This is a genomic window from Bailinhaonella thermotolerans, assembly GCF_003594875.1.
Taxonomy (GTDB): domain Bacteria; phylum Actinomycetota; class Actinomycetes; order Streptosporangiales; family Streptosporangiaceae; genus Bailinhaonella; species Bailinhaonella thermotolerans.
Genome location: NZ_QZEY01000012.1, coordinates 115343 through 171787, shown reverse-complemented (window position 1 = coordinate 171787; position 56445 = coordinate 115343). Strand labels below are relative to the sequence as shown.

At 72.9% G+C, this 56445-nt stretch carries 54 protein-coding genes (2 of these 54 only partly in view); 30 read left to right on the top strand and 24 right to left on the bottom strand.

Features of this window, described 5'->3' with window-relative positions; all coding sequences use genetic code 11:
• From D5H75_RS26785 to D5H75_RS26775, 3 genes are all read right to left on the bottom strand, one after another.
• On the bottom strand, nucleotides 1-1389 hold the 5' portion of the coding sequence (locus D5H75_RS26785) for an AMP-binding protein (protein ID WP_119929314.1). It extends 153 nt beyond the left edge of the window; the window shows 1389 of its 1542 coding nt (coding positions 1-1389); its start codon is at nucleotides 1387-1389; the stop codon falls past the left edge of the window.
• A 109-nt stretch (nucleotides 1390-1498) separates the two neighbouring features.
• Nucleotides 1499-2578 (bottom strand): hypothetical protein, encoded by a 1080-nt coding sequence (locus D5H75_RS26780; protein ID WP_119929313.1) that lies wholly within the window; start codon nucleotides 2576-2578, stop codon nucleotides 1499-1501.
• A complete protein-coding gene (locus D5H75_RS26775) occupies nucleotides 2575-3642 on the bottom strand; it encodes an LLM class flavin-dependent oxidoreductase (protein ID WP_119929312.1) in 1068 nt (355 codons plus the stop codon). Before D5H75_RS26775 ends, D5H75_RS26780 begins: the two co-directional genes overlap by 4 nt.
• Before the next feature lie 287 nt (nucleotides 3643-3929).
• Here D5H75_RS26775 and D5H75_RS26770 point away from each other — a divergent pair, with 287 nt between their 5' ends.
• Complete coding sequence (locus D5H75_RS26770; protein WP_242454537.1) at nucleotides 3930-4355, top strand: hypothetical protein; 426 nt, start codon at nucleotides 3930-3932, stop codon at nucleotides 4353-4355.
• 102 nt (nucleotides 4356-4457) lie between these two features.
• Here D5H75_RS26770 and D5H75_RS26765 read toward each other — a convergent pair whose 3' ends face one another.
• Both D5H75_RS26765 and D5H75_RS26760 read right to left on the bottom strand, forming a co-directional pair.
• Nucleotides 4458-5480, bottom strand: a complete 1023-nt coding sequence (locus D5H75_RS26765; protein ID WP_119929311.1) for an acyl-CoA dehydrogenase family protein — start codon at nucleotides 5478-5480, stop codon at nucleotides 4458-4460.
• Nucleotides 5481-5518: 38 nt separating this feature from the next.
• Nucleotides 5519-5815 carry a hypothetical protein gene (locus D5H75_RS26760; protein WP_119929310.1) on the bottom strand — a complete coding sequence of 99 codons (297 nt, stop codon included), beginning with the start codon at nucleotides 5813-5815 and terminating at the stop codon, nucleotides 5519-5521.
• Nucleotides 5816-5949: 134 nt separating this feature from the next.
• On the opposite strand from D5H75_RS26760, the gene D5H75_RS26755 reads away from it, so the two are divergent.
• Nucleotides 5950-7686, top strand: a complete 1737-nt coding sequence (locus D5H75_RS26755) for a proline--tRNA ligase (RefSeq protein WP_202638538.1) — start codon at nucleotides 5950-5952, stop codon at nucleotides 7684-7686.
• Nucleotides 7687-7866: 180 nt separating this feature from the next.
• Nucleotides 7867-8463 carry a hypothetical protein gene (locus D5H75_RS26750; RefSeq protein ID WP_119929309.1) on the top strand — a complete coding sequence of 199 codons (597 nt, stop codon included), beginning with the start codon at nucleotides 7867-7869 and terminating at the stop codon, nucleotides 8461-8463.
• A gap of 93 nt (nucleotides 8464-8556) precedes the next feature.
• On the opposite strand, the gene D5H75_RS26745 is transcribed toward D5H75_RS26750, so the two are convergent.
• The gene (locus D5H75_RS26745; protein WP_119929308.1) at nucleotides 8557-9078 is read right to left on the bottom strand and encodes a ferritin-like domain-containing protein; all 522 of its coding nucleotides are present in this window, start codon (nucleotides 9076-9078) and stop codon (nucleotides 8557-8559) included.
• A gap of 6 nt (nucleotides 9079-9084) precedes the next feature.
• A complete protein-coding gene (locus tag D5H75_RS40950) occupies nucleotides 9085-9588 on the bottom strand; it encodes a hypothetical protein (RefSeq protein WP_147425288.1) in 504 nt (167 codons plus the stop codon).
• A 146-nt stretch (nucleotides 9589-9734) separates the two neighbouring features.
• Between D5H75_RS40950 and rimP the strand changes: the two genes are divergently transcribed.
• The 8 genes from rimP (at nucleotide 9735) to truB (ending at nucleotide 17573) form a co-directional block, all read left to right on the top strand.
• The gene (rimP, locus tag D5H75_RS26730; RefSeq protein WP_119929305.1) at nucleotides 9735-10238 is read left to right on the top strand and encodes a ribosome maturation factor RimP; all 504 of its coding nucleotides are present in this window, start codon (nucleotides 9735-9737) and stop codon (nucleotides 10236-10238) included.
• A gap of 24 nt (nucleotides 10239-10262) precedes the next feature.
• The gene (gene nusA / locus D5H75_RS26725; protein WP_202638554.1) at nucleotides 10263-11312 is read left to right on the top strand and encodes a transcription termination factor NusA; all 1050 of its coding nucleotides are present in this window, start codon (nucleotides 10263-10265) and stop codon (nucleotides 11310-11312) included.
• Entirely contained in the window at nucleotides 11278-11592 is a 315-nt protein-coding gene (locus D5H75_RS26720) for a DUF448 domain-containing protein (protein WP_340137775.1), read from the top strand. Before nusA ends, D5H75_RS26720 begins: the two co-directional genes overlap by 35 nt.
• Before the next feature lie 157 nt (nucleotides 11593-11749).
• Nucleotides 11750-14761 carry a translation initiation factor IF-2 gene (gene infB / locus D5H75_RS26715; protein ID WP_119929303.1) on the top strand — a complete coding sequence of 1004 codons (3012 nt, stop codon included), beginning with the start codon at nucleotides 11750-11752 and terminating at the stop codon, nucleotides 14759-14761.
• 130 nt (nucleotides 14762-14891) lie between these two features.
• The gene (locus tag D5H75_RS26710; protein ID WP_119929302.1) at nucleotides 14892-15188 is read left to right on the top strand and encodes a DUF503 domain-containing protein; all 297 of its coding nucleotides are present in this window, start codon (nucleotides 14892-14894) and stop codon (nucleotides 15186-15188) included.
• Between the two features lie 29 nt (nucleotides 15189-15217).
• Complete coding sequence (rbfA, locus tag D5H75_RS26705; protein WP_119929301.1) at nucleotides 15218-15721, top strand: 30S ribosome-binding factor RbfA; 504 nt, start codon at nucleotides 15218-15220, stop codon at nucleotides 15719-15721.
• Nucleotides 15718-16707 (top strand): DHH family phosphoesterase, encoded by a 990-nt coding sequence (locus tag D5H75_RS26700; protein ID WP_242454536.1) that lies wholly within the window; start codon nucleotides 15718-15720, stop codon nucleotides 16705-16707. The genes rbfA and D5H75_RS26700 overlap by 4 nt, the downstream gene beginning before the upstream one ends.
• Nucleotides 16704-17573, top strand: a complete 870-nt coding sequence (truB, locus tag D5H75_RS26695; protein WP_119929299.1) for a tRNA pseudouridine(55) synthase TruB — start codon at nucleotides 16704-16706, stop codon at nucleotides 17571-17573. Before D5H75_RS26700 ends, truB begins: the two co-directional genes overlap by 4 nt.
• 687 nt (nucleotides 17574-18260) lie before the next feature.
• On the opposite strand, the gene D5H75_RS26690 is transcribed toward truB, so the two are convergent.
• The gene (locus tag D5H75_RS26690) at nucleotides 18261-18803 is read right to left on the bottom strand and encodes a CGNR zinc finger domain-containing protein (protein WP_119929298.1); all 543 of its coding nucleotides are present in this window, start codon (nucleotides 18801-18803) and stop codon (nucleotides 18261-18263) included.
• 158 nt (nucleotides 18804-18961) lie between these two features.
• On the opposite strand from D5H75_RS26690, the gene D5H75_RS44280 reads away from it, so the two are divergent.
• The 6 genes from D5H75_RS44280 to dapB all read left to right on the top strand — a co-directional run bounded on the left by D5H75_RS44280 (nucleotide 18962) and on the right by dapB (nucleotide 25651).
• On the top strand, nucleotides 18962-19090 hold the full coding sequence (locus D5H75_RS44280; protein ID WP_277949975.1) for a hypothetical protein: 129 nt from the start codon (nucleotides 18962-18964) through the stop codon (nucleotides 19088-19090).
• Nucleotides 19091-19321: 231 nt separating this feature from the next.
• Nucleotides 19322-20287, top strand: a complete 966-nt coding sequence (locus tag D5H75_RS26685; protein WP_119929297.1) for a bifunctional riboflavin kinase/FAD synthetase — start codon at nucleotides 19322-19324, stop codon at nucleotides 20285-20287.
• A gap of 216 nt (nucleotides 20288-20503) precedes the next feature.
• The gene (gene rpsO / locus D5H75_RS26680) at nucleotides 20504-20773 is read left to right on the top strand and encodes a 30S ribosomal protein S15 (RefSeq protein WP_119929296.1); all 270 of its coding nucleotides are present in this window, start codon (nucleotides 20504-20506) and stop codon (nucleotides 20771-20773) included.
• Between the two features lie 345 nt (nucleotides 20774-21118).
• A complete protein-coding gene (locus tag D5H75_RS26675; RefSeq protein ID WP_242454535.1) occupies nucleotides 21119-23464 on the top strand; it encodes a polyribonucleotide nucleotidyltransferase in 2346 nt (781 codons plus the stop codon).
• A gap of 3 nt (nucleotides 23465-23467) precedes the next feature.
• Nucleotides 23468-24778, top strand: a complete 1311-nt coding sequence (locus D5H75_RS26670) for a M16 family metallopeptidase (protein ID WP_119929295.1) — start codon at nucleotides 23468-23470, stop codon at nucleotides 24776-24778.
• A gap of 135 nt (nucleotides 24779-24913) precedes the next feature.
• On the top strand, nucleotides 24914-25651 hold the full coding sequence (dapB, locus tag D5H75_RS26665) for a 4-hydroxy-tetrahydrodipicolinate reductase (RefSeq protein ID WP_119929294.1): 738 nt from the start codon (nucleotides 24914-24916) through the stop codon (nucleotides 25649-25651).
• Between the two features lie 257 nt (nucleotides 25652-25908).
• On the opposite strand, the gene D5H75_RS26660 is transcribed toward dapB, so the two are convergent.
• From D5H75_RS26660 to D5H75_RS26640, 5 genes are all read right to left on the bottom strand, one after another.
• The gene (locus D5H75_RS26660; protein ID WP_119929293.1) at nucleotides 25909-26673 is read right to left on the bottom strand and encodes a hypothetical protein; all 765 of its coding nucleotides are present in this window, start codon (nucleotides 26671-26673) and stop codon (nucleotides 25909-25911) included.
• A gap of 155 nt (nucleotides 26674-26828) precedes the next feature.
• A complete protein-coding gene (locus D5H75_RS26655) occupies nucleotides 26829-27701 on the bottom strand; it encodes a 1,4-dihydroxy-2-naphthoate polyprenyltransferase (protein WP_119929292.1) in 873 nt (290 codons plus the stop codon).
• 48 nt (nucleotides 27702-27749) lie between these two features.
• Entirely contained in the window at nucleotides 27750-28238 is a 489-nt protein-coding gene (locus D5H75_RS26650) for a GNAT family N-acetyltransferase (protein WP_422674057.1), read from the bottom strand.
• A gap of 168 nt (nucleotides 28239-28406) precedes the next feature.
• Nucleotides 28407-28970, bottom strand: coding sequence for a CGNR zinc finger domain-containing protein (locus D5H75_RS26645; protein WP_119929290.1), 564 nt, complete (start codon nucleotides 28968-28970; stop codon nucleotides 28407-28409).
• A gap of 177 nt (nucleotides 28971-29147) precedes the next feature.
• Complete coding sequence (locus D5H75_RS26640) at nucleotides 29148-30545, bottom strand: aminotransferase-like domain-containing protein (RefSeq protein WP_119929289.1); 1398 nt, start codon at nucleotides 30543-30545, stop codon at nucleotides 29148-29150.
• 174 nt (nucleotides 30546-30719) lie between these two features.
• On the opposite strand from D5H75_RS26640, the gene D5H75_RS26635 reads away from it, so the two are divergent.
• The 11 genes from D5H75_RS26635 (at nucleotide 30720) to D5H75_RS26585 (ending at nucleotide 43785) form a co-directional block, all read left to right on the top strand.
• Nucleotides 30720-31742, top strand: coding sequence for a hypothetical protein (locus D5H75_RS26635; protein ID WP_119929288.1), 1023 nt, complete (start codon nucleotides 30720-30722; stop codon nucleotides 31740-31742).
• Between the two features lie 352 nt (nucleotides 31743-32094).
• Nucleotides 32095-33012 (top strand): 4-hydroxy-tetrahydrodipicolinate synthase, encoded by a 918-nt coding sequence (dapA, locus tag D5H75_RS26630; RefSeq protein WP_119929287.1) that lies wholly within the window; start codon nucleotides 32095-32097, stop codon nucleotides 33010-33012.
• Between the two features lie 31 nt (nucleotides 33013-33043).
• A complete protein-coding gene (locus D5H75_RS26625) occupies nucleotides 33044-34729 on the top strand; it encodes a ribonuclease J (protein WP_119929286.1) in 1686 nt (561 codons plus the stop codon).
• A 154-nt stretch (nucleotides 34730-34883) separates the two neighbouring features.
• Nucleotides 34884-37412: a DNA translocase FtsK gene (locus D5H75_RS26620; RefSeq protein WP_119929285.1), complete on the top strand. Its 2529-nt coding sequence runs from the start codon at nucleotides 34884-34886 to the stop codon at nucleotides 37410-37412.
• 158 nt (nucleotides 37413-37570) lie between these two features.
• The gene (locus D5H75_RS26615; protein WP_119929381.1) at nucleotides 37571-38350 is read left to right on the top strand and encodes a helix-turn-helix domain-containing protein; all 780 of its coding nucleotides are present in this window, start codon (nucleotides 37571-37573) and stop codon (nucleotides 38348-38350) included.
• 268 nt (nucleotides 38351-38618) lie between these two features.
• Entirely contained in the window at nucleotides 38619-40064 is a 1446-nt protein-coding gene (rimO, locus tag D5H75_RS26610; protein WP_119929284.1) for a 30S ribosomal protein S12 methylthiotransferase RimO, read from the top strand.
• Nucleotides 40061-40657, top strand: a complete 597-nt coding sequence (gene pgsA / locus D5H75_RS26605; protein ID WP_119929283.1) for a CDP-diacylglycerol--glycerol-3-phosphate 3-phosphatidyltransferase — start codon at nucleotides 40061-40063, stop codon at nucleotides 40655-40657. The genes rimO and pgsA overlap by 4 nt, the downstream gene beginning before the upstream one ends.
• A 57-nt stretch (nucleotides 40658-40714) precedes the next feature.
• Nucleotides 40715-41230 (top strand): CinA family protein, encoded by a 516-nt coding sequence (locus D5H75_RS26600; protein ID WP_422674056.1) that lies wholly within the window; start codon nucleotides 40715-40717, stop codon nucleotides 41228-41230.
• A 280-nt stretch (nucleotides 41231-41510) separates the two neighbouring features.
• Complete coding sequence (locus D5H75_RS26595) at nucleotides 41511-41870, top strand: helix-turn-helix domain-containing protein (RefSeq protein ID WP_119929282.1); 360 nt, start codon at nucleotides 41511-41513, stop codon at nucleotides 41868-41870.
• Nucleotides 41871-42328: 458 nt separating this feature from the next.
• Nucleotides 42329-42607: a hypothetical protein gene (locus D5H75_RS26590; RefSeq protein ID WP_119929281.1), complete on the top strand. Its 279-nt coding sequence runs from the start codon at nucleotides 42329-42331 to the stop codon at nucleotides 42605-42607.
• Nucleotides 42608-43317: 710 nt separating this feature from the next.
• Nucleotides 43318-43785, top strand: a complete 468-nt coding sequence (locus tag D5H75_RS26585; RefSeq protein ID WP_119929280.1) for a Dps family protein — start codon at nucleotides 43318-43320, stop codon at nucleotides 43783-43785.
• A 114-nt stretch (nucleotides 43786-43899) separates the two neighbouring features.
• Here D5H75_RS26585 and D5H75_RS26580 read toward each other — a convergent pair whose 3' ends face one another.
• The 7 genes from D5H75_RS26580 to D5H75_RS26550 all read right to left on the bottom strand — a co-directional run bounded on the left by D5H75_RS26580 (nucleotide 43900) and on the right by D5H75_RS26550 (nucleotide 51285).
• Complete coding sequence (locus D5H75_RS26580) at nucleotides 43900-44679, bottom strand: DNA-formamidopyrimidine glycosylase family protein (protein WP_119929279.1); 780 nt, start codon at nucleotides 44677-44679, stop codon at nucleotides 43900-43902.
• 195 nt (nucleotides 44680-44874) lie between these two features.
• Entirely contained in the window at nucleotides 44875-45759 is an 885-nt protein-coding gene (locus D5H75_RS26575) for a sulfite exporter TauE/SafE family protein (protein ID WP_119929278.1), read from the bottom strand.
• 187 nt (nucleotides 45760-45946) lie between these two features.
• Nucleotides 45947-46396, bottom strand: coding sequence for an RrF2 family transcriptional regulator (locus D5H75_RS26570; RefSeq protein ID WP_119929277.1), 450 nt, complete (start codon nucleotides 46394-46396; stop codon nucleotides 45947-45949).
• Between the two features lie 157 nt (nucleotides 46397-46553).
• Complete coding sequence (locus tag D5H75_RS26565; RefSeq protein ID WP_119929276.1) at nucleotides 46554-48011, bottom strand: glycoside hydrolase family 3 protein; 1458 nt, start codon at nucleotides 48009-48011, stop codon at nucleotides 46554-46556.
• A 117-nt stretch (nucleotides 48012-48128) separates the two neighbouring features.
• Nucleotides 48129-48980, bottom strand: coding sequence for a carbohydrate ABC transporter permease (locus D5H75_RS26560; RefSeq protein ID WP_119929275.1), 852 nt, complete (start codon nucleotides 48978-48980; stop codon nucleotides 48129-48131).
• Nucleotides 48981-49988 carry a carbohydrate ABC transporter permease gene (locus tag D5H75_RS26555; RefSeq protein ID WP_119929274.1) on the bottom strand — a complete coding sequence of 336 codons (1008 nt, stop codon included), beginning with the start codon at nucleotides 49986-49988 and terminating at the stop codon, nucleotides 48981-48983. It abuts the gene before it with no gap.
• Between the two features lies 1 nt (nucleotide 49989).
• On the bottom strand, nucleotides 49990-51285 hold the full coding sequence (locus D5H75_RS26550; RefSeq protein ID WP_202638537.1) for a sugar ABC transporter substrate-binding protein: 1296 nt from the start codon (nucleotides 51283-51285) through the stop codon (nucleotides 49990-49992).
• A gap of 232 nt (nucleotides 51286-51517) precedes the next feature.
• Here D5H75_RS26550 and D5H75_RS26545 point away from each other — a divergent pair, with 232 nt between their 5' ends.
• Together D5H75_RS26545 and D5H75_RS26540 are read left to right on the top strand one after the other, a co-directional pair.
• Complete coding sequence (locus D5H75_RS26545; protein ID WP_119929272.1) at nucleotides 51518-52672, top strand: ROK family transcriptional regulator; 1155 nt, start codon at nucleotides 51518-51520, stop codon at nucleotides 52670-52672.
• A gap of 382 nt (nucleotides 52673-53054) precedes the next feature.
• On the top strand, nucleotides 53055-53699 hold the full coding sequence (locus D5H75_RS26540) for a M15 family metallopeptidase (RefSeq protein WP_119929271.1): 645 nt from the start codon (nucleotides 53055-53057) through the stop codon (nucleotides 53697-53699).
• Here D5H75_RS26540 and D5H75_RS26535 read toward each other — a convergent pair.
• The 4 genes from D5H75_RS26535 to rny form a co-directional block, all read right to left on the bottom strand.
• Entirely contained in the window at nucleotides 53678-53908 is a 231-nt protein-coding gene (locus D5H75_RS26535) for a hypothetical protein (protein ID WP_147425286.1), read from the bottom strand. The genes D5H75_RS26540 and D5H75_RS26535 overlap by 22 nt on opposite strands.
• A 129-nt stretch (nucleotides 53909-54037) precedes the next feature.
• Entirely contained in the window at nucleotides 54038-54997 is a 960-nt protein-coding gene (locus D5H75_RS26530; protein ID WP_119929269.1) for an oxidoreductase, read from the bottom strand.
• 204 nt (nucleotides 54998-55201) lie between these two features.
• Complete coding sequence (locus D5H75_RS26525; protein ID WP_147425285.1) at nucleotides 55202-55987, bottom strand: L,D-transpeptidase family protein; 786 nt, start codon at nucleotides 55985-55987, stop codon at nucleotides 55202-55204.
• Nucleotides 55988-56399: 412 nt separating this feature from the next.
• Nucleotides 56400-56445 carry the 3' portion of a ribonuclease Y gene (rny, locus tag D5H75_RS26520; RefSeq protein WP_119929379.1) on the bottom strand. The gene runs 1538 nt beyond the window's last position, so the window shows 46 of its 1584 coding nt (coding positions 1539-1584); its start codon lies off the right edge, out of view; the stop codon is at nucleotides 56400-56402.

Below are 56445 nucleotides of genomic sequence, written 5' to 3'. Positions count from 1 at the left end.
CTCGGCGCCCGGCCGCGGGACCACGTAGGCCCAGCCGGACTCGCCCCGCCGCGCGTCCGGCATGCCGATGACGGCGGCGGCGGCCAGCGAGCCCTCGCGGAGCAGCAGGGACTCCACCTCGGCGGGGGAGACGTTGAACCCGTTCACGATGAACAGGTCCTTCTTGCGGTCCACGATCGCCAGGTTCCCGGCCGCGTCCAGCACGCCCACGTCGCCCGTGTGCAGCCACCCGTCCGCGTCCACGACCTCGGCGGTCTTCTCCGGCTCGCCCCAGTAGCCGCGCATCACGCCGTACCCGCGCTCCAGCACCTCGCCGCGCTCGCCGACCGGCACGTCCCGGCCCTCGTCGTCCACCACGCGCACCTCGATGCCCGGCACCGGCCGCCCGGTGGTCGAGGCGATCACCTCCACCGGGTCCCCGGCCCGCGTCATCGACACGACGGTGCCCTCCATCAGCCCGTACGCGTTGATCATGCGCTCCAGCCCGACCCGGTCCAGCAGCCGCCGCACCAGCTCGGGGGGCACGGCGGCGGCCCCGCAGATCGCCACCCGCAGCGCCACCTCCCGGCCCGGCTCCCTGTCCAGCTCGTCCAGCAGCCGTTGGAACATCGGGGGCGCCCCGGCGAGGATCGTGATCCCGTCCCCGGCGATCAGCTCCATCAGCGCGTCGGGGGAGAACACCGGCACGGGCATCATCGTCGCCCGCCGCATCACGCAGGCCAGCAGCCCGGCGTTGAGCCCGAACCCGTGCGCGAACGGCGCGATCACCGGATACCGGTCGCCCTCGCGCAGCGTGACGATCTCCGACCAGTCCCAGTACCCCCGCAGCACCTGCGCGTGGTCGAGCATGACCCCCTTGGGCGTGCCCGTCGTCCCCGAGGTGGACATGATCTCGCACAGGTCGGACGCCTTCACCTCGGCCGCCCGCTCCTCCAGCGCCCGCTCGCCGACCACCGCCCCCAGCTCCGCCAGCTCGTCCGGGGTCCGCGCCAGCCTCCGCAGCCCGGCGTCCAGCAGGTCGGCGTACGGCGGGGCGCCCGGCATCCTCTCCCCGGTGATCAGCACCGTCGCGCCGGTCCGGCGCAGCGTCTCCGCGGCCTCCAGGCCCTTGTACCGCGTGGACAGCGGCACCACCACGGCGCCCGCGTCCCACACCGCGAAGGCGCTCACGACCCAGCCGGGCGTGTTCAGCCCCCACAGCGCCACCCGGTCGCCGCGCTCCACCCCGAGCGCCAGCAGGCCCCGCGCCACCTCTCCGGCCCGCAGGAACAGCTCCGCCAGCGTCAGCCGCACCCCGTCGCGCCCGGCCACCACGAGGGCGCCGGGATGCCCCGCGACCAGCTCGCGGAGCATGCGGGGGATCGTGCCCCATCCGGGTACCGGTTCCATTTCGCGCCCCTTCCCGTCGCCGCCCGCGCCCGCCGCCGCCCGCCGCCGCCCGCGCCGCCGCCCCGCCGTACGGCTCGCGCGGGGCGAGAGGGCGGCGCGGCGGGACGGGTCAGAGCGCGGAGCGGTCCGTGCCCAGGTGATGGCCGCGCAGGTCGGTGACCGTGCCCGGCCCGGACTGCTCGACGACCTCCTCGGCCACGTCCACGGCGATGGAGATCGGCGTGATCCCGGCGATCGACTGCTGGATGCGCGACCGCCACATCGGGTTCCCGGTCAGGCTCGCCCGGTTGAAGGACACGCGGAGCGTCGCCGCGTCCAGCGTGCCCTCGCGGGAGATCGACAGATCCCACGTGGACACCCCGTCGATCCGGGCCATCGCCCGCTCCACCCGGGCCAGCGGCAGCCACCGCCCGCGGATCAGGACGTGCCCGCCGACCGTGTGCGCGGGGGCCGGGATCGCGTCCGCGCCGGCGTCCAGCCGTACGACCTGGCCGGTCCGGACCACCGCGTCGCCCAGGCCCTCGTGCCCCGGCGTCAGCACCAGCTCCGCCAGGCCCGCGGGGTACGGCGGGGCCTGCGCCGAGTCCTTGCCGAGCGCGGCCAGCCCGAGCCGGTCCGCCGCGAACGGGGTGAGCGGGGCGTCCTCGGCGTCCCGCCAGGCCAGCGGGACGCCGGTGAACGGGCAGGAGTACGCCTCGACGACCCGCGCCTCGAACTCCGAGGCCAGGTGCGCCAGCGTGCGCCGGGAGGCGATCTCCCCGGTCACGATGATGGTGCGCAGCCCCAGGTCGAGCGGGTCGAGCAGGAACTCCAGGTGCAGCCGGGCCAGGAAGTCCATGGCCCCGGTGGGCGTGATCACCAGGGTGTTCGCACGCATGGCCTCCAGCGCGTGGTGCAGCCGCAGCCGCCCGCGCGGCCCGACCGAGGCGCCGGCCGCGGCCACCTCGGCCGCCGCGCCCGCCCACAGCGGCCCCGCGAGGTCGCCGTCACCGGCCAGCGCCACGACGACCCGGTCGCCGGACCGCACGCCCATCTCGGTCAGCGCCGCGCCCGTCCCCACGGTCGCCGCCGTCCGCTCCCGGGACGTCATCGGGTAGACGGTGTCGGCGTCGGGGGAGGCCAGCAGCAGCCCCGACGCGGCCTTGCCGCTCAGGTCCTCCCTGGTCAGCCAGCGTGCCGGGGCGCTCATCGCATGACCTCCGACATGAACAGCCGCATCGAGTCGCAGACGTGCCCGTGGGCGAGCCCGCCGACCTGGGCCTGGAGGATGAGGTCGGTGGCCCCGGCCTCCTGGATCCGCTGGGCGGCCTTGCGCGAGCCCTCCACGTCGTCCACGACCACCATGTGGTGCTCGCGCAGCGTCTGCATCGCCTCCTCGGGCGGCAGCCCGGCGGCGAGCTGGCCGAGCACGCGGTGCGTGGCGTGCCGGGCGTCGTAGTAGTCGGGCGGCGTGACCAGGTTGACCTGCCGGCGGATGTACCAGAGCACCGGGTCGGCGGCGGTCGCGAACGCCTCCTCCTTCGTCGGCGCGACGTACCAGGGGATCATCAGCGCGATCCGCCGCGTGGCCGGGTCGAAGCCGTGGTCGGCCAGCGCCCGCTTGTACTTGGCGATGTCCTCGGCCACGTCGTCGATGCCCTTGAGCATGGTCATGCCGAGCAGGTTGTAACCCTTGGCCGCCGCCGCGAGGTACCCCTCCAGGGACGTGGACGCCACCCAGACCGGCGGGTGCGGCTCCTGCGCCGGCCGGGGATAGACGGCCACGTCGGGGATCGTGAAGAACTCGTTCTCCCGGGTGATCGGCTCGCCGTCGGCGTTCCAGATCGCCAGCACGGCCTCCAGCGAGTCCTCCCAGAGCTGCCGGGACTTCTCGAAGGGCCGCTGGAACGCCTGGTACTCCAGCGGGGACGCGCCCCGCCCGGTCCCGAACTCCACCCGCCCGCCGCTGATCACGTCCAGCGTCGCCACCCGCTCCGCGGTGCGGATCGGGGACTGGAACGGCAGCAGCACCACGCCCAGGCCCAGGTGGATCCGGCTGGTGCGCTGCGAGATCGCCGCCAGCACCAGATCGGGGGCCGAGGAGTGGGAGAAGCCCCGGGTGAAGTGGTGCTCGACGAACCAGGCCGTGTCGAACCCCAGCTCGTCGCCCAGGACCACCTGGTCCATCACGTTTTCGAACGCCCGCCGCTCCACCTCGCGTGTGCGGCCGCGTACCTCCAGCTCGTATCCCAGGCTGATCCGTAGGGACGACATCGCGCCTCCGCTGTCTCCATCTCCAACTTAACCAAGCGCTCGCTTGGCGAGATTATCAGGGCGTCGCCACGCCAACAAGCCGACGCCGGCGGCCGGCGGGCGCGACCCGGCCCATGCCGTACGCGAACCGTCTCCATGCCGGAAGGGCACCGTGGCCATGCCGTACGGCGGGGCGGGGGCCTTGTGGCGGGAGGAAAGCGGGTCCACAGTTGGGTTTCGTGGGATTACACGGCGACGCGGGGCCGAAAGCCGGGACGGACGGCGCGGCGGATGGCACGCTCACAGGCATGAGGCGATTGCGGCTGGAGCGCGCGGGGGAGCCGGCGGCGCGGCGCTATGAGGCACTGGGCAGGGTGATGGCCGCCCTGACCCGGGACGCGGAGACGTTCGAGTCCTGCCGGGACCTGTCCTGGTGGCGGGGCGGGGACCAGAGCTGGCACATCGAGTGGCGGGACGGGCCCTACGCCAGGGAACTGGCGGACCTGATCGCCGCGCGCATCCTGCCCGAGGCGCCCGTCACGGCGGCCGGGCCGCCCTCGGCCACCCAGGCGACGCTGGACGTCATGGGGGTGCTGTTCGTCCTGCGCGCGGTCGATCCGCTCGGGCGCGCCCGCCTCAGCCGGCCCAGCCTCTGGCGGCTTCGCGACGCGCTCGACACCACGCGCCGCACCCCGAGCCCCCAGCCCTGGGAGCGCCTCCTCGGCAACGGCTGAATCGAGAGGCCCGCCGGGTACCGGGCGCCGCCGGAGTGCCGGGCGCCGCGGGGGCGCCGGGCGTCGCCGGGACCTCGGGCGTCGCCGGGGCGCCGGGCGCCGTCAGCGCATGGAGGGGAAGACGGACGGGGCCAGGCGGGCGCGGTGGGCGCGCGGCGGGCCGAACAGCTCGGCGTCGGCGGCCGCGCGCTTGAGGTACAGGTGGGCGTCGTGCTCCCAGGTGACGCCGATGCCCCCGTGGACCTGGATGTTCTCGCCCGCGGCCCGGAGGAACGCCTCGCCGCAGTACGCCCCGGCGACCGCCGCGGCGATCCGCAGCGCGCCGTCGTCCTCCTCGTCGGCGGCGCGCGCGGCCTCGTACGCCGCGGACCGGGCCGACTCGGCCACAAGGAGCACGTCGGCGAGCTTGTGCTTGATCGCCTGGAACGAGCCGATCGGCCGTCCGAACTGGACGCGCTCCCGGGCGTACGCCACGGCCGTCTCCAGGCACCGCCGCGCGCCCCCGGCCTGCTCGGCGGCCAGCGCGGCGACCCCGAGGTCCCGCAGCCGCGCCCCGTCCGCCGGCCCGAGGACCCGCGCGGGCGCGTCCTCGAACCGCAGCCGCGCCAGCGGCCGGGTCGGGTCGAGCGCCCGGTACGGCTCGCGCCGGGGTTCCGCCTCGACCAGCACGCCGTCCACGCAGGCCAGCACCACGTCGCCGTCGAGCGCGACCTCCACCGTGCCGCGCAGCGCCGACCCGTCGAACGACAGCTCGCCGCCTCCCGCGCCGGGCTGGTCGCCCGCCCACACCACGGTCGCGGTCAGCTCGCCCGCGGCGATCGGCGGCAGCAGCCGGGACATCGCGTCCGCGTCCCCGGCGCCGGCGAGCGCGGGAACGGCGAGCGCGGCCGTCTGCAGGTAGGGGAACGGCGTGAGCGAGCGGCCCAGCTCCTCGCAGACGATCGCCACCTCGGCCAGGCCGCACCCGGCCCCGCCGTACTCCTCGGGGACGGCCAGCCCGGCCGTGCCCAGCTCGGCGGCGAAGCGGCGCCACAGGGCGGGCCCTGCGGGCTCGCGCGGCGGCGGGCAGGCCTGGGTGAGGAAGTGGCGGACGGCGTCGCGCAGCTCGCGCTGTTCGGGGGTCACGCAGGCATGGTAACCAAGCGATCGCTTGGTTGACAGCCTCAGGATCCGTCCGCGATCTCGGGGGCGTAGTACCGGGGCAGCGGCTCCGGGCCGTGGTAGCCGCGGCAGGCGCACCGCGTGTCCTCCCAGCGCTTGGCCGTGCCGTACTGGTCGAACTCCACCGCCCGCTTCACCCGGGCGTGGCAGGAGCCGTCCTTCCCGTCGTGGAAGGCGATGTCGTGGCCGCAGCCGCAGCGGGGTTTGGGCGCGCGGCGGGGGCGCAGCCGGGTCAGGCGGCCGGCGGCGAACCCGGCCGCGAGGATCACCGCGCCCGCGACGAGTGTGAGGGGGTCCATGGGTGCCTCCAGGACTCGATAATCTGTGACCCTCTCACCGCCGTCCATCGACCCGCCAGGGCGGCCGGCGGGGGACCACCGGGCGAGCGAGAGGCCCCGGGCAAGCGAAATCACCGGCGAACCGAGGAGTGGCCGTGCTGTTGCGGATGTCGTCCCTGTTCCTTCGCACGCTGCGCGAGGATCCGGCGGACGCCGAGGTGCCGAGCCACAAGCTGCTCGTCCGCGGCGGCTACGTCCGGCGCGTCGCGCCCGGGATCTACTCCTGGCTCCCGCTGGGCAAGATCGTCCTGGAGAACGTCGCCCGCGTCGTCCGCGAGGAGATGAACCGCGCCGGGGGCCAGGAGGTGCTGTTCCCCGCGCTGCTGCCGCGCGAGCACTACGAGGTCACCGGCCGCTGGACCGAGTACGGCGACACGCTCTTCCGGCTCAAGGACCGCAAGGGCGGCGACTACCTCCTCGGGCCCACGCACGAGGAGATGTTCACCCTGATGGTGAAGGGCGAGTACTCCTCGTACAAGGACTACCCGGTCATCCTCTACCAGATCCAGACGAAGTACCGCGACGAGGCGCGGCCCCGGGCGGGCATCCTGCGCGGGCGCGAGTTCGTCATGAAGGACTCCTACTCCTTCGACCTGGACGACGAGGGCCTCAAGCGCTCCTACGAGCTGCACCGCGAGGCGTACATCAAGATCTTCGACCGGCTCGGGCTCGACTACAAGATGGTCTTCGCCACCTCGGGCGCGATGGGCGGCTCGGCCTCGGAGGAGTTCCTGGCCCCCACGCCCACCGGCGAGGACACCTTCGTCCAGTGCGCCGGCTGCGACTACGCCGCCAACACCGAGGCCGTCGTGCTGGCCGCCCCCGAGGCCGCCGCGGGCGAGGCGCCCCCGGCCGAGGTCCTGGACACCCCGGACACCCCCACGATCGAGACGCTCGTCGAGCTGCTCCGCTCGCGCGGCATGGACATCGACGCCTCCGGCACGCTCAAGAACGTCGTCCTCAAGACGCGCAGGCCCGGCGAGGACTGGGAACTCCTCGTCGTCGGCGTCCCCGGCGACCGCGAGGTGGACCTCGACCGCCTGGCCGGCCAGTTCGAGCCCGTCGAGGTCGCCCAGGCCGAGCCCGAGGACCTCGCCAGGCAGCCCGCCCTCGTCAAGGGCTACATCGGCCCGCAGATCCTCGCCGGGCTGGGCGTCCGCTACCTCGTGGACCCGCTGGTCCGCCCCGGCTCCGCCTGGGTCACCGGCGCGAACGAGCAGGACAGGCACGCCGCCAACGTCGTGCGCGGCCGCGACTTCGAGCCCGACGGCGAGATCGGCGCGGTCGAGGTCCGCTCCGGCGACCGCTGCGCCCGCTGCGGTTCGGAGCTGACCATCGCCCGCGGCATCGAGATCGGCCACATCTTCCAGCTCGGCCGCAAGTACGCCGACGCCTTCGGCCTCGACGCCCTCGGCCCCGACGGCCGCCCCGTCCGCATCACCATGGGGTCGTACGGCGTCGGCGTCTCCCGCGCCGTCGCCGCCGTGATCGAGCAGTCCCACGACGACAAGGGCCTCATCTGGCCCCGCGAGATCGCCCCCGCCGACGTCCACGTCATCGGCACCGGCAAGGACAACCAGATCGAGGTCGCCCTGGAGATCGCCGGGGAGCTCGAGGCCGCGGGCCTGCGGGTCCTGGTGGACGACCGCGCCGGCGTCTCCCCGGGCGTCAAGTTCACCGACGCCGAGCTCCTGGGCATCCCCACCGCGCTGGTCATCGGCCGCGGCCTCGCCCAGGGCGTGCTCGAACTCCGCGACCGCGCCACGGGCGCCCGCGAGGAGATCCCGCACGCCGAGGCGGTGGCCCGGGTCCTGGCCGCCGTCCGCTCCTGACCCACCGTCCACCCCCGAACCCGCCCGGCCCGCCCGGGCGGGTTTCGCGTGCCCGTCCCACTCCGCGCCGATGGCTGGGCAGGTCACGGACTGTCGCGGGTTGATAACGGATCGATATGGGGCCGGGGATGCGCCCGGCCGGGACAGGACCCTGTAAGCCCGGCCATCGGAAGGGCGCCCATGGACGAACCCCGCGCGAGCGCGTCGCCGTACCACCGCGTGCCGTACCCGGACCCGGCTCCGGCGCACTACCGGAACTCCTCGCCGACGCCGCCGCACCCGTGGGCGACGCCGGGCGTGCGGCGCGCCGCCGCCGTCCTCGGGGCGATCCTCACGGCCGCGGGCGCCGGCGTCGTGTGCGCGGCCCTGCCCGGCGGGGACCCGCCGCCCCGCCCCGGGGCGACCGCGGCCGCCGCCCCGGCCGCCCCCGGCCGTACGGCGGTCGCGATGCCGGGCGGGTTCCGCGGAGCCGAGGCCGTCCTGCCGCGCCCCGCGCCGCCCGCGACGCTCCTCCCGCGCCCGGCCCCCACGGGCGAGCGCGTTCCCCGGTCCGTCCGCCGGGACCGTCCCCGGGAGCGGAGGGGAGAGCGGGAGGTCACCGCCAGGGCCCGCCCGCCGGCGAGCGAACCGGTCCGGCCCCGCCCGCCCCGCCGGAGTCCGGCCCTCCGGGCAGAGCCGCGCCCGCCGCTGCCGAAGGCCCCGATCTGCGAGCGCATGGAGGAGTGGCGCCGGCCGTACTGCTACGCCTACCTCCGCCGCCTCCAGGGCGGTTCCTGACCCCTTCGAGCCGACGCCTCCGCCCGCGTCCGGCCCGCTCGTGTCAGGCCCGCTCGTGTCAGGCCCGGCGCCGGCCGTACGGCGCGGGCGGGGTCAGTTCGCGGGCGGTGGGCCGGACGGGTCGGACGAGGCCGGATCGCCGGCGGGGCTGGGGTCCTGCTGTGGCCGGGCGGGCTGTGCGGACTGCGCGGACGGGGAGGGCCGCGCGGGCATGCCGGGGAGGGCGGTGGGCACGGCGGGCCGCCAGGAGTAGCCGCGGGTGACGCACTCCTGCATGGCCAGGGCGGCCAGGCGGCGCAGCGCGGGGTCCCGGGCGGAGACCAGTTCGAGGTAGGCGGCCGACAGGCGGTCCTCCACGTGGGCCGCCAGGCGAACGGCGTCCGCCGGGGCGGACACGGGGAAGGGCAGCCTGTACGACGGGGAGGACTCCACCGGGGTCCCGCCGCCCTCGGCGATCATCGCGTGGAGGCGGTCCCTGCGGGTGCGGTGGGCGGAGAAGGCGGCGCGGGCCTGCTGCCTGCGGGAGCCGGAGAGCCGGGCGCCGATCAGCCCGTAGGCGTACACGGCGGCGTGCTCGGCGGCCAGGACCCGCTGGAGCTTGTCGAGGTCGGTCAACGACGATCAGGGTTTCTTCGGGAGGGCGACGACATGGGCGGCCTCGCAGGCCCCGATGCTGGCCAGGAGCTGCGCCAGGGACGGCGAGGCGGACGCGAGCTGCGCGGGACGGGAGGCGGCGGCGCGCCGTTCCAGGTCGCGGAGCAGGGACAGGGCCTCACGCGCGTCGCCCGGCGGCTGTTCGGCCACCACGTCGGCGAGGCGGGGGGACTCCGGCAGCCTGCGGGTCAGCTCGGCGATGTGGGTCTGGTGCCGGGACCGGAAGGCGTCGAGGCGGCCGGCCAGCCGGGGGTGGGCCTTGATGATCTGGTCGTACTGCGAGACCGTGCGGCGCTTGGCCCCGATCAGCTCCTTGATCAGGGCGATCTCGGGGTCGGGCGAGGGTGGCGGGGCCTGCAGGGCGGCGGGTGCGCCGGAGCCGCAGGCCGAGGTCAGGCCCGTCGTCAGCACGGCCGCGCCGGCCATCGCGCCGGTCAGGACGGCGCGCCGAGGCAGGGCACGCTCTCGCACGCCGGTCCTCCTCCAAACGACTGCAAGCACCCATCGTAAGGCTCGCCGCCGCGAGATCACCCCGCAGGAGGCCTTTTCCGAAGGTCGGAATGGATAGGCTGTGGGCACTCGCATCTTGTTTTGTTTGTGAACACTAGGAGGTCAGCATGGGCGAAGACGCTCGACGTGACCGCCTCGTGCAGTTGTTGGAGCCGATCGTCGCCGCTGAGGGCCTTGATCTGGAGGACGTCAGCGTCTCTCCGGCGGGCAAACGGCGGATGCTGCGTGTGATCGTGGACGCCGACGGAGGCGTGAGCCTCGACGCTGTCGCCGAGGTTAGCCAGTCCGTGTCGGCCGCGCTCGACGAGAGCGACGTCATGGGCGGAGCGGCGTACGTCCTGGAGGTCACCTCCCCGGGGATCGACCGCCCGCTGACCGAGCCGCGGCACTGGCGACGGGCCCGAGGGCGCCTCGTGCAGGCGCAGTTGAAGGATGGCACCTCCGTGGAGGGCCGGGTCCTGTCCGCCGACGACGCGGGCGTGAGCCTGGACGTCGGCGGCACACCGCGCGACATCGCGCACGCGGACCTGGCCAGGGGCCGGGTCCAGATCGAGTTCCGCCGTCTGGCTGACGGCGACGAAGACGACGTCGCCGACGGCGACGAAGGCTAGGGGGGAGGCCTCGTGGACATCGACATGAGCGTCCTGCGCAGCCTGGAAAGCGAAAAGGACATCTCCTTCGACCTCGTGGTCAAGGCGATCGAGGACGCCCTCCTCATCGCCTACCACCGCACCGAGGGCGCGGCCCCGCGCGCGCGGGTCGAGCTCGACCGCGGCACCGGCCACGTCACCGTGTGGGCCGCCGAGCTCGACGAGGAGGGCGCCGTCGCGCGGGAGTACGACGACACCCCCAGCGACTTCGGGCGGATCGCCGCGACCACCGCCAAGCAGGTCATCCTGCAGCGGCTGCGCGACGCCGAGGACGAGGTGAACTTCGGCGAGTACGCCGGCCGCGAGGGCGAGCTGGTCGCGGGCGTGATCCAGCAGGGCAAGGACCCGCGCAGCGTGCTCGTGGACCTCGGCAAGATCGAGGCGATCCTGCCGCACAGCGAGCAGGTCCCCGGCGAGCAGTACAATCACGGCGAGCGCATCAAGACCTATGTCGTGCAGGTCAAGAAGGGCCACCGCGGCCCCTCGGTGACGCTGTCGCGGACCCACCCCAACCTCGTGAAGAAGCTGTTCGCGCTGGAGGTCCCCGAGATCGCCGACGGCACCGTGGAGATCGCGGCGATCGCGCGCGAGGCCGGGCACCGCACGAAGATCGCGGTGCGGTCGCGCAAGAGCGGCGTGAACGCCAAGGGCGCCTGCATCGGCCCGATGGGCAGCCGGGTGCGCAACGTCATGACGGAGCTGCACGGCGAGAAGATCGATATCATCGATTGGTCGGAGGACCCGGCGACGTTCGTGGGCAACGCCCTGTCGCCGGCCCGGGTCTCCCACGTCGAGGTCGTGGACCTCGACGGCCGGGTGGCCCGCGTGATCGTGCCGGACTACCAGCTCTCGCTGGCCATCGGCAAGGAAGGTCAGAACGCCCGCCTCGCGGCCCGGCTCACCGGGTGGCGCATCGACATCCGCGCGGACACCGAGGCGCGGGGGCAGTCGGAGCAGCCAGAACGCGGCGCGAGCCCGAGGTCGGAGGATATGCCGGAGAATGCGGTCGGTCCCGCTGATGCGTCCGCACGGTAAACTCGACTATGGTGGCCTGGCAGCCCCCGTGCGAACTTGCGTGGGCTGTCGGGTTCGTACGGTTAAGTCCGACCTGCTCCGCCTGGTGGTGGTCGATGACGTTCTGGTCGTCGATCGCAACGGACGGCTTGAGGGCAGGGGTGCGTCCCTGCACCCGTCCCTGAGCTGTCTGGAGCTCGCCGAGCGGCGACGGGCGTTCCCGCGGGCGTTCCGCCGCGCGGGGCCGCTCGACACGTCGCGGGTGCGGGCACATCTGGAAGAGCACGCGGCTTCGGATTAAAACCGACTACGGAGACGGTTCTACTCATGTCAGTTGTTGGACGCCGAGTTGATGGGCGGGTCAGATTGCGATGAGCGCCTGATGAGCATGCGGCGATGAGTACATCTAGTTAGCGACGGTCCGGTGGCACTGCCTCCCGGGCCGAGTAGGGAGTGCAGTGGCGAAGGTCCGTGTCTACGAGCTCGCCAAGGAGTTCGGCGTGGAGAGCAAGGCCGTGATGGCCAAGCTCCAGGAAATGGGCGAGTTCGTGCGCTCGGCGTCCTCGACGATCGAGGCGCCGGTGGTCCGCAGGCTCAAGGAGGCGTTCAACGCTCCCAAGGGCGACAACAAGCCGAAGCCGGGGCCGCGTCCGGCCCCGCGGGCGCCTGAGGCTCAGCAGCAGGCGCCGCAGAAGAACAACAACGTCGAGGCGCGCCCGGGTCCCCGGCCCGCCGCGCCCAAGCCGGCCGCCCCGCGGCCGAGCGTCCCGATGCCGCCCCAGCAGCAGCAGGCGCCGCAGGCTCAGCCGCGGCCCCAGCAGCCGCCGGCGCAGGCCCCCCGGCCCGAGGCCCCCGCGCCCGGTCCGGCGCCCGCCGGTCGCGACGGCGGCCGTCCGGCCCCCGGCCCGCGCCCGGGTCCCCGTCCGGGGCCCGCTCCGCGTCCGGCTCCGGGTCCGCAGACCCCGGCCGGTCAGGGCGCTCCCGGCGCCTCGCGTCCGGGTGCCCCCAAGCCGGGTCCCCGTCCGGGCCCGCGCGGCCCGCGTCCGGGCAACAACCCGTTCTCCTCGAACGCCAGCGGCATGGGGCAGACCCCGCGTCCGCCGCGCGCCGGCGGCCCTCAGGGCGGCCCGCGTGAGGGCGGTCCCCGCGAGGGCGCTCCGCGCGACCGTCGTGACGGCGGCGCTCCCGGTCCCGGCGGTCCGCGTCCCGCGGCCGGCCGCACCGGCGCCCCCGGTCCCGGCGGCCCGCGTCCCGCGGCTCCCGGCCCGCGTCCGGGTGGCCCGCGCCCGAACCCGATGATGATGCCCTCGCGGCCGGCCGGGCAGGGTCCCGCCGGTGGCGGCGGCCGTCCGGGTGGCGGTGGCGGTCGTCCCGGTGGCGGCGGCGGCCGTCCCGGCGGCGGTGGTCGTCCCGGTGGCGGCGGTGGCGGCTTCGGCGCCCGCACCGGCACCGGTGGTGGCGGCGGCGGTCGTCCCGGCGGTCCCGGCGGCGGTGGCGGCGGCTTCGGCGGCCGTCCCGGTGGCGGCGGTGGCCGCGGCCGCGGCACCACGGCCGGCGCGTTCGGCCGCCCGGGTGGCCGTCCCGGCCGCGCCCGCAAGTCCAAGCGGCAGCGCCGTCAAGAGTTCGACAACATGCAGGCGCCGTCCGTAGGCGGCGTGCAGGCTCCTCGCGGCAACGGGCAGACCATCCGCCTGCCGCGCGGCGCGTCCCTGTCGGACTTCGCCGACAAGATCGGTGCGAACCCCGCGTCGCTGGTGCAGATCATGCTGCACCTCGGCGAGATGGTGACCGCCACGCAGTCGGTGACCGACGAGACGCTCCAGCTTCTGGGCGCCGAGCTGAACTTCGACGTTCAGGTCGTCAGCCCCGAGGACGAGGACCGCGAGCTGCTCGAGTCGTTCTCCATCGAGTTCGGCGAGGACGAGGGCGACGAGGCGGACCTGGAGGTGCGGCCCCCGGTCGTCACCGTCATGGGTCACGTCGACCACGGTAAGACCAAGCTGCTCGACGCCATCCGCGACACGAACATCGTGGCGCGCGAGGCCGGCGGCATCACGCAGCACATCGGTGCGTACCAGGTCAAGACCGAGGTCGACGGCCAGGAGCGCAAGATCACCTTCATCGACACCCCGGGTCACGAGGCGTTCACCGCCATGCGCGCCCGCGGTGCCGACACGACCGACCTGGTCATCCTGGTGGTCGCGGCCGACGACGGCGTGAAGCCGCAGACGACCGAGGCCATCGACCACGCCACGGCGGCCGGCGTGCCGATCGTGGTCGCGGTCAACAAGGTCGACAAGGAGGGCGCGGACCCGCAGAAGGTGCGGGCCCAGCTCACCGAGTACGGCCTGGTGGCCGAGGAGTACGGCGGCGACACCCAGTTCGTGGACGTGTCCGCCAAGCAGGGCACCGGGCTCGACAGCCTGCTGGAGGCCATCGTGCTGACGGCGGACGCCGAGCTGGACCTGCGGGCGAACCCGAACATGAGCGCCCAGGGCATCGCGATCGAGGCCAACCTCGACCGCGGCCGCGGCCCGGTGGCGACCGTGCTGGTCCAGCGCGGCACGCTCCGGATCGGCGACTCGATCGTCTGTGGCGAGGCCTACGGCCGCGTCCGGGCGATGCTCGACGACACCGGCAACAACGTCGACGAGGCGACGCCGTCGCGTCCGGTCCAGGTGCTCGGTCTGACGGCCGTGCCCCGGGCGGGCGACAACTTCATCGCCGTCGACGACGACCGCGTCGCCCGGCAGATCGCGCAGCAGCGGGCCGCCAGGCTCCGCAACGCCGAGCTGCTCAAGACGCGCGGCCGGCGCACCCTCGAGGACATCTTCAAGGACCTCGAGAAGGGCGCGGTCGAAGAGCTCCGGCTCATCATCAAGGGTGACGTGTCGGGTTCGGTCGAGGCCCTGGAGGACGCGCTCGTCAAGATCGACGTCGGCGACGAGGTCGATCTGCGGGTCATCCGCCGCGGCGCCGGCGCCATCACGCAGGACGACGTCAACCTGGCGATCGCCTCCGACGCCATCATCATCGGCTTCAACGTGCGCCCGGAGACCAAGGCGCGCGAGCTGGCCGACCGCGAGGGCGTGGACATCCGGTTCTACTCGGTCATCTACCAGGCGATCGAGGAGGTCGAGGCGGCCCTCAAGGGCATGCTGAAGCCGGAGTTCGAGGAGGTCCAGCTCGGCACCGCGGAGATCCGCGAGGTCTTCAAGGTGCCGAAGATCGGGAACGTCGCCGGTTCGCTGGTGCGGTCGGGCAAGATCGTCCGCAACAGCAAGGCCCGGCTGCTCCGCGAGGGCGTCGTCGTCTCCGACAACCTCACCGTCTCGTCGCTGCGCCGCTTCAAGGATGACGCGACCGAGGTCCGCGAGGGCTTCGAGTGCGGTATCGGCATCGGCTACAGCGACATCCGGGTCGGCGACGTGATCGAGACCTTCGAGATGCAGGAGAAGCCGCGCGTCTGACCCCGAGCCGCCCCGGCGGCCCGGATTCACGACGAGTCATCCCGTACGGCTCGCGCCACCCGGCGCGAGCCGTACGGGCGGCTCTGAGCCGGGCGGGCGGGACCGAGGACCGGGGAGCACGCCGACCACCATGTACATCGGTGCTCTTACCCTTGACCTTCTGCTCGGGGACGTGCGGACCCTGAAGCAGAAACGATCCGTCGTGCGGCCGTTGATCGCCGACGTGAAGCGGCGGTTCCCCGCCGTGGCGGTGGCCGAGACCGGCCACCTCGACAAGTACCGCCGGGTCGAGATCGGCGTAGCGGTGGTGTCGGCGACGGCCGGCAACTGCCAGGAGGTGCTCGACGAGTGTGAGCGCCTCATCGCCGGTTATCCGGAGTTCGAGTTGTTGTCCGCACGGCAGCGACTCTTCAACGAGGAGGAGTAGGCCATGAGCGCCGCGGATAGGGGAGCCCGATGACTGACGCAGCCCGGGCGCGCAAGCTCGCCGACCGCATCCAGCAGATCGTCGCCGAGATGCTGGACCGCCGGATCAAGGACCCCCGCCTCGGATTCGTGACGATCACCGACACGCGTCTCACCAACGACCTGCGCGACGCGACCGTCTACTACACGGTCATGGGCACGGAGGCCGAGCGGGCCGACACCGCGGCGGCGCTGCGCAGCGCCACCGGCGTCATCCGCTCGGAGGTCGGGCGCCAGACCGGTGTGCGTCACACGCCCACGCTGACCTTCGAGCACGACCCGCTGCCCGACAACGCCCGGCACATGGACGAGCTGTTCGCCGCCGCGCGTGCCCGGGACGCCGAGATCGCCAAGGCGGCCGAGGGCGCCGAGCCCGCGGGCGAGGCCGACCCGTACCGCAAGCCGGGCGAGGACGACGACGCCGACGACGACGGCCCGGACTTCGACGAAAGGCGCGGCGGGGAGTCCGGCGGCGCGGGATACTCCGCAACGTGACCGGGCTCATCGCCGACGCCGACTGGGACCACGCGGTCAAGCTCATCGAGTCGGCCCCGCAGGTCCACCTCGCGTGCCACATCGTGCCCGACGGCGACGCCCTCGGCTCGATGCTGGCGCTCGGGCTGGCCCTGCGGGAGCTCGGCAAGCCCTGCGTGGCCTCGTTCGGCGACGAGCCGTTCACGGTGCCCAGGCTGCTGCGCTTCCTGCCCGGCCAGGACCTGCTCGTCCCCCCGGCCGAGGTGCCGGAGGCCCCGCGGGTCATGTTCACGTTCGACGCGGCGAGCGCCGAGCGGCTGGGCGCGCTCGCGGCCAAGGCCGCCAAGGCCGAGGAACTGGTGGTGGTGGACCACCACCGCTCCAACACCGGCTTCGGCAGCCTGCACCTGGTCAGCCCGTCCGCCGCCGCGACCGCGGTGATCGTGGCCGAGCTGATCGACCGGCTCGGCGTGCCGTTCACCCGTGACATCGCGACCTGCCTGTACGTCGGGCTGGTCACCGACACCGGCTCGTTCCGGTACTCCTCGACGAACCGGGCCGTGCACGAGCTCGCCGGGCGGCTCGTCGCCACCGGCATCCGCACCGACGAGATCGCCCGCGAGCTGTGGGACCGGTCGCCCTTCGCGTACCTGCCCGTGCTCGGGGCGGCGCTCGGCCGGGCCGTGCTCGACCGCGACGCCGCCGGCGGGCGCGGCATGGTCTGGACGTACGTCAGCCGGGCCGACCGCGCCGCCCACGACCTGTCGTACGACGAGATCGAGGGCGTCATCGACGTCGTCCGCCGGACCGACGAGGCCGAGGTGGCCGTCGTGGTCAAGGAGGACGACGAGGGGGCCTGGCAGGTGTCCACGCGCTCCAAGGGCGCGATCGACGTCGGGCGCGCCTGCGCGGCGCTCGGCGGCGGCGGTCACGCCAGCGCCGCCGGCTTCACCTCGCACCTGCCGGTCGAGGTCACCATCGCCAAGTTCCGGGAGTTGCTCGCGTGACCGTCAGCGGACTGATCGTCGTCGACAAGCCCGCCGGCTGGACCTCCCACGACGTGGTCGCCAAGCTGCGCCGCATCGCCGGGACCCGCCGCGTGGGCCACGCCGGCACGCTCGACCCGATGGCCACCGGCGTGCTCGTCGTCGGCGTCGAGAAGGCCACCCGGCTGCTCGGCCACCTCGCGCTCACGTCCAAGACGTACGACGCGGTGATCCGCCTCGGGCAGACCACGAACACCGACGACGCCGAGGGCGAGGTCCTCGTCACCACCCCGGCCGGGCACGTGGCCGACGAGGCGGTCCACGCCGGGGCCGCCGCCCTGACCGGCGAGATCATCCAGGTGCCGCCGCAGGTGAGCGCCATCAAGGTGGACGGCAAGCGCGCCTACAAGATGGCGCGCGCGGGCGAGGAGGTCGCGCTCGCCGGCCGGCCGGTCACCGTGCACGCCTTCGAGATCGGCCGCGTCCGCCGCGACGGGGACTTCGTGGACGTCGAGGCGACCGTGCGCTGCTCCAGCGGCACCTACATCCGGTCCCTGGCCCGCGACCTCGGCGCCGCGCTCGGTGTCGGCGGTCACCTGACGTACCTGCGGCGCACGGCCGTGGGGCCGTACACCATCACCATGGCCCGCACGATCGAGCGGCTGGCCGAGTCCTGCGAGATCCTGCCCATCGCCGACGCGGTCTCGGCCGCCTTCCCGCGCCGCGACGTGACCGACGCCGAGGCCAGGCTCGTCGCCCACGGCGGCCGCCTGCCCGCCGCCGGCCTCGGCCCCGGCCCCGTGGGCCTCTTCGCCCCCGACGGCACCCTCCTGGCCCTGGCCGAGGAGTCCAAGGGCCAGACCAAGCCCCTCGCCGTCTTCGTCTGACCGGACCCGCACCCGCGCCTGATCTCCCCCGAGGCCGTCTCGTCCGCCCACTCCCACAGGAGGACGCCTCCGCACGCGGTGATCCCCCCTCGGGGCCCGGTTCCCCGCGAGGCGTTCCCCGCGAGACGGTTTCCCGAGAGGCGGTCCCCGCGAGGCGGTTTCCCGTGAGGCGGTTTCCCGAGAGGCGGTCCCCGCGAGGCGGTTTCCCGCGAGGTGGTTTCCCGCGAGGCGGTTTCCCGAGAGGCGGTTTCCCGAGAGGTGGTTTCCCGAGAGGTGGTTTCCCGAGAGGTGGTTTCCCGCGAGGCGGTTTCCCGAGAGGTGGTTTCCCGAGAGGCGGTTCCCTGCGAGCCGGGTTCCCCACGAGGTGGTTTCCCGTGAGGCGGTCCCCACGAGGTGGTTTCCCGTGAGGCGGTCCCCGCGAGACGGTTTCTCGTGAGGCGGTCCCCGTGAGCGGTTTCCCGCGAGGTGGTCTCTTCCGCCTGATCCCATGGGGGCGGTTTCGCGCAGGGTGATCCCCTCGGGGCTGGTTCCCCGTGAGGCGGTTTGCCGGGAAGCGGTCCTCGGCCGGCCCCCTCCCTCGTCGTGATCATGCAGTCTTGAACACACCCTGTGCTTAAAACTGCATGATCACGACGAGGGGGGAGGGAGGGAGAGCGTCGCGGATGCCTCCGGATGCGCGGGCGGAGGTCAGGAGGTCGCGGATCTCTTGCGGGCGCGGAAGACGGCGACGTTGGTGCGGTTGGCGCAGGCGTCGGAGCAGAAGCGGCGGCGGCCCGACGGGGAGGTGTCGGCGTAGACGCGGTCGCACCCGGGGGCCGCGCAAACGCCGACGCGCTGGACGCCCGACTCGCTGACCGCGGTCGCCAGGCAGAAGAGCGTGGTGGCGCGGAGGCGGTGGGGGAACTTCGCGCCGGGGGGCGCGTAGTGCATGTGCAGCCCGCGGCCGTCGTGGTCGCTCAGGTGCGGGTGCATGGGGACCTCCAGCATGAGGTCGTTGAGCAGCGCCACCGCCTCGTCCAGGTCCGCGCACTCGAAGACGCGCCGCAGGGTCCACGCCCAGGCGCGGACCGCCTTCATGTCGTCGGCGGTCACGTTGGCGATGAAGAAGTTGTGCTCCGCCAGCAGCGCGCACAGTTCGTCGTCGGTGGCGTCCGCCTGGCGAGTCGTCACGGCGTTCACCAGGGCGGCCGACGCCGCCACCCCCTGGCTCCGATACCCGGTCACGCGCATGGCGAAAGTGTAAGCGACTGGTCATCTGTAAGCATTACGGCTATCGTAAGCATTACCGAGAAAGTGACCATTACAGACCATCATCGGTGCCGAGGGAACGGAACACCCCTGTGAGCGCGTGCGGAAACTGCGGCTGGCCAGACGACGAACCGAGCGAAGTGATCTCCCGGCATCGCACCTCCGAGGGGGTCCTGTCCTACGTGCGCTGCGTCTGCGGTCGCATCGAGCTGCGCATGACCCCCTACGGCTCCGCCTCCCCGATCGCCGCCGTCACCCCCGCCGACTGACTCCCCCACGCCCCGTCCCCGGCGCGCCCGGTCCGGTTCCGGCCCGGCCGGGCTCTCCCCGTACGGCTCCCGCCGACGGCGCCCGCCGTACGGCGTGAGCGGGGCGCGGCCCGCCGTACGGCGTGAGCGGGGCGACCGGGCGGGGTGACACGGCGTCCCGGTGTCCCGCGGCCGGCCGGGGCATGGCAGGCTTGTGACGCCGTGAGAGAGGTCTGGAGAAAAGGGGTCGACGTGCAGCGCTGGCACGGACTCGGCGACGTGCCCGGGGACCTGGGCAGGTCGGTCGTCACCATCGGCGTGTTCGACGGCGTCCACCGGGGTCACCGGAGGGTCGTGGAGCGTGTGGCCGGGCTGGCGCGCGAACTCGGGGCCGTGAGCGTGGCGGTGACCTTCGAGCCGCATCCGGAGGAGGTCGTGCGGCCGGGGAGTCATCCGGTGCTGCTGACCGCGCCCGTCCGCAGGGCCGGCCTCCTGGGCGACCTGGGCGTGGACGCCGTGTGCACGCTGCCGTTCACGCTGGAGTTCTCGCGGCTGGAGCCGGACGAGTTCGTGCGGACGGTGCTGGCGGAGGGGCTGCGCGCGACCCGGGTGGTCGTGGGTGAGGACTTCCGGTTCGGGCACGGGGCGGCCGGCGACGTGGAGACGCTGCGCGCGCTGGGGGAGAAGTACGACTTCGAGGTCGAGGCGCTGCCGCTCGTGCGCGAGGGCGAGGTGGTCTCCTCGACGTACGTCAGGGAACTGCTGGCCGAGGGCGACGTGGAGACGGCGGCCGCGGCCCTGGGCCGGCCCCACCGGGTCGAGGGCGTGGTCGTGCGCGGGCACCGGCGCGGGCGCGCGCTCGGGTTCCCGACCGCCAACGTCGAGTCGCCGCCGCACACCGCGATCCCCGCCGACGGGGTCTACGCCGGGTGGCTGCGGTGCACCCCGGTCGGCGAGATCGCGCCGATCTACGGGGACGAGTGCTGGCCCGCGGCGATCTCCATCGGCACCAACCCGACCTTCGACGGGGTGGAGCGCACCGTGGAGGCGTACGCCCTGGACCGCGACGACCTGGATCTGTACGGCGCGCACGTGGCGGTGGACTTCGTCGCCCGGCTGCGGCCCACGCTGCGGTTCGACTCCATCGAGGCGCTGATCGAGCAGATGCGCCACGACGTCGACGAGACCCGGCGGATCACGTCCTCCGGAGCGTCCTGAGCGACGGCCGGGCGCCCTGACCGCCCCTCCTGACCGGCTCCGACGGCGGCGGCGTCTCATTATGTGGCATGCGTGGTAACCTAGGGACAGGTCGGCTCGTGGTCGGCTTGTTTCATGGTGCCCAAAGGCGCCCGTCACGGCAACTGTAGGCACGCACGGTTGCTCGGACGCGCATCGCCAACATGTTCGCGTGCCCCTAGAAGACAGAGGAGAGCCGTGTCGCTCGACACCGCCACCAAGCAGAAGATCATGGCCGAGTACGCCACCGTCGAAGGTGACACCGGCTCGCCCGAGGTGCAGATCGCGCTCCTGAGCAAGCGCATCAGCGACCTGACCGAGCACCTCAAGGCGCACAAGCACGACCACCACAGCCGCCGCGGCCTGCTGCTGCTGGTCGGCCGCCGCCGCCGGCTGCTGAAGTACCTCCAGGCCAAGGACATCCAGCGCTACCGCACCCTGATCGAGCGGCTGGGCCTGCGCCGATAGCACGCGAAGAGGGAGTGGCCGGGCGGCCACTCCCTCTCGTTTATGCGCCCGCGCGGCTAGCCTGGACAAGGTCACGGCGCGTCGCGATGGCCACAGGGCCGGGCGTGCCGCAAACTGAATAGAACCAGTGCCCCGCGTCCGCACCAGCGCAGGAACTCTCCACGCACCGCCGCCTGCGGGCCGGTCCTCGGTAGTGGCTCCCGGTGACGCGCACCACGCGCGAGCCGTACGACGAAACACCGGGCGCTTCGATCGAAGACCGGCGCTGCACCTGACGGGTGGCCCGCCAGGCAAGTTCCTCCGGACACGACGCGGGGACCGTTGACCTTAGAAGGAGGTCCCCCTGTGGAAGGTGTCCACACCGCCGAAGCCGTCATCGACAACGGCTCGTTCGGCACCCGCACGATCCGGTTCGAGACCGGCCGGCTCGCCCGGCAGGCCGCCGGGTCCGCCGTCGCCTACCTCGACGACGAGACGATGGTGCTGTCCGCCACCACGGCGTCCAAGCAGCCGAAGGAGTCCCTCGACTTCTTCCCGCTGACCGTGGACGTCGAGGAGCGCATGTACGCCGCGGGCCGCATCCCCGGCTCGTTCTTCCGGCGCGAGGGCCGGCCGTCCGAGGACGCGATCCTCACGTGCCGCCTCATCGACCGGCCGCTGCGCCCGTCCTTCGTGAAGGGCCTGCGCAACGAGGTGCAGGTCGTCGCCACGATCATGGCGCTGCACCCCGAGCACCTGTACGACGTGGTCGCGATCAACGCCGCGTCCCTGTCCACCCAGCTCGCCGGGCTGCCCTTCTCCGGCCCGATCGGCGGCGTCCGCGTCGCGCTGATCGACGGCCAGTGGGTGGCGTTCCCGACGCACACCGAGCTGGAGCGCGCCACCTTCGACATGGTCGTCGCGGGCCGCGTGCTCGCCGACGGCGACGTCGCGATCATGATGGTCGAGGCCGAGTCCACCAAGGACACGCTCAAGCTGGTGGCCGAGGGCGCCGTCGCCCCGACCGAGGAGACCATCGCCGAGGGCCTTGAGGCGTCCAAGCCGTTCATCAAGGTGCTCTGTGAGGCGCAGAGCCGCATCGCGCGGGTCGCCGCCAAGGACACGGCCGAGTTCCCGGTCTTCGTCGACTACCAGCAGGACGTGTACGACGCCGTCGCCGCGACCGCGACCGAGGACCTGCAGCGGGCGCTCACCATCGCCGGCAAGCAGGAGCGCGAGGCCGAGCTCGATCGGGTCAAGCTCACCACCGCCGAGAAGCTGCTCGGCGACTTCGAGGGCCGCGAGAAGGAGATCGGCGCCGCCTTCCGGGCGCTGACCAAGAAGCTCATCCGCGCCCGCATCATCGACGAGGGCGTCCGCATGGACGGCCGCGGCGTCAAGGACATCCGCAGCCTGTCCGCCGAGGTCCACGTGGTGCCCCGGGTGCACGGCTCGGCGCTGTTCGAGCGCGGCGAGACCCAGATCCTGGGCGTGACGACGCTGAACATGCTGCGCATGGAGCAGATGATCGACACGCTCAACCCCGAGCGCACCAAGCGCTACATGCACAACTACAACTTCCCGCCCTACTCCACCGGTGAGACGGGCCGCGTGGGCTCGCCGAAGCGCCGCGAGATCGGCCACGGCGCGCTGGCCGAGCGGGCGCTGATCCCGGTGCTGCCCTCGCGCGAGGAGTTCCCCTACGCCATCCGGCAGGTCTCCGAGGCGCTGGGCTCCAACGGGTCCACCTCGATGGGCTCGGTCTGCGCCTCCACGATGTCCCTGCTCGACGCGGGCGTGCCGCTCAAGGAGATGGTCGCCGGCATCGCGATGGGCCTGATCGGCGAGGGTGACAAGTACGTCACGCTGACCGACATCCTCGGCGCCGAGGACGCCTTCGGCGACATGGACTTCAAGGTCGCCGGCACGCGCGAGCTCATCACCGCGCTCCAGCTCGACACCAAGCTCGACGGCATCCCGGCGAGCGTGCTCGCCGCCGCCCTCAAGCAGGCCAAGGGCGCCCGCCTGGCGATCCTGGACGTGATGCAGGAGGCCATCGAGACCCCGGCGGAGATGTCGCCGAACGCGCCGCGCATCATCACGATCAAGGTCCCGGTGGACAAGATCGGCGAGGTCATCGGCCCCAAGGGCAAGATGATCAACCAGATCCAGGACGACACCGGCGCCGAGATCACGATCGAGGACGACGGCACGATCTACATCGGCGCCACCGACGGCCCGTCGGCCGAGGCCGCGCGGAGCGCGATCAACGCGATCGCCAACCCGCACATGCCGGAGGTCGGTGAGCGCTACCTGGGCACGGTCGTGAAGATCGCCGCCTTCGGCGCGTTCGTCAGCCTGCTGCCGGGCAAGGACGGCCTGCTCCACGTCTCGCAGATCCGCAAGCTGCACGGCGGCAAGCGCATCGAGAACGTCGAGGACGTCATGAACGTCGGCGACAAGATCCAGGTCGAGATCGCCGAGATCGACCAGCGCGGCAAGCTCTCGCTGGTGCCGGTCGAGGTCGTCGAGCAGGAGGCCGGCGCGGCCGCCCCGGCCGACGCCGAGGCCGCCGGCCCGGACCGCCAGACCGAGTCCCGCACCGAGCGCGCCGAGCGCGGGGAGGCCCGCGAGGGGGTCCGGCGCACCCGCACCCGGGGCGGTCGCGACCGCGATCGTGACCGTGACCGCGACGCCGACCGCAACTCGTAGCAGATGACCGAGGTCCTCTTCCCCGGCAGGGACGGTGCGGGGGCGGTCCGCCGCACCGTCCTGCCCGGAGGCCTCCGGGTCGTGACCGAGACCATGCCCACCGTGCGTTCCGTCGCGGTGGGCATGTGGGTCGGGATCGGGTCCCGCGACGAGGCCCCGGAGCACACGGGCGCGACGCACTACCTTGAGCACCTGCTGTTCAAGGGCACCCCCAGCCGCGACGCGCTGGAGATCTCCGCCGCCATCGAGGGCATCGGCGGCGAGATCAACGCCTTCACGGCCAAGGAGTACACCTGCTACTACGCGCGGGTGCTCGACGAAGACCTGCCGCTGGCCATCGAGGTGCTCTCCGACATGGTGACGTCCTCGCTGGTCGAGGCGGACGACGTCGAGGCCGAGCGCGGCGTGATCCTCGAAGAGATCGCGATGCACGACGACGACCCCTCGGACGTCGTGCACGAGCAGTTCGCGGCCGAGCTGTTCGGCGACATCCCGCTCGGGCGGCCGATCCTGGGGTCGGTCGACTCGATCAACGCGTTGTCGCGCGAGCGCATCGTGGAGTACTACCGCACCTACTACCGCCCGCCGCACACCGTGGTCGCGGTGGCGGGCAACGTGGACCACGACCAGGTCGTGGCCCTGGTCCACGCCGCCTACTCGCGGGCGGACGCCCTCGGCACGCCCGGCGAGGCCCCGGCGGCGCCGCGGCTCACCGGCCCGGGCGCCTCGCCCCGGCGCGGCGTGCGCGTGCTCAACCGCCCCACCGAGCAGGCCAACCTCGTGCTCGGCACGACCGGCGTCAGCCGTACGGACGACCGGCGGTTCGCGCTGGGCGTGCTGAACGCGGCGCTGGGCGGGGGCATGTCGTCCCGGCTGTTCCAGGAGATCCGGGAGCGGCGCGGGCTGGCGTACTCCACGTACAGCTACACCTCGCAGTACGCCGACACCGGCCAGTTCGGGATCTACGTCGGCTGCCAGCCGTCCAGGATCGACGACGTGCTGGCGATCTGCCGCGAGGAGGTCGCCAAGGTCCTCGCCGACGGGATCTCCGAGGAGGAGATCGAGCGCGGCAAGGGCCAGATGCGCGGCGGCCTCGTGCTCGGCCTGGAGGACACCGGGTCGCGCATGTCCCGCATCGGCAAGAGCGAGCTGGTCTACGAGGAGCTCATGCCGGTGGACGAGGTGCTCTCCCGCATCGAGGCGGTGACCGCCGAGGACGTCCACACGGTGGCCAAGGACATCCTGGGCCGCCCGATGACGCTCGCGGTGATCGGCCCGTACTCGGGCAAGAACTTCGACTCCTACGTGGACTGAGGTCTCACGGCGCTTTCGCGAGTCGCGTGTACGGCGGGCCGCGGTGAGCCGCCGGACCGCCACGCCGTACGGTGTGGCGTGAGGTCCGGCGGGCGCCGCGGCCTCGCCGTACAGCCGTCACCAAGGGAGTAGACAGTGATCAAGGTTGGCGTTCTCGGCGCGCGGGGCCGGATGGGGTCCGAGGTGTGCAAGGCCGTGTCCGCGGCCGGGGACATGGAGCTCGTCGCGGCGCTGGACGCGGGCGACGACCGCGAGCCGCTGCGCGCGGCCGAGGTCGTGGTGGACTTCACGCACCCGGACGCCGTGATGGACAACCTGCGCTGGTGCGTCGAGAACAGGCTGCACACCGTGGTCGGCACCACCGGGTTCGACGCGGAGCGGCTTTCGTCCCTGCGGTCCTGGCTGGCGGCCTCGCCGGGCGTGAACAGCCTGATCGCGCCCAACTTCGGCATCGCGGCCGTGCTGATGATGCACTTCGCCCAGCAGGCGGCGCGCTTCTTCGAGTCGGTCGAGGTGGTCGAGCTGCACCACCCGAACAAGGCCGACGCCCCCTCGGGCACGGCCCGGCGCACGGCCGAGCTGATCGCCGAGGCGCGCCGGAAGGCGGGCGTGGGCGAGTCCCCCGACGCGACGTCGTCGGCCCTCGACGGGGCGCGCGGCGCGGACGTGGACGGGGTGCGCGTGCACGCCGTACGGCTGGCCGGCCTCATCGCGCACCAGGAGGTGCTGCTGGGCGGCGACGGCGAGATCCTGACGATCCGGCACGACTCCATGAACCGGGCGTCCTTCATGCCCGGGGTCCTCCTCGGCGTCCGCCGGGTGGGGAGCCTCGACGGCCTCGTCGTCGGCCTGGAGCCCCTCCTCGACCTCTGAGAGACGTCCATGAACGTCTATGACGTCCATGAACGTCTATGACGTCCATGAACGTCTATGACGTCCATGAACGTCTATGACGTCCATGAACGTCTATGACGTCTATGGACGTCCATGAACGTCTATGAACGTCTGAGAGCGGCCCTCTCGCGCTGATCCCGCGGCCTCGCGCACGCCCAGATGGTCGGAAGAACCGCGTGATCGGGGTGCGAGGCCCGCGAGGGGTCGCTGCCGTGCGGGGCCGCTCCCGCGAGAGGTCACTCCCAGTCCTCGGGGGACTGGCGGGAGCGGTGGCGGGCGCCGGCCGGGGCGGTGCGCGACAGGCGGCGCGGGGCGTTGCGGGGGCGTTCGACCGGGGCGTCGGTGGACAGGTCGGCGACCGTGAGGCCGGGGGTGGGGACGCCGGTGGGCGGCACCGGGAGCTTTCCGGCCAGGTAGCCCGCGTGGCTGATCGCCAGCAGCGTGAGGAACGTGGTGGAGAACTCCGGGAGCGCCTTCACCACCTCGCCCTCCGGCACGGCGGCGATCTCGCGGGCCGTCAGCGCGCCGTAGGCGGCGACCAGGATGATCGTGATCACGAAGTTCTGGAACTTCGTCACGTCGATCACGCGGTCCGCCAGCGGGCCCTGCTCCAGCAGGTAGACCTGGGCCCAGCGGGGCGGGTCCCGGTGCTTCTCGCTGGCCGCGATGCCCTCGGGGTGCAGGCTGTCCTTGCTGCCCTTGATCACCCCGGCGATCATGGCCGAGCCGAGCGAGATGCCGAGCGCGCCGAACAGCTCGCCGGGGATGACGAACTCCAGCGGGTTGGCCTCCCCGGCCAGGTAACGGCCCCAGAAGACGCCCGAGATCAGCGAGAACACCACGAACGTCCAGACGACGGCCTGGAAGTGGGTCAGGCTGTACCGGCCGCGGCTGTCGATCAGGATGCCCAGGAGCCCGCGCCTGATCGCCAGGCTCGCCAGGAGCGCCACGAGGACCAGACCACCCGCGGAGACCGCCCACGCCAGCAGCGTCGTGTTCATCCGACCCCTGTTCGCCGTCGCCCGAACCGTGCCGCCCCCCGACGCGCCGCCCCCTCGCCGCCGCCCGGCCAGGCCGGGCGATCAACGCGGACCGTTCGACGAGTGTAAGCGCCGGAGATCGCCCAGCGGGAGAGACAAGCGGCCGAAAGCCGCGATCAGGCGATGGCGAGGCCGATCGTCAGGAGGGCGCCGTAGACGAGGTGCAGCCGCCCGGTCTGCTGGAGGACGGCGATGAGCGCGGGGCCCGACGCGCCCTTGCGCACGGTCTGGACCGGGCCCGCCGCCAGCGGGATCGACAGGAGCGTGAGCAGGGCCCAGGGCCGTGCCGGCGCCAGGGCGAGCGCGACGACGTACGGCAGCGCCACGCAGGCGGTGAAGAGCGCGCGGGTGCGGGCGGCGCCGAGCACGACGGCCAGGGTGCGCTTGCCCGCGGGTCCGTCGGTGACGATGTCGCGCAGGTTGTTGACCACGAGGATCGCGCAGGCGATCAGGCCCACGGGGACCGCGGCGGCGAGCGCGAGCCACGGCAGGCTCTCCATCTGGACGTACGTGGTGCCCGCGACGGCGACCAGGCCGAAGAAGACGAACACCGAGACCTCGCCCAGCGCGCGGTAGCCGTACGGCCGGTCGCCCCCGGTGTAGAACCAGGCGGCGACCACGCAGGCGGCGCCGACGAGCAGCAGCCACCAGGCCCGGGTGGCGACGACGAGGGCGAGCCCCGCGGCCAGGGCCACGGCGAAGCTGAGCAGGGCGCCGGCCAGGACCTGCCGCGCGGGGGCGGCGCCGGAGCCCACCAGGCGCATCGGGCCGACGCGGTCCGCGTCGGTCCCGCGGACGCCGTCGCTGTAGTCGTTGGCGTAGTTGACCCCGACCTGGAGCGCGAGGGAGACGATCAGGGCGAGCAGGGCCCGCCACCACACGGCGCCGCCGTAGGAGAAGGCGACTCCGGTGCCGACGAGGACGGGTACGACGGCGGCGGGAAGGGTCCGGGGGCGCGCGCCGGCGACCCACTGGCTCGCTGTGGCCACGGGGTGCGTACCGCCTTTCGTGCTGCTGTGCGACTGATTACCGACGGATCAGCTTATGTCGGTCGCCAGCCGGACCATGCGCACGGGTCGCCCCATGTCGAGGACGCGCTCGGCGCCGTCCTCGCCCCACCCCGCCGACTCCAGGAAGCCCAGCATCGCGTGATGCTCGGCGAACACCCAGGTCACGATGGTGGAGAAGCCGTCCTCGCGGAGGTGGTCGACGGTCGCGTTGAGCAGCCGGCTGCCGTGCCCGCGGCGCTCGTGGCCGGGGTCGACGAGCAGCGTGAGCAGCTCGGCCGTGGTGCCGGGGTCCACGTCGGGGTCCTCGGCGGGCTCGTGCGCCGCGAGGCCGACCACCTGGCCGTTCTCGACCGCGACGAGCAGCCGGTGCCGCGAGGTGGGCGGGGCGACGACCGCCTCCTCCCACTGCGTGCGCCACAGTTCCCCGGCCTGCTCGCCGGTCATCTCGGCGAGCGGCTCCTCGGGGAGGAAGTCGCGGTAGCCCTGCCGCCAGGCGCGAATCTGCGTCCGCGTCACCGCGTCCACATCCTCCCGCCGCGCCGCTCGCACCCCCACGTCTCCCATGGCCGCGCCCCTGCCTTCCGTGATGTTCGTCCGCGACGGCCTTCCCCGTCGACCGCGGTAACACCGTATCGGTCGGGAACGCGCGCCGTGCACCCCGCTTTCGATCTCGGCGCGACGGGCTCAGCCCCCGGCCCTGCGGGCCCGGTAGGCGCGGGTCTTGGTCCGGTTGCCGCACACCCGCATCGAGCACCAGGAGCGGGACCGGTTCTTGGACAGGTCGAGGAACGCCCACTGGCAGGTGGACTCCGCGCAGACCTTCAGCCGGTCCCACGTCCCGTCGGCCCGCGCCTCGGCGATCGCCGCCGCCAGCGCGGCCAGCCCGGCGCCCGGTCCGTCCGTCGCGGGGACCAGCCGGGGCCCGTCCGCGAGCGAGACCCGCACCGGCAGCCGGGACAGGACGTCCTCAAGCCCCGCGTCGGAGCACTCCACGCGGTCGTGATGGCACCGCATCACCCGCCGCAGCCCCTCCCTCAGCGCCACCGCGTCCGCGAGCTCCCGCGGCCCGACGGCGCACTCGGCGGCGGCCCCGGAGGCGAACTCGGCGCCGGCCCCTGATCCGGCGTCGCCGCCCAGACCCCGCGCGCCCAGCCACCCGGCGAGCGCCTCGGGGGTGCCGAGCGACTCCTCGTCTTCCTCGACGTCATAGGTGTTCACGAAGTCCCGGAGCAACTCGGCGGCCCTCATCACACCAGTGTACGGCGGTAGCCGGTGCCGTCGCGGGGGCGGGGCCCGGCTCGGCCCCGGCGGGGCGCACCCGTCACGCGGATCCGGAAGCCCAAGCCGTACGGCCCGGCGGGAGCCGCCGTACGGCCCGGCGCGGGCGCACGGCCCGGCGGGAGCCGTACGGCCCGGGCGGGGCCGTCAGCAGGAGGCGAGGGCCTTGGCGAGGCGGTGGACGCCCTCGGTGATCTCGGCGCGGGTGGCGGGGGCGGCGGGGGTGAGGCGCAGGTGGGGGGCGGGCGGCTCGGCGGGGTAGTAGAGGCGGCCCGGGCTGTACTGCACGCCGTGGCGGAGGGCGGCGTCGGCCAGGGCGGCCTCGTCGACGTGGCCGGGCAGGCGGAGCCACAGGTGGAGGCCGCCCGGGGGGAGGCGGAACGCGACCTCCGGGAGGTGGCGGGCCAGCTCGGCCGCGGCCTGGTCGCGGCGGGACAGGAGCTCGGCGCGCACGGCGGCGACGTGGCGTCGCCAGGCGGGGGACGTGGCGAAGTCCAGGGCCGTCTCCTGGAGCGGGCGGGCCACGAAGAACGAGTCCACGAGTGAGGTGGAGCGCAGGCGGCGGGCCACCGGGCCCCGCGCGACCAGGGCGCCGACGCGGAGGCTGGACGAGGTGACCTTGGTGAGCGACGACAGGTGGACCACCGCGCCGTGCCGGTCGAGGGCGGCCAGCGGCGGCGGGGAGTGGGCGGGCTCGGCGAAGTGCCGCCCCCAGTCGTCCTCGATCACGAAGGCCCCGGCCGCGCGGGCCACCGCCAGGACCTCCTCGCGCCGCCTGAGCGGCTGCACGACGCCCGTGGGGTTGTGCAGGGTGGGCTGGGTGTAGAGGACGCGCGCGCCGGTCAACGCGAACGCCTCGGCGAGCAGGTCCGGGCGGACCCCGTCGCCGTCCAGGGGCACGCCGGTCGGGCGCAGACCGGCCGCGCGCGCCGCCGAGAGCGCGCCCGGGTAGGTCGGGGTCTCCATCAGCAGGGGCGCGCCGGGCGGGGCCAGCGCGCGCAGCGCGGTCGTGAGGGCCGCCTGCCCGCCCGCCGTCACCAGGACGTCGCCCGGGGTCACGTCCCCGCCGACCAGCGCGGCGAACCAGCGGCGCAGCTCCTCCAGCCCGCCGAGCGGGGGCGTGGACCAGGCGTCCGGGCGGCGTACGGCTCGCGCGGCGGCGGCCGACAGGGCCTGGTCGGGCCGCAGCCCGGGGGGAAGGTAGCCGCCGGTCAGCGGGATGACGCCCTCGGGCGGGGCGGTGAGGAGCGTGCTCACGACCTGGTCGTCCACGGCGCGATCGCCCAGCGCCACGGACTGCCAGGACAGGTCCGGGGGCTCGGCGGGCGGCTCGGGGCGCGCCGCGACGAAGGTGCCGCTGCCGGGGCGGGTGACGACCGTGCCCTCGGCGGCGAGGCGGGCGATGGCGCGCGAGACCGTGACGGGGCTGACGCCGTACCGGGCGGTGAGCGCGCGGCTGGCCGGGAGCCGGTCGCCCGGGCGCAGGGACGCGGCGAGATCACGCAGCATCGAGGCGACACGGTCGATACTGCTATCGTCGTTCATGAGAACTGAGAATAGCGCTACCGTCCCCCCGGGGGCCGTGACCGGCGGCCGGGGACGGGGTGGGGGCGGGGGTCGCGTGGGCGGCGGGCGTGCGGGCCCGGGCCGCGCGGGGTTGAATGTTGTGACGGGGCGGCTCAGGATGGGGGCAGAGCTGTCACAGGGGAGTGACCGGTCATGCCCGACGTCGAGGTTCCCGAGGGCGGTTTCTGGCCCGCCCCCGCCGTGCCGCAGCCGAACATCTACCCGATGGAGTGGCGGGTCGAGACCGAGAAGCTCGCCGCCATCTACGAGAAGTCCAAGCGGGCCGTGTGGAACCCGGCCGACCTGCCGTGGGACGGGCTCCGGGCGGAGGACTTCACGGTCGAGCAGCGGCTCGGCGTCATGTACTGGTTCGCGGTGCTGGCGAACTTCGACGCCTCGGGCCCGGCCGTGTTCGCCCGGGCGACCATCCAGGCGTTCGAGAAGCACGAGGAGGACCCGGTCCGCAAGTGCTTCTTCTCGATCACCCGGGACGAGATGAACCACGAGGAGTGCTGCCAGCGCGCGATCGCGCGGCTGTGGCCGGGCGGGCCGCTGGACTGGGAGCCCTCGACGGACCTGGAGCGGGCCGCGCACAACAACATCGGCTGGCTCTACCACAACGGCGGGCGCTACTGGAACGGCTACAACTCGGCCGTGGGGAAGTACTCCCTGCCGGTGCTGTTCACCTCGTTCATGATGGGCGAGATGGCCGCCTCCACGCTCTTCCGGGGCATGTCCGCGGGGACGACCCATCCGGTGTTCGCCGAGATGTTCCGGCGGATCGGCCGGGACGAGTCGCGGCACCTGCAGATCTGCATGACGATCCTGGAGAACGAGTGGCCGGGCCTCACCGACGAGACCCGCTCCCTGATCACGCGCCAGCTCCGGGCCGGGTTCGTGTTCCTGTCCATGATCCTGTGGGAGCCGCCCGGCGGATTCTGGGACCTGCCGCCGTACTTCCTGCACAACCACCGCCTGCTGATGGACCACGCGCGCACGGCGGGGCTCGGCGTGCTCGGCTACGCGGAGCAGGCCGAGAACTGGCGGGTGGCGATGGCCCGCGTCCGCGCGATCGTCGAGCGCTGGGGCATCCGGTTCCCCGCCATCCCCGAACTCGACATCGAGGGCGTCGAGGTGGACGTCCTCGACCCCGAGGACATCATCCCGGTCTTCTGAGCGCCCGGCCCTCCGGAGCTTCCCCGCCGGTGCCCGCGTCCGCCGTACGCCGGGGGAGCGCGCGGCGAGCCGTACGCCCCGGGCGGGGTGGAGGGTGTTCGCGCAGGTCGGGGGTGGTGCGGGTGGGGGTGGCGAGGGATATGGGCAAAGAGGGCGGAAAAGTTCTGGGAGATCCGTGTAACGCCTTGAGGGGGACCCACGATCAACCGGTAGAGGTCGCTGCTGTGTGTACCCCCGAGCACATAGCAGCGGCCTCTTCCTATGGGGGCCCGCGGCCGGGTGCGTCCGCGGTTGTCCACAGGGACGGGGTGGCGGGTCCGTGGGGGGTGACGATCGGGGTACCGTTCGGTCTATGGCATCGCCAACTGGAACAAGCGCCGCGCCCTTCGGGCGGATGCTGACCGCCATGGTCACTCCGTTCACGCCCGACGGCGAGGTCGATTACGAAGGGGCTCGGCGTCTCGCCACCTACCTGGTGGATGAGCAGCGCCATGACGGCCTCGTGGTGAGCGGCACGACGGGTGAGTCGCCGACGACGAGCGACGAGGAGAAGGACCGGCTGCTGCGGGCGGTCATCGAGGCTGTCGGCGACCGCGCGACCATCGTCGCCGGCGTCGGCACGAATGACACGCCCCACACCGTGCATCTGGCCCAGGCCGCGGAGCGGGCCGGGGCGCACGGGCTTCTGGTGGTGACGCCTTACTACAACAAACCACCGCAGGAGGGCATCTACCGTCACTTCATGACGGTGGCCGACGCGACCGGCCTGCCCAACATGCTCTACGACATCCCGGGCCGCACCGGCACCCCCATCCACAGCGAGACGCTGGTTCGCCTGTCCCGCCATCCCGGCATCGTCGCCGTCAAGGACGCCAAGGGCGATCTGTTCGCCGGCTCCCAGGTGATGGCCGAGTCCGGCCTCGTCTACTACTCCGGCGACGACCTGATCAACCTGCCCTGGTTGTCGGTCGGCGCGGCGGGAGTGGTGAGCGTGGTCGGCCACGTCGCCGGCGCGGACATCCACGACATGATCGACGCGTACCTCGGCGGCGACGTCCGGCGCGCCCGCGAGATCCACGAGCGACTGCTGCCCGTGGTGACCGCGATCATGTGCCGCACCCAGGGCGCGATCATGGCCAAGGCGGCCCTCAACCTGCTCGGCCGGCCCGGAGGCTCCGTACGCCCTCCGCTCGTGGACGCCACGCCGGAGCAGATCGAGGAGCTGGGCGCCGACCTCGCGCGCGGCGGGGTGAAGGTGGAGGTCAGGTGAGCTCCCTGCCGAGCACCTTGGAGGAAACCGAGTGAGTCACCCGCACCCTGAGCTGGGTCCGCCGCCGCCGTTGCCCGAGGGCGGGCTGCGCATCGTCGCCCTCGGCGGACTGGGCGAGATCGGCCGCAACATGGCGGTCTTCGAATACGACGACCGGCTGCTCATCGTCGACTGCGGGGTCCTGTTCCCCGAGACCGACCAGCCGGGCGTCGACCTGATCCTGCCCGACTTCGAGTACATCCGCGACCGGCTCGACAAGGTCGAGGCCGTGGTCCTCACGCACGCGCACGAGGACCACATCGGCGCGGTGCCCTACCTCCTGCGCGAGCGGCGCGACATCCCGCTCGTGGGCTCCCGGCTCACGCTCGCCCTCATCGAGAGCAAGCTCGCCGAGCACCGCATCCAGCCGGTGAAGGTCCAGGCCGAGGAGAACGAGCGCATCTCCTTCGGGCCTTTCGAGTGCGAGTTCCTCGCGGTCAACCACTCGATCCCCGACGCCCTGGCGGTCGCGATCCGCACCCCGGCCGGGGTCGTGCTGCACACCGGCGACTTCAAGATGGACCAGCTCCCGCTGGACGGGCGGCTCACCGACCTGGCCGCGTTCGCGCGGCTCGGGGCCGAGGGCATCGACCTGCTGATGTCCGACTCCACCAACGCCGAGGTGCCGGGCTTCGTCACCAGCGAGCGCGAGATCTCGCCGGTGCTCAACGAGGTGTTCCGATCGGCCGACCAGCGCGTGATCGTGGCGTGCTTCGCCTCCCACGTCCACCGCGTGCAGCAGGTGCTCGACGCGGCCGTCGAGCACGGCCGCAAGGTCGCCTTCATCGGCCGGTCGATGGTGCGCAACATGGGCGTGGCCCGCGATCTGGGCTACCTCCGCATCCCCGGCGGCACCCTGATCGACTCGCGCGAGGCCGAGGAGCTGCCGCCCGAGGAGGTCGTGCTGATCTCCACCGGGTCCCAGGGCGAGCCCATGTCCGCGCTGTCGCGCATGGCCAACCGCGACCACCCGATCCGCATCGAGCGCGGCGACACCGTGGTCCTCGCGTCGTCGCTGGTCCCGGGCAACGAGACCGCGGTCAACAAGGTCATCAACGGCCTCACCCGCTGGGGCGCCCGCGTCGTCCACAAGGGCAACGCGCTCGTCCACGTGTCGGGCCACGCGCCCGCCGGCGAGCTGCTCTACGTCCTGAACATGACGCGCCCGTCCAACTTCATGCCGGTCCACGGCGAGTGGCGTCACCTGCGCGCCCACGCCGCCCTGGCCGCGCTGACCGGCGTCCCCGACGAGAACATCGTCATCGCCGAGGACGGCGTGGTCGTGGACCTGGTGGACGGCCGCGCCCGCATCGTCGGCGCGGTCCAGGCCGGCTACGTCTACGTGGACGGCGCCTCGGTCGGCGACATCACCGAGATCGCGCTCAAGGACCGCCGCATCCTGGGCGACGAGGGCTTCGTGTCCATCGTCGTGGTCATCGACAGCACCTCAGGCAAGCTCACCGGCGGGCCGGAGATCCACGCCCGGGGCTCCGGCATAGACCCAGCGGCCTTCGACGAGGTCCGTCCCGCCATCGAGGCCGCCCTCGCGGAGGCGGCGGCCGACGGCGTCGCGGACGTCCAGCAGATCCGCCGCCTCATCCGCCGCACCGTCGGAAGCTGGGTCAACACCACCTACCGCCGCCGCCCAATGATCATCCCGGTGGTCGTCGAGGTCTGACCCGGCCGATCCGCGATCCGCGATCCGCGATCCCGCCCCACCGCGCCCTCACGGAGCGGGATCGCACGATCACGGCCCGGGTCGCGCCCCCGGGCGAGGCTTGGGGGTGTGTTGGTGCTCGTGAGCGTGGGGGTTTGACAGTAGCCTCGGGATCATGGCCACCCGTACGTCCAAGGGCTCGTCCAAGGGGGCCGCGGGCCGGGCCCGGGCCTCGGGGTCCGGGCGTGCGGCCGGCGGCGCCGGGACGGGTGCCGGGAAGAAGCGTCCCCCCGCGCGCAAGGGGGCTGCCCCGCAGCAGCAGGATCCGATCGGCTGGCTCTTCAGCATGGTCGGGAAGCTGATCGCGGGCGTGTGGCTGGTCATCGCCCACGCGGTCGGCGGGGCGGTGCGGGCCTTCGGGCAGGGGGCGCGGGACCTGGATCCGGCGCACCGGCGCGACGGGCTGGGGCTGGCCGTGTTCGCGCTCGCCGTGGTGATCGCCTCGCTCACGTGGGGGGACGCCACGGGGCCCGTCGCCGATTTCGTCAACGCCGTCGTCCGCGGCGCGGTGGGGTCGGCGACCGTGATGGTGCCGATCCTGCTGGCGCTGCTGGCCTGGCGGTTGCTGCGCCACCCCGACCAGAACGCCGAGACCGGGCGCATGACCATCGGGTTCTCCGCGCTCGTGGTCGGCATGGTCGGCATCGGCCACATCGCGCACGGCACGCCGTACCCCTCCGACGGGGCCTCGGCGATGCGGGCGGCGGGCGGTTTCGTCGGGTTCTTCGCGTCCGCGCCGCTCATGAGCCTCGTGCGCACCGGATGGATCGGGATCCCGCTGCTGGCGCTGCTGTGCGGCTTCGGGATCCTGGTGATCACCGCGACGCCCGTGCACCGTGTCCCCGAGCGGCTGGCCGAGATCCGCGAGCTGCTGCTGCGCCGCGAGAGCCCCGCCCGCCGTACGGCGCGGCAGGGCGCGGCCCCGGCCCGCAAGCCGCGGCAGACGCGCAAGAAGGGCGGCGAGGAGGTCGCTCCGGAGGACCACGACAAGCCGTACGACACCCCGGTGATCGCGGAGGAGCCGGACGGCAAGCGGGCCGGCCACTCGCCGGAGATCGTGCCGGGGCTGGCCGAGGAGGAGGCGGCCGAGACCGAGGCGGTCACCGCGCAGCGGCCGCTGCCGCCGGACCCCTCGCCCGCGCCGCGCACGGTCGAGCAGCTCGTGCTGTCCACCGGCGGCGGGCCGTACACCCTCCCGGACCCGCAGCTCCTGCGGCCGGGCAGCGCGCCCAAGCCGCGCACCAAGGCCAACGACCAGGTCGTCAACGCGCTGACGAGCGTGCTCGAACAGTTCTCGATCGACGCGCAGGTGATCGGCTTCACCCGGGGCCCGACGGTGACCCGGTACGAGATCGAGCTGGGCCCGGCGGTGAAGGTCGAGAAGGTCACCGCGCTCACCAAGAACATCGCCTACGCGGTCAAGTCGGCCGACGTCCGGATCCTGTCGCCGATCCCGGGCAAGTCCGCGATCGGCGTGGAGATCCCGAACACCGACAAGGACCTGGTCAGCCTGGGCGACGTGCTCCGCTCCCAGGTCGCCACCACCGACCACCACCCGATGATCGTGGGCCTGGGCAAGGACGTGGAGGGCCGCACGATAGTGGCCAACCTCGCCAAGATGCCCCACATCCTCATCGCGGGCGCGACCGGCGCCGGTAAGTCCACCTGCATCAACGGCCTGATCTGCTCCATCCTCATGCGCGCCACCCCCGACGAGGTGCGCATGGTGCTGGTGGACCCCAAGCGCGTCGAGCTCTCGTCGTACGACGGCATCCCCCACCTGATCACTCCGATCATCACGAACCCGAAGAAGGCCGCCGAGGCCCTCGAATGGGTCGTGGGGGAGATGGACCGCCGGTACGACGACCTGGCCGCCAGCGGGTTCCGCCACGTGGACGACTTCAACAAGGCCGTGCGCGCGGGCAAGCTGGTGCCGCCGCCCGGCAGCGAGCGCGTCTACCAGCCCTACCCCTACCTGCTGGTGATCGTGGACGAGCTGGCCGACCTGATGATGGTCGCCCCGCGCGACGTCGAGGACTCGATCGTCCGCATCACCCAGCTCGCCCGCGCCGCCGGCATCCACCTGGTCATCGCCACCCAGCGGCCCAGCGTGGACGTCGTCACCGGCCTGATCAAGGCGAACGTGCCCTCCCGGCTGGCGTTCGCCACCTCCTCCCTCGCCGACTCCCGCGTCATCCTCGACCAGCCGGGCGCGGAGAAGCTGGTCGGGCAGGGCGACGCGCTGTTCCTCCCGATGGGCGCCAGCAAGCCCATGCGGCTCCAGAACGCCTTCGTCTCCGAGTCCGAGATAAACAAGGTCGTCGAGCACTGCAAGCAGCAGATGCAGGCCGAGTACCGCGAGGACGTGGGCGCGTCGGCCACCGCCAAGCGCGAGATCGACGAGGAGATCGGCGACGACCTGGACCTGCTCATCCAGGCCGCCGAGCTGATCGTCACCACCCAGTTCGGCTCCACCTCGATGCTCCAGCGCAAGCTGCGGGTCGGCTTCGCCAAGGCGGGCCGCCTCATGGACCTGCTGGAGAGCCGGGGGGTCGTCGGCCCCAGCGAGGGGTCCAAGGCGCGCGACGTCTTGGTCAAACCCGAAGACTTGCCGGGGGTTCTCGCGTCCCTGGGCGCGGAATAGCGGAATAGTCGGAGCCAGGCCGAGCGCGAACCACATTGTCCACCCGCGACGGGGTACCGCGTTCGTACACTCGGTTACCGATCGCGACCGGTCGATCACGTACGGCTTCCCGCTCCGGGGTCGCGGGGGAGCGGAGAGACGGGGTAGGAGATGTGGCGGTGAGCATAGGCGCGGCTTTGTCCGAGGCGCGGCAGCAGGCGGGCATGTCGGTCAGACAGGTCAGCGAGCGCACCCGGATCAGAGAGACCGTAATCCACGCCATCGAACGCGACGACTTCTCGCTCTGCGGGGGCGACTTCTACGCGCGGGGTCACCTGCGCAACCTCGCCCGCGCGGTCGGTGTGGACCCGGGACCCATCCTGCGCGCCTTCGAGGAGATCCACGGCCCTGAGACGCCGGTGCGCGCCTCACGGATCTTCCAGGCCGAGACGCCGGTCAAGATGCGGGAGAGGCGCTCGCTGAACTGGACGGCCGCGATGGCCGTGGGCGTGCTGTTCATCGTCGTGTTCGGGATGACGAGGCTGTTCGGCGGCGACGACGCCCCGCGCAAGATGGTCGAGAGACAACCGGCGGCGCCGCCCGTGACCCACGCGGCGCCGCCCGCCCCCACCCCGGGCTCGATCCGCGAGGTCCCGGCGCGCCCCGAAGCCGCCGACGACATCGTGGTGCTCAAGCTCAAGGCCCGGAAGAGCAGTTGGGTCAACGTGCGCGACGCGAACGGGCGGCGGCTGTTCGCCGGGCTCGTGCACGCGGGCGGGACCCGGAGCTGGCGGGTCCCCAAGCGGGCGCGCATCTTCATCGGCAACGCCGGCGCGGTCGAGCTCAACGTCAACGGCCGCGACCTGGGCAGGCTCGGCCGCAGCGGCGAACGCTACCGCCGCACCTTCGGCCCCGGGGAGCCCACCGTGCCCGAGGTCCGCGCCAACCACACCCAGTAACCCCAGGCCGTGTAGCCCTCCGGCCGGAGTCCGCGGGCATCCCCCCGCTCGCGGTCCCTTCTTCCCGGATTCCTCGCCATCCGCTCCGATGCGCCCGATCCGCCGTCGTACGGCGGCATCGCCCTGCCCTCCCCGCGCCACGCGCGTCACGCCGTCCCCGCGGGCCGCGGTACGGCGGGGCCCGAGCGGGCGGGAGCCGTACCCGGCGGGCGGCGGAACCGGGCACGCGGGGACCGGGCGCAGGTCGCGGCCAGATAGAGTCGGGGCCATGTCAGCCCGCCGAACCGTCTCCCTGATCACCCTGGGCTGCGCCCGCAACGAGGTCGACTCCGAGGAGCTCGCGGCCAGGATCGAGGCCGCGGGATGGCAGGTCGCCGACGACGCGGACGCCGAGCCCTCCGTCGTGGTCGTCAACACCTGCGGATTCATCGAGTCCGCCAAGAAGGACTCCGTCGACACCCTGCTCGCCGCCGCCGACTCCGGCGCGAAGGTGATCGCCGCCGGCTGCATGGCCGAGCGGTACGGCGAGCAGCTCGCGGAGGCGCTGCCCGAGGCCGCGGCCGTGCTCTCCTTCGACGACTACGCCGAGATCGGCGACCGCCTCGACGACGTCCTCGCGGGCCGGCCGGTGAAGTCCCACACCCCGCGCGACCGCCGCACGCTGCTGCCGATCTCGCCGGTGGAGCGGTCGGCCTCCCCCCACGTGCACGTCCCCGGCCACGGCGCGCTCGCCGACCTCCCCGAAGGGATCGCGCCCGCGTCCGGGCCGCGCCCGCCGCTGCGCCGCCGCCTGGGCGCAGGGCCGGTCGCCAGCCTCAAGCTGGCCTCCGGCTGCGACCGCCGGTGCAGCTTCTGCGCCATCCCCGCCTTCCGCGGCGCGTACGTCTCCCGGCAGCCCGACGAGCTGGTCGCCGAGGCCGAATGGCTCGCCGCGAGCGGCGTCCGCGAGATCGTCCTGGTCAGCGAGAACTCCACGTCGTACGGCAAGGACCTGGGCGACCTGCGCGCGCTGGAGAAGCTGCTGCCGCGCCTGGCCTCGGTCGTCGAGCGCGTGCGCGTGAGCTACCTCCAGCCCGCCGAGCTGCGGCCCGGCCTGCTCGACGTGATCGCGGGCACCCCCGGCGTCACGCCGTACTTCGACCTGTCCTTCCAGCACGCCAGCGGGACCGTGCTGCGCCGGATGCGGCGGTTCGGGGACCCCGAGCGGTTCCTGGAGCTGCTGGACCGCATCCGCGCCAAGGCGCCCGAGGCGGGCGTGCGGTCCAACTTCATCGTGGGCTTTCCCGGCGAGACCGAGGAGGACTTCGAGGCGCTGTCGTCCTTCCTGAGCGAGGCGCGGCTGGACGCGATCGGCGTGTTCGGGTACTCCGACGAGGAGGGCACCGAGGCCGCGGGCTTCGACGGCAAGCTCCCGCAGGACGTCGTGGACGAGCGGGTGGCCGAGCTGACCGCGCTCGCCGAGGAGCTGACCGCGCAGCGCGCCGAGGACCGCGTCGGCGAGACCCTGTCCGTGCTGATCGAGGAGGACCTCGGCGACGGCGAGTGGGAGGGCCGCGCGGCCCACCAGGCGCCCGAGGTGGACGGCTGCGTCATCGTGCGCGGCGAGGGACTGCGCGCGGGCGACCTGGTGACGGCCGAGGCCGTGTCCGCGCAGGGTGTGGACCTGGTCGCGGAGCTGATCGCCGGCCCTGTATCTGGCCCGGTCGGCTCATGAACCCACCCCGGACGGGCACAGATCCGATCGCAACCCCACCCGCCCGGGAGGTCAGCGCGTACAACATCGCCAACGCACTCACGGTCGCGCGCCTGCTGCTCGTGCCCGTCTTCGTCGCCTGCCTGTTCGCGGGCGGCACGGGCTGGCGGGTGGCGGCGCTCGTCGTGTTCGTCGTCGCGTCGGTCACGGACCTGCTCGACGGCGAGCTCGCGCGCCGCCGGAACCTGGTCACCGACTTCGGCAAGATCGCCGACCCCATCGCCGACAAGGCGCTCACGGGCGCGGCGCTGGTCAGCCTCTCGATCACCGGGGAACTGCCCTGGTGGGTGACGATCGTGATCCTGGCCCGCGAGATCGGGATCACGCTGCTGCGCTTCTTCGTGATCAACCACGGCGTGATCCCGGCGAGCTACGGCGGCAAGGTCAAGACCGTCCTCCAGATCATCGGGATCGTGCTGTACGTCGCCCCCGGCGTGCCGTACGTCCTGCGCTGGCCGGTCATGCTCGTCGCCGTGGCGATCACCGTGGCCACCGGCCTCGACTACGTGGTGCGGGCCTGGCGCCTGCGCCGCCGGGCCAAGAAGGGCGAGTGAAGGCGGCGGCGACCGGCTCGGCCGGGCGCGGCGGGAATTCGCGGGGAGGCGGGACTGTTGAACACAGAGCGTGACGCGGTCTACGCGCGGGCGGCCGGCGTGCTCGGCGCGCTGCGCGGGCGGGGCGAGACCGTGGCGACCGCCGAGTCGCTCACGGGCGGGCTGATCGGGGCGACGCTGACCCGGGTGCCCGGCGCGTCGTACGCCTTCCGGGGCGGGATCATCGCGTACGCCACCGACGTGAAGCGCTCGGTGCTCGGCGTCTCCGGCGAGCTGCTGGAGCGGCACGGCGCGGTCCACCCCGACGTCGCGGCCCAGATGGCGCGCGGCGCGCGGGAGATCACCGGGTCCTCGTACGGCGTTGCGGTCACCGGCGTGGCCGGGCCCGAACCCCAGGACGGGCAGCCGGTCGGCACGGTCTACCTGGGCGTACACGGTCCGGACGGGCTGAGCCGGGTGCGCGCGCTGCGGCTCGCGGGCGACCGGGAGGCGATCCGCGAGGCGACCGCGGGCGAGGCGCTCGCGTTCCTCGGGGAGCTGCTGGGTCTGCCTAAACCGGAACATCCCCATTGATTACGGCGTTACGTCACCAGCGAACATCATGAGAACGGTCTGCCGTAGTGTCATGGACTACGGGTACGGTGGAATCGTGAGTGAGGTCCGCGAGCCAACGGCGAGAATCAACAACGGCGAACGCCCGGCGAGCGGGCGGCATGAACAACACGGACGACGTGACGCAAGAGAGGCGATGACGAGAGTCACCACCACCAACGGCAAGCGCCCGATGGGCGGTCCGAGCTATGCGGCGACATATCGTGACGGGAGCGGTCCGGCGTCAGGGAGGGAGCGAGAGATGGTCCTGCTGCGTCAGCTGCTCGGCGACGTGTTGCGGCGGCTGCGGGTGCGTCAGGGACGCACGCTGCGCGAGGTGTCGACTCTCGCCCGGGTGAGCCTCGGATACCTCTCCGAGGTGGAGCGCGGGCAGAAGGAGGCCTCCTCCGAGCTGCTGGCCTCGATCTGCGGGGCCCTCGGCGTCCCGCTGTCCCAGGTGCTCCGCGAGGTCTCCGACCAGTTCGCGCTGGCCGAGCTGCAGCACGCCCCGGTCCTGGCCGACGCCCCCGAGCACGAGCGCCTCTCCGAGCCCGTCACCGGCGGCACGCTCACCGTCGACGACACCGGCTTCTGCGAGGTCTCCAACATGGTGGCCGCCTGATCCACCCCTGGGCGCCGGCGCGACCCCGCGCCGCCCCTTCTCACCCACCCGCGCCCTGACCCCGCCCGACGCCCCCCTGCCGTCCCGGGTCGTGCCGCCCTGCGCCCCGCCCGCCTGAGCCCCCACCCCCTCTCAGGCCGCGCCATCCGCCCCGGCTAGCCGTCCTAAGCCCCTCGCGCCCCCTTACCGGCCGACAGCCCCACGGCGCGTCCCAGCCCCCTGCACGCCTCGGCCACGGGTCCGGCGCGCCACCTGAGCCCCCCTCAGGTCCGCCCACGACCTTCCGGCCCCCGCCCCGGCACTACCGCCTCCGGCCGTCCCGTCCCCGTGCCGTCCCTGGCCGTGCCGCCTCGGCCCTACCGCCTCTGGCACCTGCCCTGGGCGCTGACCTACTGCCTGGCCCGGTACGGCGAGGCACTGCTCCGCGCGCGCCGGAGCCGGCCCGCCAGACCGGCGACGTGCGCCAGCAGGGCTGGTCCCTGACGTACGCGACCTGGGCGTTGTGGGGACGTGAGGACCAGGAGAGCAAGGTGACGGCCCTGGAGCACACGCACCGTGCGGCCGAGTGCTTCCAGCGGGCCGGTGACGCCGACGAGCCGGCCCAGGCCCTGGTCGGCATCGGCAACGTGCCGCCTCCGGCCGGGCCGCCCCTGGCCGTGCCGTCCGTCGGCCTGCCGCTCCCCGATGTCACGCCCTCTGGCCCTCGCCGCGGCCCCGTGAGCGCTCCCAGGCCCTGAGTCCGCGGGGCCGGCATCGGGTCTCCTTCGCACGCCCGCCGACATGATGTGAGCGTCCTCCGCCTCCGCCTGGGATCCCCTCCTCGCCGTGATCATGCAGTTTTAATCACACCCTGTGCTCAAAACTGCATGATCACGGCGAAGGGAGGAGGCGGGGGATACGGCGCCGACGAGGACGGCCCCGGCGAGGACGGCGCCAGGGAGGATGGCGGCTCCGGGGGCGCGGGATGAAGCGGGCCCGGCTCGCCGGGCTCCCCGTTCCCGGCGCGAGCCCCGAAACCTCGGGACCGCCGCGAGCCCCTTCCCTCGCCGTGATCATGCAGTTTTAATCACACCCTGTGCTCAAAACTGCATGATCACCGCGAGGAAGGCGCGGGGGAACCGCCGGCGCGCGGAGAAGCGGCGCGAGGGAGGCGGCTACGAGGAGAAACGGCGCGAGGGGGAGTGCTCGTGCGGAGGAGTGGCGCGAGGGGGGAGTGGCTGCGGGGAGGAGTGGCGCGAGGGGGGAAGGGCGGGTTTGCCGGGCCGTCCTTCGTCGTGATCTTGCAGTTTTGCGCACATGGTGTCATTAAAAGCGGGTCATCGGCGTGTGGTTGTGGGGGTGATCGGGGCGACATGGGGGTGGGTGTGTCGGATTGGGTGGATTGGGAAGAAGGGTGGAGTGCGGGGGGTTGTACGTAGCACTTCATGATCCGAAAGGGGAGTCCTTCATGTCTGCGATTTCCAGTCCGCTGGCCGACGACAAGCGCAAGGTCGTCGGGGAGGCGCTCCAGGGCACCCTCGTCGATCTGCTGGACCTGTCGCTCCTGGCGAAGCAGGCCCACTGGAACCTGATCGGGCGGAACTTCCGGCCGCTGCACCTTCAGCTCGACGAGATCGTCGACCTCGCCCGCGAGCACGCCGACACGGTGGCCGAGCGGGCGATCGCGATCGGCGTGAACCCGGACGGGCGCGCGTCCACCGTGGCCGGGAGCACGCAGGTGCCCCAGCTCGACGGCGGATACATCGAGGACGGCAAGGTCGTGGCCGCCTTCGTCGACATCCTGGAGTCGATCATCAAGCGCCTGCGCGAGCGCATCGAGGCGACCGACGAGCCCGACAAGGTGTCCCAGGACATCCTCATCGCGATCGCCCAGGACATCGAGAAGCAGCACTGGATGATCCAGGCCCAGCGCTGACCGCACGACCCGTGAGAGGCCGCCCGGCGACCCGCCGAGGCGGCTTCCGCCGTTCCAAGGCCGTTCCGAGGCCGGCGGGGGCCGTCGGCGGCGGGTCGGGGCGGTTCCGGAGACTCAGGGCTCCGGCTGGCAGCGCGGGCACCAGTAGACGACCCGGTCGTACGGCCCGGGCCCGAGGTCGGCCCGCCGTACCGGGGTCCCGCAGCGGCGGCAGGCCCGCCCCGCCCTGCCGTACACCCAGTTCTCCTGGCCGGGGCGGCGGTCGCCGGTGGTGATGATCCCGGGGCGGTCGCGGTTGGCGGTGAGCAGCCGGTGCGCCAGCGCGACCAGCCCGGGCAGGTCGGCGATCTCCCCGGTGGGTCGCCACGGGTTCACCCCGCGCAGGAACAGGACCTCCGCCCGGTAGATCGTCCCCAGCCCGGCGAGGTTGCGCTGGTCCAGCAGCGCCTCCCCGATCGTCCCGGGGAAGGCCCGCAGCCGCCGTACGGCCTCCTCCGCGTCCCAGTCCCGTCCCAGGGGGTCGGGTCCGAGGTGGCCGACGAGCCGTTCCTCGTCCTCGGTGCGGAGCAGATCCACCTCGCCCAGGCGCACCCCGACGGCCTGCCACTCGGAGTTCGCCAGCACCAGCCGCACGACGTCGCCCGGGGGCGTGCGCCGCCCCGCTGGCTCCACCCGCCAGCGCCCCTCCATCCGCAGGTGCGTGTGCACCGTCAGGCCGCCCTCGACCCGGGTGAGCAGGTGCTTCCCCCGCGATTCGGTGGTCAGCACCCGCCGCCCCCGCAGGTCGCTGGTGGCGTGGCGCGGCACCCGGAACTCGCTGCGCGTCAGCACCCGCCCGTCCAGCGCCTCCCGCAACCGCCGCCCGGCCGCCCAGACCATGTCCCCCTCAGGCATGCCGTCACTGTACGGCCACGCGGCCCAGGCCCGGCGCCCTGCCGTACGGCGGGCGGCGCGGCGTCCGCGCGCGGGCCGAGGGCCGATGAGGGCCGCCGGCGCTTCACCCGGGGGCGGAGACCAGAACGCGGAAACCAGAACGCCGCCTCCCCTCATGCGGCGGGGCAGGCGGCGTTCCGGCGGAGGAGGGAACGGTCAGGAGACCTGCGCGGGCTCGGCGGCGCGGGAACGCAGGACGGCGCGGAGGGCGACGGCGACGGCGGCCGCCCAGGCGACGGAGACCGCGGCGTACGCGACGTAGCGGATGTCGTCCGGGGTGCCGAAGGACTTGAACAGCGTGCGCAGGTTGGTCAGGACGATGAGGCCGCCGACGGCCGCGCCGAGCATGCGGGCCGGGATGACCCGGACGAGCCAGGCCGCGATGGGGGCCGCGATCAGGCCGCCCACCAGCAGGGTCGCGACGATGTCGAAGGGGATCGCGCTGCCGCCCAGGCCGATCAGGAAGCCGACGCTGGCGCTGGTGGCGATGAGGAACTCGCTGGTGTCCACCGAGCCGATGATCTTCCGGGGCTCCATGCGGCCGCTGGCCAGGAGGGCGGGCGTGGCCACCGGGCCCCAGCCTCCGCCGCCGGTCGCGTCGACGAACCCGGCGAACGCGCCGAGCGGGGCGAGGAAACGGGCGCGCAGCGGGCGGCGGTCGCCGGTGTCCTGCGGCGGGCGGACGGTGAAGCGGAGCAGGATGTAGACGCCGAGCGCGAGGAGGATGCCCGACATCCAGGGCGCGGCCGCGTCGGTGGCGATCGAGCTGAGCACCGTGGCCCCGGCGAACGCGCCGATGGCGCCGGGTACGGCGATGCGCCCGACCACCTTCCAGTCCACGTTGCCGAACCGCCAGTGCGCGGCCCCGGAGGCGAGCGTGGTGCCGATCTCCGCCAGGTGCACGGCGGCGGACGCGGTCGCGGGCGCGATCCCGGCGGTGAGCAGGAGGGTCGTGGAGGTGACGCCGTAGGCCATGCCGAGGCTTCCGTCGACGAGCTGGGCCAGCAGCCCGACGACGCCGAGCACGATCAGTTTCCGCATGAGGCCATCCTCTTTTCCTACTTGATAAGTCGGAATAGTAGGCAAGGTGCGGAGGGTGATCAACCCCATCTCAGGTCACATCTGCCTAACGCCCTCGGCGGAGCAGGTCAGCGGGCGTTGGAAGGAGCGGAGGGCCGTCTCGGACATGACTTGCGAGGCCGGGCCGCCCAGGTCCGCGAGCGCCGGCCTAGCCCCAGGCGGCGGGGTCGGCGGCGAGGTCGCGGACGCGGTCGGGGAGGGTGCCGCTGGCGACGTGGGCGAGCGTCACCTCTTCCAGGATCGCCCGCTCGCTGGCCCGCAGCGCGATCCAGACCTCCTGGAGGGACCGCGCGGGCCCATGGTAGCCGACGTCCTCGGGGCGCTCACCGCGGACGTTGGCCAGCGGCCCGTCCACCGCCCTGATGACGTCGGCCATCGTGATCTCCGACGCCGGGCGCGTGAGGACGTATCCGCCCTCGGGTCCCCGCTGCCCGCGCACGAGGCCGGCCCGGCGCATCTGCAGCAGGATGTTCTCCAGGTACTTGGGCGGCATCTCCTGCGCCTTCGCCAGCTCCCCCACCGTGGTCGGCCCGCCCTCGGAGGCGGCGAGCTCGGCGGCGGCACGGAGGGCGTAATCGACCCGGGCGGAAAGGCGCATGCCCCAATTATCCCGCCTGGTGGCCCCCAAAGTGACCGCCCGGCCGCCAACCCCCGGTCCGGCGCCCCACGCGGCCAGGCCCGGCGGCGGCCTCCCGGGCGCCGGGAACGCCGAAGGGGCGCGGGAGGTCTTCCGCGCCCCTTCGTGGTCGCCGGGATCAGGTGGTGAGGAGCTCGGCGGTGGCCTGGGCGTTGGCCTTGGCGCCGCCGTACGCGGCCACGTAGACAGAGGCGGCGGAGGGGCGCCAGATCGGGAGGCCCATCTCCACGATCGCGGCGTCGGGGCGGTGGGTCAGCAGCTCGGCGACGAGCTTCTGGGTGGCGGGGTAGCGGTGGGCGTCGCGCAGGACGACGACCAGGGAGCGGCCCGCGGCACGTTCCACGATGGCGTCGGCGTGGTCGTTCTCCGGGTCGGCGGGCAGGTGCTCGCCGCCGGGGAGGGTGAGACCCCACGGGACCTCGCCGACGGCGATCGTGGGCGGCGTCTCCAGCCGCACGACCAGCGGGTCCACCAGCGGGGCCGGCGTCCCCTCCAGGCGTACGGCACGGCGCGCGGCGGCCAGGCCGATCCCCGCGCCGTCCCCGGACCCGTCCCGGGTCGCGCCGGGGGCGGCCGCGCCGGCCGTGTGGAACCAGGCGCGGAGCCGGGCGGTCCGGTCGGCGGCCTCCTCCAGCCGGGACAGCGGGAGGGAGCCGTCGCGCACCGCCGCCACGATGGCGTCGATGATCGCGGTGACGTCCTCCTGGGTGGGCAGGGGGCCCAGGCACACGAGGTCGCTGCCCGCCGCGATGGACAGGGCGCAGCCGCCGGGCAGGCCGACGCTCTCGGTGATGGCCTTCATGTCCATCGCGTCGGTGATCACCACGCCCTCGAAGCCCAGCCCGTCCCTGAGCAGGCCGGTCAGCGCGGCGGGGGAGAGGGTGGCGGGGGCGTCGCCGGTGAGGGCGGGCACCCGCACGTGCGCGGTCATGATCGTCTGGGTGCCGGCCTCGATCGCCGCGCGGAACGGCACGAGTTCGCGGGAGCCCAGGAGGTCCAGGTCGGCGTCCACCAGCGGGATCTCCAGATGGGAGTCCTGCCGGGTGGCGCCGTGGCCGGGGAAGTGCTTGACGCAGGCCGCGATCCCGGCCGCCTGGAGCCCGCGCACGGCCGCGACCGTGTGGCGCGCGACCAGGGCCGGGTCGTTGCCGAAGGACCGGGTGCCGATGACCGGGTTGTCGTCGGCGGTGTTCACGTCGGCGCTCGGGGCCATGTCGAGGTTGACCCCGACGGCGGCCAGGTCCCGGCCGAGCGCGCGGTGCACGGACTCGGTCAGCTCCACGTCGTCGATCGAGCCGAGGGCGGCGTTGCCGGGGTACGGGCTGCCCACGTGGTAGTGCAGGCGGGTGACGTCTCCGCCCTCCTCGTCCAGCGAGATCACCGGGTCGCCGTGCGCGCGCAGTTCCGCGTTGAGCTCCCGGAGCTGGTCGGGGCCCGCCACGTTGAAGCCGAACAGCGTGACGCCGCCCAGGCCGTCGGCGATGCCCCGCTTCACCCAGTCCGGGGCCACCGTGCCGGTGAAGGGCACGAGCAACGTGCCGGCGGCCATGCGGCGCAGCTCTCGTTCAGCAGACATGGGTGAGTCTTTCTCCTAGCTCTGACAGGGCCTCTGGCGAAGCCCGGAGTGAGCCTCCGGCGAAGCCCCGGCGGGCGGGTCGCGGCGAAGGCCACTGGATACCTCGGGAATGCGGCGTCAGCCCTTGACGGCGCCGGCGACGAGGCCGGAGACCATACGGCGCTGCACGATCAGGAAGAAGACGATGACCGGGATCGTCATCATCGTCGAGGCGGCCATGACCCCGCCCCAGTCGGTGCCCTCGCGGCTGGCGAACCAGCGCAGCGCCACCGGCATCGTGTAGCCCTTCTCGTTCGCCATCAGGGTGAAGGCGAAGACGAACTCGTTCCACGCCGTGATGAACGAGAAGATGCTGGTCGCGACGAGCCCGGGCGCGACGAGCGGGAACAGGACGGACCAGAAGGTCCGGAACCGGGTGGCCCCGTCGATCGACGCGGCCTCCTCCAGCTCCTTCGGCACCGCGGCGACGAAGGTCCGCAGCATCCAGATCGCGAACGGGAGCGTGAAGCCCACGTTGATCACGATGAGGCCGAGGAGCTGATCGCCGAGCCCCGCCCGCCGTACCATCAGCGACAACGGGATGATCATGGCCTCGGCCGGCACCATCTGCACGATGAGCAGGAGGATCAGGTACGACGTCCGGCCCCGGAAGCGGAACCTGGCCACGGCGGTGGCCGACAGCAGCGCGAACAGCGAGCCGACGATCACCGTGCCCAGCGCGACGATGGCGCTGTTGCCCAGGTAGACCCAGATCGAGGTGTTGCCGACGCCCTGGGTGAAGATCTTGGTGAAGTGCTCGAACGTGAAGTCCGTGGGGAACAGGCTGAACTCGGTGCTGGCGATGGCCTGCTTGGTCTTGAGCGCGGTCGCCACCATCCAGTAGACGGGGAAGACCGACGCGAGGATCACGATCACGCCCGCGGCGTTGAGAGCGACCCGGCCGGCCTTGCGGCGAGTGGCGGGGTTCATCTAGACCTCCTCCTGCCGCACGATCTGGCGGACGTACACACCGGTGATGATCAGCAGGATCACGGTGAGCACCACGGCGATGGCCGAGCCCATGCCCATGGCCGGCGGCGACGAGAACGCCTCGGCGTAGGCGTACAGGGAGAGGTTGAAGACCTCCTTGTTGCCCATGCCGTTGGCGAGGATGTAGAGCTGGGTGAAGACCTTGAAGTCCCAGATGATGGACAGCACGACCAGCACGGAGAACACCGGCCGCAGCATCGGGAACGTGACGCGCCAAAAGGCCCGCCACGCGCCGGCGCCGTCCATGCGGGCGGCCTCGTGCAGCTCCCCGGGGATGCTGCGCAGGCCCGCGAGCACGGACACCGCGATGAACGGGAAGGACGCCCAGACGACGCAGAGCGTCAGCACCACGTAGGTGGGGAAGGACTCCAGGAACCAGGTGTATCCGGTCCAGTCGGCCCGTCCGAACAGCAGCTCGGAGAGCCAGTCCGGCAGCAGGTCGAAGGCCCGGTTGGCGACGCCGCTCTGCTCGTCGAAGAGCCAGCGCCACAGCACCGCGACCGCGGCCTGCGGGGTGGCCCAGGCGAGCATGGCGCTGACGACGACGGCCGTGGACATGCGCTTGCCGAGCTTGTTCAGCAGGATGCCGACGAGGGTGCCGACGAGCAGCGTGAGGGTGACGGCCACCGCCGCGAAGACGATGGTGTTGCGCAGCGACGACCAGAAGACCTCGGAGGTGAGGATCCGCTCGTAGTTCTCCGCTCCGACGGAGTCGGCCTCGGCGCCGCGGATCTGGCGCAGGCCCACCTTCTGGGTGGACATGACCAGGAGCTGGTACATCGGGTACAGGAGGAGGCCCGCGATGATCAGCAGGCCGGGGAGCAGCAGCACGTACGGCGTGAGCCTGCCGACGCGCCGCGAGCGGCGGGACGGGCGGTGCGCCCGCGGCGGGGCGGGGGCCCGGTGGCCTCCGCCCCGCACGGGGTTCGCCTGTGACGTCGTGGTCATGTCACTGGTTGAGGGTCTGGTCGATCTGCTTGTCGGCCTCGGCCGCCGCCTCGTCCACGGACTTGCCCTTGATGACCGAGGTGAGGAGCTGCTGCATCACGGTCTCCTCGGCCTTGACCCAGTTGGAGTGCACCGCGTAGGTCCGGCCGAACGGCATGGCCTGGGCGAACGGGCCGAGCCACTCGTCGTTCTTGTACGTGTCACCGGCGAGCAGGTCGGGGTAGAACGGCAGCAGGCCGGCGATCGGGGCGTACTTGGCCGCCTTCTCCTTGGAGGCCAGCAGCTTGATGTACTCGAAGGCCAGGTCCTGGTTCTTGCTGTCCTTCCAGACCGCCAGGTCGTTGCCGCCCGCGAACTGCGGGGCCACGCCGCCGGTCTTGGTCGGCAGCGGGAAGGCGCCGATCTTGTCGTCGGTCAGGTCCTTGTTGGCCTCCTTGAGCACCGTCTTCGCCCAGGCGCCGTCCACGAACATCGCGGTCTTGCCGTTCGCGAAGAGGCGGGAGATGTCCACGGAGTTACGGGTGACGCCGCTCTCCGGGGCGACCTTCTCCTTGAGGACCAGGTTGGTGTACCAGGTCAGGGCCTCCTTGGCCTCCGGCGTGCCGAGCTTGCCGGTCCACTTGCCGCCCTCGTTGGCCACGATCTGGCCGTTGTTGCCCCAGATGAACGGCGCGACCGCGTGCATCGAGTCGGAGCCGCCGTTGATCTCGAAGCCGGAGACGCCCTTCTTGGCCGAGGAGATCTTCTTGGCCGCGGCGAGCAGTTCGTCCCAGGTCTTCGGGATCTCGATGCCGAGCTCCTTGAACCAGTCCTTGCGGTAGATCACGGCGCGGACGCCGCCGAGCCACGGCACGGCGTACTTCTTGCCCTCGATGGTCTCGTTGACCCAGAGGGCCTCGGGGATCTGCTTGCCCTCTTCCCAACCGGCGATCTTGTCGGTCAGGTCGACGAGCGTGTCCTGCGCGGCCCAGGTGACGACCTGGGTGTTGCCGATCTCCGTGACGTCCGGGCCGGAGCCGCTGGTCGCGGCGGCCTGGAGCTTCTTGGTGGTGTCAGGCCAGGGGATGAACTGGACCTCGACCTTGACGCCGTGCTTCTGCTGGAACTCGGCGCCGACCTCCGCCATGAAGGCGTTGTGCTTGTCGTCCGGCGGGCCGAAGCGCCAGACCGTCAGCTTGTCCGGCTTGGCCGCCTTGGGCGTCTCGCCACCGGACTTGGTGCCTTCGGACCCGCCGCCGCAGGCGGCCAGGCCGATCGCCAGCGCGGCCGTGACGGCCGCGATCTTCGCGATCCTCAAAGTGGTTCTCCTTTCCCGGCTTCGCCTCGCGGAGGTGCGTCCCCCGGGTCGGGACAGGCGATGATTTATGGCATGTCCCACGCACTGGTACGCGGGCGCCCTCCGACATTCGGCGCTGTGACGCCCCGCTCCGGCTCCCATGTCCACAAGGGGTGTCGGTGGCTAAACTAACAAGAAACTTTCTTAAAAGAAACGGGCCGTTAGCGGATCGATACGAGAGGAGTCGTGGCGCATGGCGACACGTCCGGGGACCCCGCGTCTGCTGCGTGAGCTGAACGACCGGGCGGCGCTCGAACTGCTCCTCGCCTCCGGCCCGCTCACCCGGGCCCAACTGGGAGAACTCACCGGGCTCTCCAAGGTGACGGCGGCCCAGATGCTGTCCAGGCTGGAGGAGCGCGGGCTCGTCGAGGTGGTGGGGGAGCAGTCGGGAAGCCGGGGCCCGAACGCCGCCCTGTACGCCGTGGTGCCCTCGTGCGCCTACGTCGCGGCGCTCGACGTCAACTTCGAGCTGGTCACCGCCGGTGTGGCGGACATAACAGGCCGGGTGGTCGCCGAGGTCACCGCCGATCCCAACGGCGGCGAGGACCCCGTCAAGATCGTGCACAACGCGGTGCTCAAGGCCTGCCGCCGCGCCGAGGTGCCGCTCGACCGCCTCAGCGCCATCGTGATCGGCACCGGCGGCGTCGTGGACCCGCGCACCGGCGACGTGACCTTCTCCTTCAACCTGCCCGAATGGCACGAGGGCGTGCTGGAGGCCCTGCGACACGACCTGCGCCGCCCGGTGATCATCGAGAACGACGTGAACCTCGCCGCCGTCGCCGAGCGCCCCCACATGGACACCGGCGACTTCGTGCTCATGTGGGTGGACGTGGGGCAGGGCCTCGGCGTCATGCTGAACGGCAGGCTGCACCGCGGCCTCACCGGCGGCGCCGGCGAGATCGGCTGGCTCCCGGTCCCCGGCGAGCCGCTGCCCCCGGGCGTGTCCACCTCCCACCACGGCCCGTTCCAGCGCCTGGTCGGCGGCCCCACCGTCCGCGACCTCGCCGCGTCGTACGGCTTCGCCGCCGAGTCCGCCGAGGAGTGCGTGCGCCTGGCCGCCGCGTCCGGGACCGAGGAGGGCGGCCGCTTCCTCGACGAGTTCGCGAACCGCCTGGCGATCGGCGTCGCGGCGGTCTGTGTCGTCCTCGACCCGGGCCACATCGTCCTCGCCGGACGCGTCGGCCGCGCGGGCGGTTCCCAGCTCGCCGAGCGCGTCCAGGAGGCGGTCCGCCGCATCTGCCCCTCCCAGCCCCGCGTCACGACCACCCAGGTCGAGGGCAACCCGATCCTGCGCGGCGCGCTCCTCGCCGCCCTCGACACCGCCAGGGAGGAAGTCTTCACCCAGTGAGCGGGCGTGGCGGCCGGACCTCTCCCGGCCCCGCCGACCTCACCGCCTTCTTACGGCTCGCGCCCGAAGCCTCGGCCCGGAGCGGGCTGGGGCTCCGTGCGACGGTTCCACTCACCTCGGCCGCCGGTGCGCTTCCACCGGTCGCGGCCTCCCCGTGAACCCGATCCCCGCCGTCCACCGGCGCGCTCGCGCCGCCGCTCCGCGCCGGGCCCGGGTGGCGGGCGTCGCGCCGTACCGGAGCGGGGACTCGGGGGCTCGGGGGGCTCGGGGGGCTCGCCACCTGGAGCGGGGAGATATCCGGCTATTGCCCGATATGGTGAGGAATCTGGATTTCGGGGTCGGGGGTTCGGGCCCTCGCGGGACCTTGGGGGAATGCGGGCGCATGGGTGAGATCGTTCTGCTGTCGGACGCGCGGATCACCGCGATCCCCGTGGAGGAGTCGGGGGAGCGGCTCGCCGACGTGCGCGGGCGGCTGCGGCTCGACGACCGGCAGAAGGACGGCGAGGGCGCCTACGCGCACCTGCGCGACGGGCTGCTGAACCGGCTGCTCGAGGCCGAGCGGGCGCTGCCGGACGGATACCGGCTGCTGATCGTGGAGGGGTACCGGCCGCCGGCGCTCCAGCGGCGGTACTTCGACGAGTACGCCGACGAGCTGCGGGCCGCGAACCCGGACTGGTCGCCGCGGGAGGTTCACGTCGCCGCCAGCCGGTACGTGTCCCCGATCGAGGTGGCGCCGCACACCGCGGGCGCGGCCGTGGACCTCACGCTCTGCACCGAGGACGGGCGGGAGCTGGACATGGGGGCGGCGGTGAACGCGACGCCCGAGGCCAGCGACGGCGCCTGCTACACGGCGGCCGCGAACATCTCGGCCGAGGCGCGCGAGAACCGTGCGATCATGGGCGCCGCGCTGGCCGGGGCCGGGCTCGTGAACTACCCGACCGAGTGGTGGCACTGGTCGTACGGCGACCGGTACTGGGCCTTCACCACCGGGGCGAAGGCGGCGATCTACGGCCCCGCGGGCCTGTAGGGGTCGGGAAGCTGCATCGGGGCGGCCTCCTCCAGGCGCTCCGGCGTCCAGTACTCCCGCGCCCGCTCGACGTCCTCGACGACGCGGTGGAGGGCGGGCCGGTCCTGGTTCAGCTCCGCTTCTTCCGGGATGCGCTCGCCTGGCACCACCATCACGGTGAAGGCGCCGGCGACGAGCAGTCCCGAGATGGCGACGATCTGACGTTTCATGATCACTTGCTCCGGGTCTTCCGCGGTCGGCGCCGCTGCGGCGCCGCTCGATGGTTGCCCCACCATCTGCGAAGACGCGGGGACAACCCATGGCAGTTGCCTCGGACCCGGAAAGTGACCGGTATGAGGTTATTTGTCGGGCGCTTCGCTGGATGCCCGCGCCTCGAAGTCGTACGTCACCCCGGTGAGCCGCGCGGAAACCTCCCACAGGCGGCTCGCCACCTGCTCGTCCCGCGCGGCGCGTGACGTGCGCACGATCCGGGGATACCCGCGCGACTCGAAGGGGCCGTCGGGCCCGACGTAGGCGCCGGACGGCAGGCCGGGCACGGTGGCCGCGTACAGCAGGGGGAGGGCGCCGCCTTCCGCGCTCTGCGCCACCAGGACGTTCGCCAGCGCGCTCGCCCGCTCCATGAGCCGGCTGCCGGCCATCCGGGGGCCCGCGGTCTGGAGGTTCGTGGCGGCGTAGCCCGGGTGGGCGGCCACGCTCTTCAGGCCCGTCCCGGCCGCCCGCGCGCGCCGGTCCAGCTCGAACGCGAACAGCAGGTTGGCCAGCTTGGACTGCCCGTAGGCCGCCCACTTGCGGTAGCGCCGCTCACTCTGGAGGTCGTCGAAGTCGATCCGCCCGGCGCGGTGCATCCCGCTGCTCACCGTGACCACCCGCGACCCCGGCCGCGCCAGCAGCGCCGGCAGCAGCAGCCCGGTCAGCGCGAAGTGCCCGAGGTGGTTCGTCCCGAACTGCATCTCGAAGCCGTCGGCGGTCCTGCGGTACGGCAGCGCCATCACGCCCGCGTTGTTCACGAGCAGGTCCAGCCCCTCGCCGCGCGCCAGCACGTCCGCCGCGAACTCCCGCACCGAGCCCAGGTCGGCCAGGTCCAGCCGCGCCACCTCGACCGCCGCCCCCGGCCGATCCCGCCGGATCCGCTCGGCCGCGGCCTCTCCCTTGCCGACGTCGCGGCAGGCCAGCAGGGTTCGCGCCCCGTGCCCGGCCAGTTCCCTGGCCACGATCAGTCCCAGCCCCGCGTTGGCCCCCGTCACCACCGCGACCCGCCCGCCGAGCCCGGGCATGTCCGCCGCCGTCCACCGAGCCATCGCACCTCCACCACGCCGGCTATTGGACGTAAATCTAACGCACCCTGGCGGCCTTCCTCCGCGGGGCGGGACCCGGGTGAGGCGGGGAGGGGGTGACGCCCCGGGGCGGCCGGGAGAGGGGCGGGCCCGACGCGCGCGGGCGCCGGCCCCCGGGACATGCCCGGCGGCCGGCGCCCGTGGTTCCCCGGCTCGGCCGGGGCGGGGTCATCGGCGCAGGTGGACGCGGGTGCCGATGTGGAGGGCGGGGAAGAGGCGCTCGGACACGTGCAGCGGGACCCGCACGCACCCGTGGGAGTCGGGGTACGGCGGCACGCTGACCGAGCCGTGCACGGCGTAGCCGCCGTGGAAGTAGGCCGGCTTGTACATGTAGCCCAGGGGCGACCGCTCCCAGCGGGGCACGCGCCGGTAGACCCGGAAGTCCCCGACGGGGGTGCGGGCGCGGCGGCACCAGCCCTGCGAGCAGAAGCGGCGCCCGGAGCCCGTGGAGATGTGGGTGATCAGCACCGGCCGGTGCCCGAGGTAGAACGTCAGGACCTGCTTCGAGAGGTTGATCTCCACGCGCCGCGCCGCGCCGCGCGAGACCAGCTTGCGCGGGGCCCGGGGGTGCGCGAGGGCCCGCCAGGTGGCCGCGTCCACCCGGTCCCGCGCCCGCTGCCCGTTGACCTTCTGGAACGCCCAGATCGCCTGCCGGGTCTCGTCGTCGTAGTGCTCGGAGTAGGACCCGGGGTCGTACCCGAGCTTCACCAGCCGCCGCTTCACGCAGGCGACCAGCTCCGACTCCATCCCGGCCCGCAGCACCGGCGGGTCGGAGTGCCCGCACGTGTTCCACGGCGGGGCCGCGGCCTGCCGCGCCGCCACCGTCAGGCCGGCGCCGGCCCGCTCCCCGTGCGCGGCCTGAGCCTGGACGGCCGCGCCGGTCGCCAGCACCGCCAGTCCGGCCGCGAACACTCCGCCCCGTCGCGCCGCGCGCCCCATGCCGAAGGTTTTCACCGTCTACCGCCCCCTTTTCCGGATATGCCTGGTGTCTTCCGTGGGGCACATCCGTTTCGGTCGAAGAGTGACGTATCCCTTTCATTACGTCACCGTCTTTCCGTGTTCCCCCTGTCCGCTCCATTCGTCCCGCCGCTTGGCAAATTCCCGGCATATCCGGGCGATGCATCAGTGACCGGGCGTACGTCGAGGAGGGGGTCCCGTGGGGCGCGCGTCGGCGGGGCGGAAGGTGCCGAGGCATCGGGTTCACGGTGGCGGGCGCGATCGGAAAAGGCACGGCGGAGGCCGAGGCGAGGGGGATCGGCGCGCGGAGCCCGAACCCGCTTCCGGGCGAGGTGTCGGGCGGGACGCCGTACAAAAAGAAAGGAAGTGAGAAAAGGAAGAGATCAGTCGAATAGCCGCAAATTGGACACTATCTGGCGAATTCGGTCGCGCGGGATTCGCGGACGACGGTGATG

Excerpts from the sequence above, each read along its gene's own strand:
- D5H75_RS26575 (WP_119929278.1), bottom strand. The coding sequence starts at position 45,759 with ATGCGGAAACTGATCGTGCTCGGCGTCGTCGGGCTGCTGGCCCAGCTC.
- D5H75_RS26535 (WP_147425286.1), bottom strand. The coding sequence starts at position 53,908 with ATGAAACGTCAGATCGTCGCCATCTCGGGACTGCTCGTCGCCGGCGCC.
- D5H75_RS26645 (WP_119929290.1), bottom strand. The coding sequence starts at position 28,970 with ATGAGGGCCGCCGAGTTGCTCCGGGACTTCGTGAACACCTATGACGTC.
- D5H75_RS26770 (WP_242454537.1), top strand. The coding sequence starts at position 3,930 with ATGAGGCGATTGCGGCTGGAGCGCGCGGGGGAGCCGGCGGCGCGGCGC.
- D5H75_RS26620 (WP_119929285.1), top strand. The coding sequence starts at position 34,884 with ATGGCCACCCGTACGTCCAAGGGCTCGTCCAAGGGGGCCGCGGGCCGG.
- D5H75_RS26580 (WP_119929279.1), bottom strand. The coding sequence starts at position 44,679 with ATGCCTGAGGGGGACATGGTCTGGGCGGCCGGGCGGCGGTTGCGGGAG.
- D5H75_RS26530 (WP_119929269.1), bottom strand. The coding sequence starts at position 54,997 with ATGGCTCGGTGGACGGCGGCGGACATGCCCGGGCTCGGCGGGCGGGTC.
- D5H75_RS26720 (WP_340137775.1), top strand. The coding sequence starts at position 11,278 with ATGCGGTCGGTCCCGCTGATGCGTCCGCACGGTAAACTCGACTATGGT.
- D5H75_RS26555 (WP_119929274.1), bottom strand. The coding sequence starts at position 49,988 with ATGACCACGACGTCACAGGCGAACCCCGTGCGGGGCGGAGGCCACCGG.
- D5H75_RS26570 (WP_119929277.1), bottom strand. The coding sequence starts at position 46,396 with ATGCGCCTTTCCGCCCGGGTCGATTACGCCCTCCGTGCCGCCGCCGAG.
- D5H75_RS26750 (WP_119929309.1), top strand. The coding sequence starts at position 7,867 with ATGGACGAACCCCGCGCGAGCGCGTCGCCGTACCACCGCGTGCCGTAC.
- dapA (WP_119929287.1), top strand. The coding sequence starts at position 32,095 with ATGGCATCGCCAACTGGAACAAGCGCCGCGCCCTTCGGGCGGATGCTG.
- rbfA (WP_119929301.1), top strand. The coding sequence starts at position 15,218 with ATGACTGACGCAGCCCGGGCGCGCAAGCTCGCCGACCGCATCCAGCAG.
- D5H75_RS26780 (WP_119929313.1), bottom strand. The coding sequence starts at position 2,578 with ATGAGCGCCCCGGCACGCTGGCTGACCAGGGAGGACCTGAGCGGCAAG.
- D5H75_RS26560 (WP_119929275.1), bottom strand. The coding sequence starts at position 48,980 with ATGAACCCCGCCACTCGCCGCAAGGCCGGCCGGGTCGCTCTCAACGCC.
- rimO (WP_119929284.1), top strand. The coding sequence starts at position 38,619 with ATGTCAGCCCGCCGAACCGTCTCCCTGATCACCCTGGGCTGCGCCCGC.
- D5H75_RS26660 (WP_119929293.1), bottom strand. The coding sequence starts at position 26,673 with ATGAACACGACGCTGCTGGCGTGGGCGGTCTCCGCGGGTGGTCTGGTC.
- D5H75_RS26710 (WP_119929302.1), top strand. The coding sequence starts at position 14,892 with ATGTACATCGGTGCTCTTACCCTTGACCTTCTGCTCGGGGACGTGCGG.
- D5H75_RS26640 (WP_119929289.1), bottom strand. The coding sequence starts at position 30,545 with ATGAACGACGATAGCAGTATCGACCGTGTCGCCTCGATGCTGCGTGAT.
- D5H75_RS26585 (WP_119929280.1), top strand. The coding sequence starts at position 43,318 with ATGTCTGCGATTTCCAGTCCGCTGGCCGACGACAAGCGCAAGGTCGTC.
- D5H75_RS26670 (WP_119929295.1), top strand. The coding sequence starts at position 23,468 with ATGACCGAGGTCCTCTTCCCCGGCAGGGACGGTGCGGGGGCGGTCCGC.
- pgsA (WP_119929283.1), top strand. The coding sequence starts at position 40,061 with ATGAACCCACCCCGGACGGGCACAGATCCGATCGCAACCCCACCCGCC.
- D5H75_RS26545 (WP_119929272.1), top strand. The coding sequence starts at position 51,518 with ATGGCGACACGTCCGGGGACCCCGCGTCTGCTGCGTGAGCTGAACGAC.
- rimP (WP_119929305.1), top strand. The coding sequence starts at position 9,735 with ATGGGCGAAGACGCTCGACGTGACCGCCTCGTGCAGTTGTTGGAGCCG.
- D5H75_RS26775 (WP_119929312.1), bottom strand. The coding sequence starts at position 3,642 with ATGTCGTCCCTACGGATCAGCCTGGGATACGAGCTGGAGGTACGCGGC.
- D5H75_RS26595 (WP_119929282.1), top strand. The coding sequence starts at position 41,511 with ATGGTCCTGCTGCGTCAGCTGCTCGGCGACGTGTTGCGGCGGCTGCGG.
- D5H75_RS26690 (WP_119929298.1), bottom strand. The coding sequence starts at position 18,803 with ATGCGCGTGACCGGGTATCGGAGCCAGGGGGTGGCGGCGTCGGCCGCC.
- D5H75_RS26565 (WP_119929276.1), bottom strand. The coding sequence starts at position 48,011 with ATGTCTGCTGAACGAGAGCTGCGCCGCATGGCCGCCGGCACGTTGCTC.
- D5H75_RS26760 (WP_119929310.1), bottom strand. The coding sequence starts at position 5,815 with ATGGACCCCCTCACACTCGTCGCGGGCGCGGTGATCCTCGCGGCCGGG.
- nusA (WP_202638554.1), top strand. The coding sequence starts at position 10,263 with ATGAGCGTCCTGCGCAGCCTGGAAAGCGAAAAGGACATCTCCTTCGAC.
- D5H75_RS26635 (WP_119929288.1), top strand. The coding sequence starts at position 30,720 with ATGCCCGACGTCGAGGTTCCCGAGGGCGGTTTCTGGCCCGCCCCCGCC.
- D5H75_RS26540 (WP_119929271.1), top strand. The coding sequence starts at position 53,055 with ATGGGTGAGATCGTTCTGCTGTCGGACGCGCGGATCACCGCGATCCCC.